The organism is Dactylosporangium sp. NPDC005555 (assembly GCF_040605635.1).
Taxonomy (GTDB): Bacteria; Actinomycetota; Actinomycetes; order Mycobacteriales; family Micromonosporaceae; genus Dactylosporangium.
On sequence record NZ_JBEXDG010000055.1, the window covers coordinates 1 to 56,515 of the forward strand.

Annotated in this window: 53 protein-coding genes and 1 pseudogene (1 of these 54 cut by a window edge); 18 read left to right on the forward strand and 36 right to left on the reverse strand. The window is 71.7% G+C overall.

Annotated elements, in window-relative coordinates; genetic code table 11:
- Nucleotides 1–240: 240 nt before the first annotated feature.
- Nucleotides 241–684, reverse strand: a complete 444-nt coding sequence (locus tag ABZS58_RS39655) for a nuclear transport factor 2 family protein (RefSeq protein ID WP_354788776.1) — start codon at nt 682–684, stop codon at nt 241–243.
- Between the two features lie 67 nt (nt 685–751).
- On the opposite strand from ABZS58_RS39655, the gene ABZS58_RS39660 reads away from it, so the two are divergent.
- Nucleotides 752–1,312, forward strand: coding sequence for a helix-turn-helix domain-containing protein (locus ABZS58_RS39660; RefSeq protein ID WP_354788778.1), 561 nt, complete (start codon nt 752–754; stop codon nt 1,310–1,312).
- Nucleotides 1,313–1,370: 58 nt separating this feature from the next.
- Here ABZS58_RS39660 and ABZS58_RS39665 read toward each other — a convergent pair whose 3' ends face one another.
- The 6 genes from ABZS58_RS39665 to ABZS58_RS39690 form a co-directional block, all read right to left on the reverse strand.
- On the reverse strand, nt 1,371–3,296 hold the full coding sequence (locus ABZS58_RS39665; RefSeq protein ID WP_354788779.1) for a cell wall-binding repeat-containing protein: 1,926 nt from the start codon (nt 3,294–3,296) through the stop codon (nt 1,371–1,373).
- Between the two features lie 77 nt (nt 3,297–3,373).
- A complete protein-coding gene (locus tag ABZS58_RS39670) occupies nt 3,374–5,236 on the reverse strand; it encodes a cell wall-binding repeat-containing protein (protein ID WP_354788781.1) in 1,863 nt (620 codons plus the stop codon).
- Between the two features lie 58 nt (nt 5,237–5,294).
- The gene (locus ABZS58_RS39675) at nt 5,295–5,597 is read right to left on the reverse strand and encodes a Rieske (2Fe-2S) protein (protein WP_354788782.1); all 303 of its coding nucleotides are present in this window, start codon (nt 5,595–5,597) and stop codon (nt 5,295–5,297) included.
- Complete coding sequence (gene nirB / locus ABZS58_RS39680) at nt 5,594–8,044, reverse strand: nitrite reductase large subunit NirB (protein ID WP_354788784.1); 2,451 nt, start codon at nt 8,042–8,044, stop codon at nt 5,594–5,596. Before nirB ends, ABZS58_RS39675 begins: the two co-directional genes overlap by 4 nt.
- 5 nt (nt 8,045–8,049) lie before the next feature.
- The gene (locus tag ABZS58_RS39685) at nt 8,050–8,397 is read right to left on the reverse strand and encodes a molybdopterin oxidoreductase (RefSeq protein WP_354788786.1); all 348 of its coding nucleotides are present in this window, start codon (nt 8,395–8,397) and stop codon (nt 8,050–8,052) included.
- A 141-nt stretch (nt 8,398–8,538) separates the two neighbouring features.
- On the reverse strand, nt 8,539–8,961 hold the full coding sequence (locus tag ABZS58_RS39690; protein WP_354788788.1) for a PPOX class F420-dependent oxidoreductase: 423 nt from the start codon (nt 8,959–8,961) through the stop codon (nt 8,539–8,541).
- Between the two features lie 37 nt (nt 8,962–8,998).
- Between ABZS58_RS39690 and ABZS58_RS39695 the strand changes: the two genes are divergently transcribed.
- Nucleotides 8,999–9,187 (forward strand): hypothetical protein, encoded by a 189-nt coding sequence (locus ABZS58_RS39695; RefSeq protein WP_354788789.1) that lies wholly within the window; start codon nt 8,999–9,001, stop codon nt 9,185–9,187.
- Here ABZS58_RS39695 and ABZS58_RS39700 read toward each other — a convergent pair.
- A complete protein-coding gene (locus ABZS58_RS39700) occupies nt 9,171–9,848 on the reverse strand; it encodes an SDR family oxidoreductase (RefSeq protein WP_354788791.1) in 678 nt (225 codons plus the stop codon). The two genes, ABZS58_RS39695 and ABZS58_RS39700, sit on opposite strands and share 17 nt — an antisense overlap.
- Nucleotides 9,849–9,914: 66 nt before the next feature.
- Between ABZS58_RS39700 and ABZS58_RS39705 the strand changes: the two genes are divergently transcribed.
- A complete protein-coding gene (locus tag ABZS58_RS39705; RefSeq protein WP_354788793.1) occupies nt 9,915–10,301 on the forward strand; it encodes a MerR family transcriptional regulator in 387 nt (128 codons plus the stop codon).
- A 29-nt stretch (nt 10,302–10,330) separates the two neighbouring features.
- Nucleotides 10,331–10,897, forward strand: coding sequence for a GNAT family N-acetyltransferase (locus ABZS58_RS39710; protein ID WP_354788795.1), 567 nt, complete (start codon nt 10,331–10,333; stop codon nt 10,895–10,897).
- Here the strand turns inward: ABZS58_RS39710 and ABZS58_RS39715 are convergent.
- From ABZS58_RS39715 to ABZS58_RS39725, 3 genes are all read right to left on the reverse strand, one after another.
- The gene (locus ABZS58_RS39715; RefSeq protein ID WP_354788796.1) at nt 10,887–11,717 is read right to left on the reverse strand and encodes a sugar nucleotide-binding protein; all 831 of its coding nucleotides are present in this window, start codon (nt 11,715–11,717) and stop codon (nt 10,887–10,889) included. The two genes, ABZS58_RS39710 and ABZS58_RS39715, sit on opposite strands and share 11 nt — an antisense overlap.
- Before the next feature lie 11 nt (nt 11,718–11,728).
- A complete protein-coding gene (gene rox / locus ABZS58_RS39720; RefSeq protein ID WP_354788797.1) occupies nt 11,729–13,144 on the reverse strand; it encodes a rifampin monooxygenase in 1,416 nt (471 codons plus the stop codon).
- A gap of 156 nt (nt 13,145–13,300) precedes the next feature.
- Nucleotides 13,301–13,645, reverse strand: coding sequence for a nucleotide pyrophosphohydrolase (locus tag ABZS58_RS39725; RefSeq protein WP_354788798.1), 345 nt, complete (start codon nt 13,643–13,645; stop codon nt 13,301–13,303).
- A 220-nt stretch (nt 13,646–13,865) separates the two neighbouring features.
- Here ABZS58_RS39725 and ABZS58_RS39730 point away from each other — a divergent pair, with 220 nt between their 5' ends.
- Nucleotides 13,866–15,317 carry an FAD-dependent monooxygenase gene (locus tag ABZS58_RS39730; RefSeq protein ID WP_354788800.1) on the forward strand — a complete coding sequence of 484 codons (1,452 nt, stop codon included), beginning with the start codon at nt 13,866–13,868 and terminating at the stop codon, nt 15,315–15,317.
- 53 nt (nt 15,318–15,370) lie between these two features.
- Here the strand turns inward: ABZS58_RS39730 and ABZS58_RS39735 are convergent, their stop codons facing one another.
- From ABZS58_RS39735 to ABZS58_RS39745, 3 genes are read right to left on the reverse strand one after another with little or no spacing between them, the layout of a single operon-like run.
- Nucleotides 15,371–16,117 carry a tetratricopeptide repeat protein gene (locus ABZS58_RS39735; protein WP_354788802.1) on the reverse strand — a complete coding sequence of 249 codons (747 nt, stop codon included), beginning with the start codon at nt 16,115–16,117 and terminating at the stop codon, nt 15,371–15,373.
- A 28-nt stretch (nt 16,118–16,145) separates the two neighbouring features.
- Nucleotides 16,146–16,685 (reverse strand): histidine phosphatase family protein, encoded by a 540-nt coding sequence (locus ABZS58_RS39740; protein WP_354788804.1) that lies wholly within the window; start codon nt 16,683–16,685, stop codon nt 16,146–16,148.
- Nucleotides 16,686–16,719: 34 nt separating this feature from the next.
- Entirely contained in the window at nt 16,720–16,842 is a 123-nt protein-coding gene (locus ABZS58_RS39745) for a hypothetical protein (RefSeq protein WP_354788805.1), read from the reverse strand.
- A 198-nt stretch (nt 16,843–17,040) separates the two neighbouring features.
- On the opposite strand from ABZS58_RS39745, the gene fxsT reads away from it, so the two are divergent.
- The gene (gene fxsT / locus ABZS58_RS39750) at nt 17,041–19,383 is read left to right on the forward strand and encodes an FxSxx-COOH system tetratricopeptide repeat protein (protein ID WP_354788807.1); all 2,343 of its coding nucleotides are present in this window, start codon (nt 17,041–17,043) and stop codon (nt 19,381–19,383) included.
- Between the two features lie 372 nt (nt 19,384–19,755).
- Here fxsT and ABZS58_RS39755 read toward each other — a convergent pair whose 3' ends face one another.
- Nucleotides 19,756–20,328, reverse strand: coding sequence for an AAA family ATPase (locus ABZS58_RS39755; protein WP_354788808.1), 573 nt, complete (start codon nt 20,326–20,328; stop codon nt 19,756–19,758).
- Nucleotides 20,329–20,679: 351 nt separating this feature from the next.
- Between ABZS58_RS39755 and ABZS58_RS39760 the strand changes: the two genes are divergently transcribed.
- The 3 genes from ABZS58_RS39760 to ABZS58_RS39770 all read left to right on the forward strand — a co-directional run bounded on the left by ABZS58_RS39760 (nt 20,680) and on the right by ABZS58_RS39770 (nt 23,472).
- Nucleotides 20,680–22,092 carry a serine/threonine protein kinase gene (locus ABZS58_RS39760; RefSeq protein WP_354788809.1) on the forward strand — a complete coding sequence of 471 codons (1,413 nt, stop codon included), beginning with the start codon at nt 20,680–20,682 and terminating at the stop codon, nt 22,090–22,092.
- 169 nt (nt 22,093–22,261) lie between these two features.
- Nucleotides 22,262–22,606 carry an RNA polymerase-binding protein RbpA gene (locus ABZS58_RS39765; RefSeq protein ID WP_033364323.1) on the forward strand — a complete coding sequence of 115 codons (345 nt, stop codon included), beginning with the start codon at nt 22,262–22,264 and terminating at the stop codon, nt 22,604–22,606.
- A 68-nt stretch (nt 22,607–22,674) separates the two neighbouring features.
- Complete coding sequence (locus ABZS58_RS39770) at nt 22,675–23,472, forward strand: pentapeptide repeat-containing protein (protein ID WP_354788880.1); 798 nt, start codon at nt 22,675–22,677, stop codon at nt 23,470–23,472.
- A gap of 143 nt (nt 23,473–23,615) precedes the next feature.
- On the opposite strand, the gene ABZS58_RS39775 is transcribed toward ABZS58_RS39770, so the two are convergent.
- Nucleotides 23,616–24,134 carry an STAS domain-containing protein gene (locus tag ABZS58_RS39775; RefSeq protein WP_354788811.1) on the reverse strand — a complete coding sequence of 173 codons (519 nt, stop codon included), beginning with the start codon at nt 24,132–24,134 and terminating at the stop codon, nt 23,616–23,618.
- A gap of 90 nt (nt 24,135–24,224) precedes the next feature.
- Between ABZS58_RS39775 and ABZS58_RS39780 the strand changes: the two genes are divergently transcribed.
- A complete protein-coding gene (locus tag ABZS58_RS39780; RefSeq protein WP_354788813.1) occupies nt 24,225–25,430 on the forward strand; it encodes an MFS transporter in 1,206 nt (401 codons plus the stop codon).
- 339 nt (nt 25,431–25,769) lie between these two features.
- Here the strand turns inward: ABZS58_RS39780 and ABZS58_RS39785 are convergent, their stop codons facing one another.
- The 17 genes and pseudogenes from ABZS58_RS39785 to ABZS58_RS39865 form a co-directional block, all read right to left on the reverse strand.
- Entirely contained in the window at nt 25,770–26,303 is a 534-nt protein-coding gene (locus ABZS58_RS39785) for a hypothetical protein (protein ID WP_354788814.1), read from the reverse strand.
- A gap of 363 nt (nt 26,304–26,666) precedes the next feature.
- Nucleotides 26,667–27,212, reverse strand: a complete 546-nt coding sequence (locus tag ABZS58_RS39790) for a hypothetical protein (RefSeq protein ID WP_354788815.1) — start codon at nt 27,210–27,212, stop codon at nt 26,667–26,669.
- Nucleotides 27,213–27,238: 26 nt separating this feature from the next.
- On the reverse strand, nt 27,239–28,270 hold the full coding sequence (locus tag ABZS58_RS39795) for a DUF4037 domain-containing protein (protein WP_354788816.1): 1,032 nt from the start codon (nt 28,268–28,270) through the stop codon (nt 27,239–27,241).
- Nucleotides 28,267–28,881, reverse strand: a complete 615-nt coding sequence (locus ABZS58_RS39800; protein ID WP_354788817.1) for a uridine kinase — start codon at nt 28,879–28,881, stop codon at nt 28,267–28,269. The genes ABZS58_RS39795 and ABZS58_RS39800 overlap by 4 nt, the downstream gene beginning before the upstream one ends.
- Nucleotides 28,878–29,426 carry an FxsA family protein gene (locus tag ABZS58_RS39805; protein ID WP_354788819.1) on the reverse strand — a complete coding sequence of 183 codons (549 nt, stop codon included), beginning with the start codon at nt 29,424–29,426 and terminating at the stop codon, nt 28,878–28,880. The genes ABZS58_RS39800 and ABZS58_RS39805 overlap by 4 nt, the downstream gene beginning before the upstream one ends.
- A gap of 10 nt (nt 29,427–29,436) precedes the next feature.
- Complete coding sequence (locus ABZS58_RS39810; RefSeq protein WP_354788820.1) at nt 29,437–30,258, reverse strand: polyprenol monophosphomannose synthase; 822 nt, start codon at nt 30,256–30,258, stop codon at nt 29,437–29,439.
- Complete coding sequence (lnt, locus tag ABZS58_RS39815; RefSeq protein WP_354788881.1) at nt 30,255–31,880, reverse strand: apolipoprotein N-acyltransferase; 1,626 nt, start codon at nt 31,878–31,880, stop codon at nt 30,255–30,257. Before lnt ends, ABZS58_RS39810 begins: the two co-directional genes overlap by 4 nt.
- An 812-nt stretch (nt 31,881–32,692) precedes the next feature.
- Complete coding sequence (locus ABZS58_RS39820) at nt 32,693–33,916, reverse strand: glutamate mutase L (RefSeq protein WP_354788821.1); 1,224 nt, start codon at nt 33,914–33,916, stop codon at nt 32,693–32,695.
- Between the two features lie 5 nt (nt 33,917–33,921).
- A complete protein-coding gene (locus tag ABZS58_RS39825; RefSeq protein WP_354788823.1) occupies nt 33,922–34,305 on the reverse strand; it encodes a hotdog domain-containing protein in 384 nt (127 codons plus the stop codon).
- Nucleotides 34,302–35,072, reverse strand: a complete 771-nt coding sequence (locus ABZS58_RS39830; protein ID WP_354788825.1) for an OAM dimerization domain-containing protein — start codon at nt 35,070–35,072, stop codon at nt 34,302–34,304. Before ABZS58_RS39830 ends, ABZS58_RS39825 begins: the two co-directional genes overlap by 4 nt.
- Nucleotides 35,069–36,622 carry a lysine 5,6-aminomutase subunit alpha gene (locus ABZS58_RS39835; protein ID WP_354788827.1) on the reverse strand — a complete coding sequence of 518 codons (1,554 nt, stop codon included), beginning with the start codon at nt 36,620–36,622 and terminating at the stop codon, nt 35,069–35,071. The genes ABZS58_RS39830 and ABZS58_RS39835 overlap by 4 nt, the downstream gene beginning before the upstream one ends.
- Nucleotides 36,619–38,181 (reverse strand): amidohydrolase family protein, encoded by a 1,563-nt coding sequence (locus ABZS58_RS39840; RefSeq protein WP_354788882.1) that lies wholly within the window; start codon nt 38,179–38,181, stop codon nt 36,619–36,621. Before ABZS58_RS39840 ends, ABZS58_RS39835 begins: the two co-directional genes overlap by 4 nt.
- A gap of 230 nt (nt 38,182–38,411) precedes the next feature.
- Nucleotides 38,412–39,503 (reverse strand): annotated as a pseudogene (locus tag ABZS58_RS39845) (hypothetical protein); the annotation flags it as partial.
- Nucleotides 39,504–39,574: 71 nt separating this feature from the next.
- Nucleotides 39,575–40,159, reverse strand: coding sequence for an ATP/GTP-binding protein (locus tag ABZS58_RS39850; protein WP_354788829.1), 585 nt, complete (start codon nt 40,157–40,159; stop codon nt 39,575–39,577).
- On the reverse strand, nt 40,140–40,526 hold the full coding sequence (locus tag ABZS58_RS39855) for a DUF742 domain-containing protein (protein WP_354788884.1): 387 nt from the start codon (nt 40,524–40,526) through the stop codon (nt 40,140–40,142). Before ABZS58_RS39855 ends, ABZS58_RS39850 begins: the two co-directional genes overlap by 20 nt.
- Before the next feature lie 203 nt (nt 40,527–40,729).
- Nucleotides 40,730–41,140: a roadblock/LC7 domain-containing protein gene (locus ABZS58_RS39860; RefSeq protein ID WP_354788831.1), complete on the reverse strand. Its 411-nt coding sequence runs from the start codon at nt 41,138–41,140 to the stop codon at nt 40,730–40,732.
- Nucleotides 41,137–43,599, reverse strand: a complete 2,463-nt coding sequence (locus ABZS58_RS39865; RefSeq protein ID WP_354788832.1) for a nitrate- and nitrite sensing domain-containing protein — start codon at nt 43,597–43,599, stop codon at nt 41,137–41,139. The genes ABZS58_RS39860 and ABZS58_RS39865 overlap by 4 nt, the downstream gene beginning before the upstream one ends.
- Nucleotides 43,600–43,794: 195 nt before the next feature.
- Between ABZS58_RS39865 and ABZS58_RS39870 the strand changes: the two genes are divergently transcribed.
- Both ABZS58_RS39870 and ABZS58_RS39875 read left to right on the forward strand, forming a co-directional pair.
- Nucleotides 43,795–45,183, forward strand: coding sequence for a lysine 2,3-aminomutase (locus ABZS58_RS39870; RefSeq protein WP_354788885.1), 1,389 nt, complete (start codon nt 43,795–43,797; stop codon nt 45,181–45,183).
- A complete protein-coding gene (locus ABZS58_RS39875; protein WP_354788834.1) occupies nt 45,184–45,606 on the forward strand; it encodes a hypothetical protein in 423 nt (140 codons plus the stop codon).
- Nucleotides 45,607–45,951: 345 nt separating this feature from the next.
- On the opposite strand, the gene ABZS58_RS39880 is transcribed toward ABZS58_RS39875, so the two are convergent.
- Nucleotides 45,952–47,469, reverse strand: coding sequence for a PQQ-binding-like beta-propeller repeat protein (locus ABZS58_RS39880; RefSeq protein ID WP_354788835.1), 1,518 nt, complete (start codon nt 47,467–47,469; stop codon nt 45,952–45,954).
- Nucleotides 47,470–47,555: 86 nt separating this feature from the next.
- Nucleotides 47,556–48,308, reverse strand: coding sequence for a M15 family metallopeptidase (locus tag ABZS58_RS39885; protein ID WP_354788837.1), 753 nt, complete (start codon nt 48,306–48,308; stop codon nt 47,556–47,558).
- 19 nt (nt 48,309–48,327) lie between these two features.
- On the opposite strand from ABZS58_RS39885, the gene ABZS58_RS39890 reads away from it, so the two are divergent.
- Nucleotides 48,328–49,200: a L,D-transpeptidase family protein gene (locus tag ABZS58_RS39890; protein WP_354788839.1), complete on the forward strand. Its 873-nt coding sequence runs from the start codon at nt 48,328–48,330 to the stop codon at nt 49,198–49,200.
- 10 nt (nt 49,201–49,210) lie between these two features.
- On the opposite strand, the gene ABZS58_RS39895 is transcribed toward ABZS58_RS39890, so the two are convergent.
- Nucleotides 49,211–50,047: a hypothetical protein gene (locus tag ABZS58_RS39895; protein WP_354788841.1), complete on the reverse strand. Its 837-nt coding sequence runs from the start codon at nt 50,045–50,047 to the stop codon at nt 49,211–49,213.
- 328 nt (nt 50,048–50,375) lie between these two features.
- Between ABZS58_RS39895 and ABZS58_RS39900 the strand changes: the two genes are divergently transcribed.
- From ABZS58_RS39900 to ABZS58_RS39920, 5 genes are all read left to right on the forward strand, one after another.
- A complete protein-coding gene (locus ABZS58_RS39900) occupies nt 50,376–51,473 on the forward strand; it encodes a substrate-binding domain-containing protein (RefSeq protein WP_354788843.1) in 1,098 nt (365 codons plus the stop codon).
- A gap of 92 nt (nt 51,474–51,565) precedes the next feature.
- Nucleotides 51,566–52,339, forward strand: coding sequence for an ATP-binding cassette domain-containing protein (locus ABZS58_RS39905; protein WP_354788844.1), 774 nt, complete (start codon nt 51,566–51,568; stop codon nt 52,337–52,339).
- Nucleotides 52,336–53,595 carry an ABC transporter permease gene (locus ABZS58_RS39910; RefSeq protein WP_354788846.1) on the forward strand — a complete coding sequence of 420 codons (1,260 nt, stop codon included), beginning with the start codon at nt 52,336–52,338 and terminating at the stop codon, nt 53,593–53,595. Before ABZS58_RS39905 ends, ABZS58_RS39910 begins: the two co-directional genes overlap by 4 nt.
- Nucleotides 53,596–53,698: 103 nt before the next feature.
- Entirely contained in the window at nt 53,699–55,066 is a 1,368-nt protein-coding gene (locus ABZS58_RS39915; protein ID WP_354788848.1) for an ROK family protein, read from the forward strand.
- Nucleotides 55,067–55,195: 129 nt separating this feature from the next.
- A protein-coding gene (locus ABZS58_RS39920) for an EAL domain-containing protein (RefSeq protein WP_354788849.1) crosses the window boundary here: on the forward strand, nt 55,196–56,515 show its start. Its footprint extends 1,419 nt past the window's final position; the window shows 1,320 of its 2,739 coding nt (coding positions 1–1,320); it begins with the start codon at nt 55,196–55,198; its stop codon lies off the right edge, out of view.

The window sequence follows — 56,515 nt, forward strand, 5'->3', positions numbered from 1 at the left end:
CAGCCCCCGCGCACTCGGCGACATCATCGCCGCAGCGCTCCATCTCACCCACTTCGAATACCGGTACCTACCGCAATCTCGTTGAGATCACCTCAGTGGGCAAGCTGCCTTCTTGGCAGGCCTTCGAGCACGATGTGACCGCGGGATTCGAGAGACTTACTTACTAGCAGATGCCGGTCAGCAAGTCGTGTCGCCGCGTTGAGGGCTATGCCGCAGTGCCCCGCGTCGTGCACGCGGCCGTCATGGCAATGGCGTGATCAGGGCGGCGGCGAGGTCGGCGGTGCGGCCCAGCAGGCGGGCGGTGGCGATCGGGTCCATGTAGTCCTGGTAGGAGACGATCTCGCCGTCGCGGACGCGGATGATGCCGAGGGCGTGGAAGCGGTACGGCTCGCCGGTCACGGCGGAGCGGCCGTAGTGCTCGATCTGCGCCACGACGACCTCCGGGTCGTCGGTGTCGCGGACCACCGCGTCGACGCCGTCCATCTCGAACAGGCGGCGCGAGCCCGACGCGCCGCCGTGGTAGGCGCGGATCGCCTCCCGGCCGTGCAGTGCGCGGGGCTGGCCCGGCAGGGCGAACGGGTATTCCAGGACGCCGTCCTCGGCGAACAGGTCGGCGAAGGGCACTCCCTCGCCGGCCACCATCCGGCGGACCTGCTCGGCCATGTCGCGCGATGATCGTGTCATGTCTCCTCCAGTATAATCGGAACGATGACCCCGGTTAGACGATACGGAACGGTGGCCCCGTTTAGCAATGGCTGAGCAACCCATGCGCGCCGACGCCCGGCGCAACCGCGACCGCATCCTCGTCGCGGCCCGGGAGGCGTTCGCGGGGGCCGGGCTCGCCGTGCCCCTGGACGAGATCGCCGCCCGCGCCGGGGTCGGGCCCGGCACCGTCTACCGGCACTTCCCGACCAAGGAGGCGCTGTTCCAGGCCGTCATCACAGAACGCGTCGCGGGCCTCGTCGCCGAGGCACGGCGGCGGGCGACGGACGACGACGCGGGCGAGGCGTTCTTCGGGTTCCTGGCCCTGCTGGGCGCCGAAGGCGCCGCAAAACGCGACACCTCCGACGCCATGACCGTCCCCGGCCCGATCATCGCGGAGCTGCACGAGGCGGTCGGTGTCCTGCTGACCCGCGCGCAGGACGCGGGAGCGGTCCGCCCCCGCGTCACCACGGAAGACTTGTTCGCGTTCCTGAAGAGCCTGCTCGCCACGGTGCACGACGCCGGCGACCAGGACCGCGGCGAGCGGCTCCTCGCGATCCTGGCCGACGGCCTGCGGGCCACCGGTCCGCGCGGCCCGGCCGCTGCTTGACGCCCGGCGCCGGGCCGCCGGTCGACCGGCGACACGCCCGGCATCGTAGCGGCGGCCGTCAGGCCCGGGTGGTGCTGGTCTCGGTGTACTGCCGGTAGTCGTAGGCGCCCGGCACCGAGATGGCGTCGCCGAGGGGACCGATCAGGCTGTCCTTCAGCGCGAGGGGCCCGCCGAGCAGCACGGCGCGGGTGAGGGTCGCGGAGTTCTCCGAGAAGTACGCCTGTGTCGGCAGGGTCAGGTCACCGGCGCGGGCCAGCAGCAGCGGCCCGCCGTTGGTGCCGGTCATCGCGCCGCCGGTGAGTGCGTCGAACCAGGTGGCGGCGGTCGCGACCGCGGCGGTGGTCGGCACGGGGAAGAAGTACCGCGCCACCTCGACGGCTGTCTCGAACTCCGTGGCCCCGTAGAGGCTGCGCGGGAGCGTGGTGATCGGCCAGGACGGCATCTGCCCGGCCATCTTGCCGTTGATGACCGCGTGCATCGCGGGGCCGCCGATGGCGCAGATCTCCGTGCCGCCGTCGTGGAACGGGTCCGGGTCGAAGGTGTTCAGGTACGCCGCGGTCGCGGCCGGCATCCTTTCTCCCGCGCACAGGACCACCACGGCGCCCGGGTTCGCGCCGGCCGCCGCACCCGCGGCGAGCGCGTCGTAGTACTTCAGTGACGTCGCGACCATGACCTTCGTCGGGGCCGGGCTGACGGCTTTCGCGATGGCGACCGCCGTCTCGTACTCGTCCTGGCCCCACAGCCGCACGGCCGTGAATCCCATCGCCTGCACCTGGGTCTCGACCTGCGCCGACAGTGCGGCGGTGCCGCCGAGCAGGTACACGGTGCCGCCGGGCGCGAGGACCCGCCGCATCTCCGCCTGCGTGTCGGCGTGCAGCTTCTTCGGCGGCGTGATCAGCAGCGGGCCCTGCTTGACGACGGCGAGCGCCGACCCGCCGAGCGCGTCGAGGTACGTGTCGTCGCGGGACAGCACGACGGCCTTCGCCGGGGCGCGGACCCCGTCGCCGGTGTCGCCGGAATCGTGGTCGGCCCAGTTGTACCGGGACGCCGCAACCGCGGTGCCCAGCGCCGTCTGCCCCCAGACCCGCTCCACGACGTTGCGCCGCACCGGCTGGCACGTCGGCTGGCTGCCGTTGGTGACGAGGGTCGTCACGGCCCGTGAGCCGACGTGTATCCGCTTGATCTTCGGGGTGCCGGACTCGACGCTGGTGAACAGGATCGCGGTGCCGTCCGTCGACCAGGCCGGGTCCCGGTTCGCGACGCTGCCGGTGCTGATCGCCGTGGTCAGCTGGGTGGCGTTGCTGCCGTCGGCGTAGGCGATCCAGATCTGGTCGCCGCCCCCGACCACCCGCACGAAGGCGATCCTGGAGCTGTCCGGGTCGAAGTCCGGGGCCTTGGCGTTGGCGATGAGCTGCACGGACGAGGTGCGCCCGGTGACCCGGTGCACGGCGTTGCCGTGCTCGAACACGAAGGTGCCGTCGGCGGCGAGCGCCGGATGCGCGTAGGGCTTGCCGTCCAGCGGCGACTCGAAGTACCACCTGGTGGCGTGCATGAGATTGCTCGGTGCCGCCGGCTCCATCATGATCCCCTGACCGGCGGCGATGATGTAGCTGCCGTCGGGGGTGAACGCGGGGTCGGGGACGACGCCGGCGTAGAGGCCCGCGACCCGGAACGGCTCGCTGCCGTCGGCGCGCACCGACTCGATGGTGGACCCGGTCGAGTACACGAACCGGCTGCCGTCCGGTGCCCAGGTGCCGCAGCCGCCGACCTCGCCGCCGGCGTCGTCGGCGAGGACCCGCTGGTCGGTGCCGTCGTGCTTCGCGGACCAGATCTGCGTGCCGCGGCGGAACGTGATCCGGCCGGGGCTACCCGGCAGTGCGGCGCCGGCGCGGCGGCCGGGGTTGAGCGCGGGCGCGACGGCCAGCCCTGCCGCCGCGGCGGCCGCGCCGAGCAGCGCGGACCGCCGGGTGAGTGCGAACGACATGGTTCCCCCGTGAAGTCGAGTGATCACCGGCTATCCGGTGATCACCGCGACATCGTAGGGTCCGGGTGTGTTCCGCGCTACCGGCCGGTGGAGGTCTCCGTGTACTGGCGGTAGTCGTACGCGCCGGGGGCGGCGATCGACCTGCCGAGCGGGTCGATCAGCAGGTCCTTCAGGGCGAGGGGCCCGCCGAGCAGGACACCGTCGGTGAGGGTCGCGGAGTTCCCCGAGAAGTACGCCTGGGTCGAGGGGGGCAGGTTGCCGACGGCCGCGAGCAGCAGCGGCCCGCCGTTCGCGCCGATCATCGCGCCGCCGGTGAGGGCGTCGAACCAGGTGGCGCCGGTCGCGACGGCGGCGGTGCGGGGGTTCGGGAAGAACGACTGCGCCACGAGCACGGCGGTCTCGTACTCGTCCTGCCCGGAGACGTTGATGATGAACGGGTCCTGCGGCCAGGACGGCATCAGCCAGCGGCGTTTCGCGTCCAGCATCGCCGCCCATGCCGGTCCGCCGGCGGCGTAGATCCTGGTGGCGGGCGGCGCCTGCAGCGTGTTGAGGTACGTGGCGGTGGCCGCGGGCAGGGTCGCGCCCGCCGAGAGCACCACGACGGTGCCCGGGTTCGCGCCGGCGGCGGCCCCCGCGGCGAGCGCGTCGTAGTACTTCAGCGACGTCGCGACGATGACCGCGGACGGGGTGGGTGTGATGGCCTTCGCCACGGCGACCGCCGTCTCGTACTCGTCCTGCCCCCACAGCCGGACGGTCTTGTAGCCGAGGCCGGTCAGCGTGGACTCGACGGCCGCGGACAGTGCGACGGTCCCGCCGAGCAGGTACACGGTGCCGCCGGGGGCGAGGACCCGCTGGATCTCCGCCTTCGCCTGGCCGTCCAGCGACCGGGGCGGCGTGATCAGCAGCGGCCCCTGCTTCACGATCGCGAGCGCGGACCCGCCGAGCGCGTCGAGGTACGTGTCGTCCCGGGACAGCACGACGGCCTTGGCGCCGCGGTCGGGCCAGTTGTACCGGGACGTCGCCACGGCGGTGCCGATCGCCGTCTGCCCCCAGACCCGGTGGACGGAGTTGCGGTTCACCGGCTGGCACGTCGGCTCGCTGCCCTTGGCGACCAGCAGGTCCACGGTCTTCGACGCGACGTCGATCCGTTTGATCTTCGGGGTGCCGCCCTCGACGCTGGTGAACAGGATCGACAGGCCGTTCGTCGCCCAAGCCGGGTCGGTGTTGGACGCGCTGCTGGTGTTGGCGGCCGTGGTCAGCTGGGTCGCGGCGGAACCGTCGGCGGCGGCGATCCAGACCTGGCCGTCGCGCACGAACGCGAGTTTCGAACTGTCCGGGGAGAAGTCCGGGGCGGCGGCGTTGTCCAGGACTTTCGTCACCGCCCCGGCGCTCTGTACCCGGTAGATCGCCGTCCCGAGCTGGCACACGACGGTGCCGTCGGCGGCGACGGCGGCCGCGGAGGCGCCGGCGACGCTGGTCAGTTCGGTGCCGGCCGCACCGGAGAGCACGTTGCCGGACGCGTTGTGGACCAGCAGCTTCGGGCCGGTGGCGGTGACGCCGGTGTAGATGACGTTCGCGCCGTCGTGCGTGTAGACCGGCTCGGTGGTGTCGAAGCCCCACGGGCCGCAGACCCTGACGCGTTCGGTGCCGTCGGCGCGGACGGAGAAGATCGTGTTGTCGGAGGTGTACACGAACCGGCTGCCGTCCGGTGACCAGCAGCCGGACCCGGCGGTCACGCCCGAGGCGAGGACCCGGGCGTTGTTGCCGTCGAGGTCGGCCCACCAGATCTGGTCGCCGCGCTTGTAGGTGAGCCCGGCGGTCTTGCCGGGCAGCGACGCGTTCGCGGTGCGCTGGCCGGGGATCAGCCCGGACATCGCCGTCCCGGTCGCCGCGGCGACCGCTCCGAGCATCGCGGACCGTCGTGTCAGCGCGAACGCCACCGTGCCCCCCAAGCCGTCCGGTCGCCGGCCCCCCGGCGATCACCCGGACATCTTAGGGTCACACTGTGATGATCAGGTCGCCGTTCTCGCCGATCCGTACGTCATAGACCCGTAACGCCGGCTGGCCGGTGCTGGAGCAGCCGGTCGCAAGGTCGTACACATGCTGATGCAACGGGCATATGACGACGTTCGCGTCGATGAGCCCGTCGGCGAGAGGGCCACCGGCGTGGGGGCAGATCGCGGACACGGCCCGCACGCCGCCGCCCCGCAGCCGGAACACCGCGACCTGCTGCCCGTCCACGACGTAGACGCGGCCCTCACCCACCGGGATGTCCGCGGCGGGTCCGAGGACGCCGGTCATCGGACCGGCACCTGCGGCAGCACGACCAGCGGCAGCGACGTGCGGAACTGGCCCGGGACCGCGGGGTCGAGGCCTTCCTTCCACGGGTCGCGGTACGCGGCCACCGCCGCCTCCATCCGTTCGTCGAGGCCCGCGCCGAGCCCTTCGCGATCAAGGACGATCAGGTCACGCAGCCGTTCGATGCCCAGCCGCGGCACGAACGCGTAGGTGCGTTCCAGCCAGTTGGCGTTCTCCCGGTAGTACTGCAGGAACCGCCCCGTCAACCGCATGACCTCGTCCGGGGTGTCGACGGTGGCGAGGAGGTCGCCCTTGCGGATGTGCGCGCCGGCGGCGCCGCCGACGTAGATCTCCCACCGGCCGCCGTCGATCGCGACGACGCCGAGGTCCTTCACGTACGCCTCGGCGCAGTTGCGCGGGCAGCCGGTGACGGCGAGTTTCATCTTGCCGGGGCTTTCCAGGCCCTGGAAGCGGGTCTCGATCGCGATGCCGAGGGCGGTGGAGTCACCGACGCCGAACCGGCAGTAGTCGGACCCGACGCACGTCTTCACGGTGCGCATGCTCTTGCCGTACGCGTACCCGGACGGCATGTCGAGGTCCGCCCAGACGGCGGGCAGGTCCTCCTTGCGGATGCCGAGCAGGTCGATGCGCTGCCCGCCGGTGAGCTTGACGAGCGGGACGGCGTACTTGTCGGCGACGTCGGCGATGCGGCGCAGCTGGTCGGGGGTGGTGACGCCGCCCTTCATCTGCGGCACGACGGAGAACGTGCCGTCGCGCTGGATGTTGGCGTGGACGCGGTCGTTGATGAACCTGGCGCCGCGCTCGTCGACGTAGTCGTCGCCCCACAGCATCCGCAGCAGCGACACGAGTCCCATCTTGCTTTTCGCGTCCTCCTCACCGCCCGCCAGGGCGTCGAAGACCGCGGAGACGCTGCGGAGGTTCCGGTCGCGGATCGCCGCGATGAGTTCCGGTTTCGTCATCGGTACGCCCGGCACGTACCAGCTGGCGGACGGGTCCTCCTCGGCGGCGCCGCCGGCAGCCCAGTCGACGATCTGCTTGACCAGCGACGTGCAGGAGCCGCAACCTTTCCCGGCCCGGGTCCGTTCCATGACCCCGGACAGGGTCTTCACGGTCTTCGCCGCGTCGGTGATCGCCGCTTTGCTCACGCCGTTGCAGTTGCACACCTGCGCGTCGTCGGCGAGCTCGGCCGCGCTCTGCGACGCGGTGGGCGCGCCGAGGTCGAACAGGAGCCGGACCCGGTCCTCGGGCAGCGGCAGGCCCCGGTCGAACGCCTGCATGAGGAACCCGACCTTCGCCACGTCGCCGAGCAGGGTCGCGCCGACGAGCCGGCCGGCGCGGATGATGACGCTCTTGTACACGCCGCGGCCCGGCTCGGCGAACACCACGAACTCGTCGCCGTCCGCCGGGGTGGTGATCCCCATCGCGGCGACGTCGACGCCGGCGACCTTGAGCTTCGTCGCGGTCCGCGACCCGTGATACGCGGCCTTCTCGTTGCGGCCGGTGACGTGGTCGGCGAGCACCCTGGCCTGCTCCCACAGCGGCGCGACCAGGCCGTACGTCTCGCCGCGGTGCTGGACGCACTCCCCCACCGCGTAGATGTCGGGTTCGTCGAGGCACCGCAGCTGGTCGTCGACGACGATCCCGCGTTCCACGGTGAGGCCGCTGATCTCCGCGAGGGCCGTGTTGGGGCGGATCCCGGCGGCGACGACGACCATGTCGCAGGGGATGACCCGCCCGTCGGCCAGCCTGACGCCCTGCACCCGCTCCTTGCCTTCGATCGCGTCGGTACGGGCGGCGAGCTCGACGCCGATGCCGAGCCGTTCGACGCCGGCCTTCAGGATGGCGCCGCCCTGCGCGTCGAGCTGCGCGTTCATCAGGTGCCCGGCGGCGTGCACGAGCGTCACCGCGACCCCGTGCGCCTGCAGCCCGCGCGCGGCCTCCAGGCCCAGCAGGCCGCCGCCGATGACGACGGCGCGTTCGTGGTCCCGCGCGTACCGGATCATGCCCCGGGTGTCGTCGATCGTCCGGAACGTGAACACGCCCTGGTGGTAGCCGCGTTTCGGGTGGTGCATGTTCGCGATCGGCGGGATGAAGGGCCGGCTGCCGGTGGCGATGACCAGCTTGTCGTAGCGCAGCTCGGTGCCCTGATCGTCGAGGACGACCTTCGCGAACCGGTCGATCCGCTCGACCTTCACCCCTGCCCGCAGGTCGATGCCGTTTCCTGTGTACCAGGGCAGGCTGTTGAGGAAGATGCCGTCCTCGTCCTGCGCCCCGGACAGCACGTTGGACAGCATGATCCGGTTGTAGTTGCCGTACGGCTCCTCACCGAACATCGTGATGCCGAACTGTTCCCCGCCGCCGCGTTCGAGGATCTCCTCCACGGCCCGCGCGCCGGCCATCCCGTTGCCGATGACGACGAGTCGCTGCATCGGCCCTACACCTCCACGAGCCCGAGGTCGACGACGATCGCCCCGGTGACCCCTTCGGGCGCCCCGACGAGCAGCTCCACGACGGTCCCGCTGTCCAGGTCCTCCACGACGCGCAGCGGCACGTGCACGTCGCCCTTCGCGCCGATCGGGAAGTACCGCATCGGCACGCCGTCGCGGGTCAGCACCACGTAGACGAGCTCGCCGCTGGTGTTGCCGCCCCGGAAGTACACCGTCTGCGCGACCACCCCCGCCGGCACGGTGTAGCTCAGTGCCGCGTCGAGGGGCACCGGCGCCTCGATCCCTTTCCCGGCGAACGGGTACACACCCTGCAGAAACCGTGGCGTCGACCGCACGTGACCCCGTCCTCTCCTCGTCGTCCCGCGGTCGATCCTGTCCACCCGCCGTTACACCCCGGTGCCGCCCTTGTTACGCCCCGCGGAGCGTGTCCTCTCCGCCCGCCCGGGCACACTGTGAGCGCGCTGCCGTGCGACCCGTCAGCCGATGCGGTCGCCGTACACGTGGTCGACGGTCATCGTCATCAGCACCCGGCGGTCGGAGACCATGACGGCCCGGTACTCGTCCCAGTCCGGGTGCTCGCCGGCGGCGCGCCGGTAGTACTCGACGAGGGCCTCGACCTCGGGCCCGTCGGGGTCGGTGCCGGGGCCGGTGAGCGTCGCGATGCCCTCCGCCGTCGCCCAGGCCCTGCCGTCGGGGCCGGTGACCTCGAGCGTGGCCCGCGGGTCGCGGCGCAGGTTCGCGGTCTTCGCCCGGCCCTGCGTCATCGACACGAGGATCACCCCGGCGTCCCGGTCGTAGAACGGCATCACCGGCGACAGCTGCGGCCGTCCGTCGCTCTTGATCGTTGCCAGTACACCCAGCCTGCTCTCGGCAAGCAGTTCCCGTGGATCAAACGTCATGCCCCAATCATCCGCCACGCCCGTAGGCTTCGCGGGCATGGAGATGACCGAGTTCGACGCACTCGCCGGCCCGGCGCAGCGGAAGCTCGCCGCCATGAACGCCGAGTACGACCTCGGTCTGGTCGCCGGTGTGACCGCCACCGCCGAGCTGCTGCTGCGACGGGGTGCGGTCCAGGACGCCCTCGACGCCCTGGACCGGTATCACGACCTCAGAGCGTCGCGGTGAGCGCGGCCTTCGCGGCCCGGCTCGCGTCGTCCACCAGGACCTCCGTCCGGCCCGACGCGACCCCGTCCAGCGCGGCGGCGACCACGAACGCGGGGTCGAGCTTCGGCACGTCCCAGCCGGCCATCATGTCCGTGTCGGCGGCGCCGAGGTGGATGCCCGTCACGTGGGTGCCCTGCTCGGCCAGTTCCAGGCGGACGCCGTTGGTGAGGCTCCACTGGGCGGCCTTCGCGGCGCTGTAGGAGTTCGCGCCGTCGTAGTTCGCCCAGGACAGCAGCGACAGGACGTTGAGGATCGCGCCGCCGCCGTTCGCGGCGAGGACCGGCGCGAACGCCCGGATCACGTGCAGCGTCCCGAAGTAGTGGGTCTCCATCTCCAGGCGGACGGCGTCCAAGGGGCCGTCGACGAGGTTGGTGTTCGTGGCGACGCCCGCGTTGTTCACCAGCAGGGTCACGTCCTCGGCGACGCCGGCGGCCGCGGCGACACTCTGCGGTGACGTGATGTCGAGCTGTAGCACCCGCACGCCGGGCAGGTCGACGGTGCGTGGGTCCCGTGCGGTCGCGTAGACCGTGGTCGCGCCGCGGTTGAGCAGTTCCTGGGCGAAGTGCCGGCCGAGGCCGCGGTTCGCGCCCGTGACGAGCGCGACCGATCCGTTGATCTCCATACCGGGTACGCTAAAACCTGACGTTGACGTCAGAGGCAAGTGTGCTCGCAGTGAGGAGGATCGCAGGTGCGGATCGGGGAGCTCGCCACGAAGGCCGGCGTCAGCGTGCGGGCGCTGCGCTACTACGAGGAGCAGGGCCTCCTCGGCGCCGACCGCAGCCCGTCCGGCCAGCGGCACTACCCGGACGGTGCCGTCGACCGGGTCGTGCTGGTCCAGCAGCTGTACGCGGCGGGCCTGTCCAGCCGCCGCATCCTGGAGCTGCTGCCGTGCGTGTACACCGGCTACGCCACCCCGGAGACGCTGCGGCTGCTCGCCGCCGAACGCGACAGCATCGACGCGCAGATCGCCGGCCTCACCGCCACCCGCGACCGTCTCGACGCCGTCATCGCCGCCGCCGAGGCCAGCGTCACCGACGGCTGCCTTCCCCACCGCACGGCCGCCCGCCAGAACTGACCAGGCGGTCTCGGCTACCGTTCGGTGCCATGCCGTCGCTGCTCACACCCGCGTTGCCCGCCGGGTCGCTCGCCGGGTCGATCCAGCCGGTCCTGGACGGCGACGGCGTGCGGTTGCGGCCGTGGCGGGCGGCGGACGCGGACACGGTCGTCGCCGCGTACGCCGACCCTGACATCCAGCGCTGGCACTGCCGGACGATGACGGACGCCGAGGCGCGGGACTGGATCGCCCGCTGGCCGGCCCGGTGGCGGGCGGAGACCGCAGCGGGCTGGGCCGTCACCGGTCAGGACGGTGTCGCCGGGCAGATCAGTCTCCGCACGATAGACCTCTTCGAGGGTCTCGCCGAGGTGTCGTACTGGGTGCTGCCCCACGCCCGCGGCCGGGGCACCGCCGGCCGGGCCCTGCGGACCCTGACGGACTGGGCGTTCGGCACCCTCGGCCTGCACCGGATCGTCGTCTGCCACTCCACCGCGAACCATGCCTCGTGCCGGGTGGCGGACCGCGCCGGCTACCCCCTGGAGGGCACGAAACGCGGCGAGGTCCGGCACACCGACGGCTGGCACGACATGCACCTGCACGCCCGGGTCATGCCATGAACTCGCTGACCGGCCGCAACCGCACCGTCAGCAACGACACCGCGAGGGCGCTGTCGAGCCGGACGTCGAGGGGCCGGTTCGGGAACAGGTCCCTGCTGCGCGCCGACGGGATCGCGGCCGGGTCGAGCCCGTCCCGGATCGCGACGAGCACACCCAGGTCGTACCGGCTGAGCGGCTGAGGACCGGCGATGTTGAGGATCCCGCGGTGCCCACCGGCGGCGACCTCCAGGAGCGCGGCGGCGAGGTCGTCGACGTGGACCGGCATGCGGATCTCGTCGGTGAACAGTGCCCCGCCGACCCGCCCGGTCGCGAGGTCGTGGGTGAGGACCTCGTGCGCGCCGCCGTGCTCGGGGCCGTCGCCGAGGATCGTCGAGGTCCGGACCAGCGCCGCGCTCGGGTGGATCGCCGCGACGGCGGTCTCGGCGGCGGCCTTCGCGGCGCCGTACCGGTAGGTCGGGTCGGGCAGCGCGGACTCGTCGTAGTGGACCTCCCGGCCGGAGAACACGGCGTCGCTGGACATGTGCACGAGCCGTGCCCCGGCCGCCGCCGCCGCGACCGCGACGTGGGCGGCACCGTCGGCGAGCGACGCCCAGTCGCCGCGGTCCCGGCCGGCGGCCGTGTGGATGACCACGTCGGGGCGGGTGTCGCGGACCACGGCGGCGACCTGGTCGCGGTCGCGGATGTCGAGGCGCCGGTCGCCGCCGGGTGCGGGTGTCGCGAAGAAGGTGCCGGTGACCGTCCATCCGGCGGCCTTCGCCTGCTCGTACACGCGCCGCCCGAGCGAACCGGTCGCGCCGGTCACCAGCAGATTCCCCGTCATGGCCGGCGAGTTTACGACGCCGTGCGGGTCGCCGGCGTCCCGAACCACCGTGCCAGGCTCCTGTCGAGCCCGTCCTGGTCGTCGCCGGCCCACGCGACGTGGCCGTCCGGGCGGAGCAGGACCGAGGGCGTCGGCAGGTCGTCGACGACGTGGTCGACGCGGTCCGTCCAGCCTCGCACGGACAGCGCGCCGGTCCGGTCGAGGAGCAGCCCCCTGCCTTGGCGCATCAGCGTGTACAGGCGTGCCTGCTTGAGCGTGACGTCCGGCAGCCGCCGGCCGACCAGGTCGTGGCTGCCGTCGAGGTCGTAGCGGATGCCGATGGCGGTGATCTTCTCGGTGAGGTGGCGGCTGACGTCCTCGAACTCCATGAGCTCCGTCATGAGGCGCCGCAGTGGCTGCGCGCCGGGGTCCATCAGCATCGTCTGTGCCCTGGTGTTGTCCAGGACGTCGGCGGCGACCGGGTGCCGTTCGCTGTGGTACGTGTCGAGGAGCCCGTCGGGTGCCCAGCCGTCGACGGCGGCGGCGAGTTTCCAGCCGAGGTTGAACGCGTCCTGGATGCCGAGGTTCAGGCCCTGCCCGCCCAGCGGCGGGTGGACGTGGGCGGCGTCGCCGGCGAGGAACACGCGGCCGACCCGGAACCGCTCCGCCTGCCTGGTGCCGTCGCCGAACCGGGACAGCCACCGCGGCGAGTGCACGCCGAAGTCCGTCCCCGCGTACCGGCGCAGCTGCTGCCGGAAGTCCTCCAGGGTCGGCGCGGCGGCCCGGTCGGCGGCGACGCCGTCGGCGGGCACGACGACCCGCCACCTGCCTGAATCCCCGGCCGGGCCCAGCCCGAACCGCAGCTGCGTCCTGCGGATCTCCGCGACGATGCTGTGCACGGTGGCCGCCGGTGCGGTCACCTCCATCTCGCCGAGGAGTGTGTCGGCGCGGCTCGGCTCACCGGGGAACGCGACGCCGAGCAGCTTCCGCACGGTGCTCCGCCCGCCGTCGCATCCGACGAGGTACCGGCCTGTTCGCTGTTCGCCGTCGCGCAGGGTCACGGTGACCCCGTCGGCGTCCTGGCTCAGGTCCCGCACTTCGCTGCCGCGTCTGATGTCGGCGCCGAGCGCGTCCGCGTGCTCGGCGAGGATGCGTTCGGTCTCCGGTTGCGGGATGCCGAGGACGTACGCGTGGGCGCTGTCCAGGGCGGGCGCCGGTTTGACGATCCCGGCGAACGACCCGCCGACCGGGTGCTTCCGCCCGCGCTCCAGGAACCGCTCCAGGAGGCCACGCTGGTCCATCACCTCGATGCTGCGCACGTGCAGGCCGAGCGACCGCACATGCGCCAGCGGTTCGGCGTCCTTCTCCAGCACGACCACGCCGACGCCGTGCAGCCGCAGCTCGGCGGCGAGCATGAGCCCCGTCGGCCCGCCACCTGCGATGATCACGTCACTGTTCGTCACAAATCGTGCATTCTGCCGCGCACCCCGGGTCTTGCCGCAAGACCCGGGGTGCGGTATACGTTAGGAGTGGCAGGGAGTTGTTCTCCTTGCCTTTCTTCGTTTCGGAGAACGGTCGCGGGTGACGGGCCGGATCTCGATCGTCTATCGTTCCGGGTCGTTGACGGCCGCGCGTGCCCGTCGCAGGTGCTGCTCGATCCCTTCGGTCATCCGCCCGAACTCGGCGACGAGGTCCACGTCGCACCGGTCGGCGAGGACGAGCACCGACCACAGGCAGTCCGCGAGCTCGTGCCCGAGCTTGTCCCGCGCGTCCGGGACTACCCGCCGCCCGTCGACCGCCATGACGAGTTTCGCGAGGTCCCCGACGTCGCCGACGAACCCGAGCGCCAGGTCCCCGGTCGTCCAGGCACCCCGCCCGGCGGCGGTGTTGTGTTCGTCGTACATCGCGGCGATCGCCACGGCCCGTTCCTGCAGTCCGGCAATGTCCATGCCCGGAAACCTATCGGCGGCGGCGCCGGGCGCGGTAAAGCGCTGGACGGGTTGCCGCCCGGGCTTGTAGCTTGCGGTGGACCGAGACACCGCCCGAGGAGGTGAGACCCATGAACGTTGCAGTGAAGTGGGTGCTCCCCCTTGCCGTCACGGTCGGGCGATCGACGTAGGTGTCGCCGGGAGCGCCTCTGTCGAGAAGGCATCCCGAAAGGCAACACCCATGCATGCTCAGCAGTTCACCGAATCCACCGTGTTCGACGTCATCATCGCCGGTTGCGGGCCGACCGGCGCGATGCTGGCCGCCGAGCTGCGGCTGCACGACGTGCGGGTCCTCGTCCTGGAGCAGGACACCGAGCCCGTCTCCTTCGTCCGGATCGTCGGTCTGCACATCCGCAGTCTCGAGCTGCTCGCCATGCGCGGGCTGCTGGAGCGCACACTCGAACGTGGGCGGCGGCGCCCGGCGGGCAGCTACTTCGCCGCCATCGACAAACCCGCGCCCGACGGCCTGGACTCCCCGTACGCCTACCTGCTCGGCATCCCGCAGCCGGTCGTCGTCGACCTGCTCGAACGGCACGCGGTCGATCTGGGCGCGCAGGTCCGGCGCGGCTGCACGGTGACCGGCGTCGAGCAGGACGACGACGGCGTGACCGTCGAGCTGGCCGGCGGGGAGCGGCTCCGTTCGCGCTATCTCGTCGGCTGCGACGGCGCGCGCAGTACGGTGCGCAAACTCCTCGGCGTCGGTTTCCCCGGCGAACCCTCACGGACCGAGACGCTGATGGGCGAGATGGAGGCGGCGCCGCGGGAGGAGATCGCCGCCAAGGTGGCCGAGATCCGCGAGACCGATCAGCGGTTCGTCTTCGGCCCGTTCGGCGACCGGGTCTACCGCGTCGTCATCCCCGCTGCGGAGGTCCTTGACCGCGCGGAACCACCCACGCTCGAGGACTTCCGGCGGCAGTTGCGGAGCATCGCCGGGACCGACTTCGGTGTGCACTCCCCGCGCTGGCTGTCCCGCTTCGGGGACGCCACCCGGCTGGCCGAACGGTTCCGGGTCGGGCGGGTGCTGCTGGCTGGCGACGCGGCCCACATCCATCCACCCATCGGCGGGCAGGGCCTGAACCTCGGCGTCCAGGACGCGTTCAACCTCGGCTGGAAACTGGCCGGCGAACTCCGCGGCTGGGCGCCGGACACACTGCTGGACACCTACCAGGCCGAACGTCATCCGGTCGCCGAGGACGTGCTGGACAACACCCGCGCCCAGACGGCAGTGCTGGCGGACGGACCTGGCCCGCGGGCCGTGCGCAGGCTGCTCACCGAGCTGATGGACTTCGACGCGGTCAACCGTCATCTGCTCGAGAAGATCACCGCGATCGGCATCCGCTACGACTTCGGCGCGGGCCCCGACCTGCTCGGCCGCCGCCTGCCGGACATCGCCGTGCAGCACGGCAACCTCTACGGGCTGCTGCACCATGGCCGCGGCCTGCTGCTGGACCGCACCGGACACCTGACCGCCGGCGGCTGGTCTGACCGGGTCGACTCCCTCGCCGACCCCACCGCGGCACTGGACGTCCCGGCCGTCCTGCTCCGTCCCGACGGGCACGTCGCCTGGATCGGCGACGACCAGCAGGACCTGAACACCCAACTCTCCCGCTGGTTCGGCACGCCCGCCAGCTGATTCCCCGGGCGGACCGGAGGCAGGCGCCCGGGTGCGGCGTCTGCCTCCGCGGGTCAGGGACCGGAGGCCGGGGCCTGGTCGCCCCGCGAGAGGCCGCCGCTGAGCTTGGCGAGCGCGAGCCAGTTGCCCGCGGCGGCCAGCCGGTCCATCTCGTCGCCGGCCTCGTCCAGCCGGTCCGTCCTCGCCAGGAGATAGCCCAGCGCTGCGTACGCGCTGAGCTCGCCGGCGGCGATCGCCGTCCTCGTCTGGCGGAGCGCCTCGTCGAGGTGCCCCCGGCCGGTCAGCAGCCGCACCAGCCGGGGGCGGGTCTCGGTCTCGCCGGCCGTGACCGCCGCCCGGTACACCTGCAGCGCCTCCTCGACGCGGCCGTCCTGCTCCAGCAGCTCGCCGAGCGGCCAGTACGCCACGGATCCGTGGCCGAGCACCGCCCGGTACTCCGCGACCGCCTCGTCGACGCGGCCCTGGTCGGCGAGCAGACGGGCGAGGCAGATGACGCCTGCGGGGCCGTCGTCGGCGATGACCGTCCGGTGCTCGGCGATGGCCTCCTCGACGCGGCCGAGCTTCCCGAGCAGGAGGGCGAGGCCTTCGCGGGTGCCCGTCAGGCCGGCGTCGATCCCGTGCCGCCACGCCGCGACCGCCTCGTCGTGGCGGCCGAGGTCGCGGTACAGCATCGCGAGGCCGAGCCAGCAATGGACGTGCCCGCCGGCGATGCCTGCCCGGAGGGTCGCCTCGGCCTCATCGACCCGGCCCTGTTCGACCAGCAGGTCGGCGTGGTCGAGGGGATCGTCGCCGCTGATCATGACGTGACTGTATGCCTCGCGTGTCGCATCAGCTCAGCTGGTACTGCCATCCTTCGGCCCGCCATTCGAAGGTCGCAGCGACCAGCTCCCGGACGGTGAGGCCGGTGGTCACGTGCTCCAGGGCGCGGTACGTGGCGAGGTGCCCGATCAGCATCACGCGTTGCCCGGCCCACCTGGTCGGCAGATCGGCGAGGAACCGCACCACCCGGGCGATCGCCTGCGCATGGCTTTCACCGCCGGGATACGGCCGGTCGCAGTACTCCAGACGGTCGTCCTTGACGTCGGCGGCGGGTGAACCGTTGCGGGTGCCGAAGTCGCACTCACGCAGCCGCCAGTCGTAAAGGACCGGGATGCCGGTGCCGCCGAACGCGATCTCCGCGGTCTGCGCCGCGCGACGCAGGTCCGACGTGAACACCGCCGTGATGCCGTCGCCGCGCCGCCGCCGTCCCATGTCGGCCGCGTTGGCCCGCCCCTGCTCGCTGAGCCGCCCGGGCAGCCATCCGGTGGCGATGCCGCGCTCGTTGTCCTCGCTCAACGCATGCGTCTCGAACACGACTTCGATCGACATCCTCCGACAGTACCGGCGGACGCCGCACGCCCGGTCAGTGCCGGAGCAGCCCGGCGACCTCGATGGGCCGCACGTGCCCGTCCGGCGGCGCGCTGCGGTGCAGTTCGAGCCCGATGTCGACGACGACCGCGCGTTCCAGGGCGGCGACGTCGCTCACCGGTGTCCACCGGGCGAGGTCGGTCGAGCCGTTCGTCTCGTGCCGGAGTGCTCCGCCGGCTGACCAGCGACGGTGACGTCGAAGGCGCGGCCGATCGTAGCCCGTCCGTCAGTACGTAGGGATTGGGCGCTCGTCGATGACGCGCCGTTGGCGGGCGGTGACACAATCGGTCCGTCGCATCAACGAAGGGTGATATTTGTGTCGGAGGTTGAGTTCACCCCGGCGGTGTTGCTGGCCGGCGCAGCCACCGCCGAACCGACCGGGACCACTGCCGGCAGGCACCAGGCGGACCTACGGGGAACGACGGGCGTCCAGGTCGGTGACTACAACACCCAGCACAACTACTACGCGGGACGGCCGGTGGTGTCGTGGCCGCACCTGGTGGGGGTGGCGCCACCGGTGGCGGTGGGCAGGCTGGACCGACCGGCGGACACCACATTGCACGCGGCGCTCACGACGGACGGCACTGCAGCCGGTGCGGTGGTGGTGTGTCAGGTCCTGGCCGGTCTCGGCGGGGTCGGTAAGACACAGCTGGCCACGAACCTGGCGCAACGCTGGTGGCAGCACGGGCTGGTGGACCTGCTCGTGTGGGTGACCGCGACCTCGCGGATCGAGGTACTGACCCGCTACGCCCAGACCGCCGCCGATGTCACCGGCGTCGAGGACTCGAATCCGGGCGATGGTGCGCAGCGACTGCTGGCCTGGCTGGCCAGCAGCGGCCGACGGTGGCTCATCGTGCTCGATGATCTGACCGACCCGGCCGACCTGCAAGGATTGTGGCCACCGGTCACCATCACGGGCCGCACTGTCGTCACCACCCGCCGCCGCGACGCCGCGCTGATCGACGGCCGGACAATGATCGACGTCGACGTGTTCACCCCGGCCGAGGCCGTCGAATACTTGCACGGCAAACTCGGCAACCAACCTCACCGCGTCGACGAAGCCGCCGACCTGGCCCAGGATCTGGGCTGGTTGCCGCTGGCGTTGGCGCAGGCCGCCGCCTACATCACCGACCAGGACCTGACCTGCGCCGGCTATCGTCGCCGCCTTTCCCGCCGCGACCTGCACGCCCTACGGCCTTCGACGCTGCCCGATGATCAGCACGCCGCGGTCGCCAATACCTGGGCACTGTCGATCGACCTCGCAGATACCGCCACCGGCGGCATCGCCGGGATCCTGCTACAGCTCGCCTCGCTGCTGGACCCCAACGGCATCCCACCCCAGCTCTTCACCACCACCGCTGTCACCGCCTACTGCGCCGCCCGTATCGGGCAACCGGTCGAGGCCAACGACGCCCATGATGCCGTGCGAGCCCTGCACCGGCTCGGCCTTGTCACCGCCCCGACAGGCTCCGACATCGGTGCGGTGCGGGTGCACGCGCTGCTGCAACGTGTCGTACGGGAGAACACCCCCCACCAGTATCAATCTGACCTGGCCATCACCGCGGCCGACGCCATCAGCGAACTCTGGCCCAGCGACAAACCGGATGTCGGCGCGGCACAACCACTCCGCGTCAACACCATCGCCTTGAACCGGCACGCCAGCGCCCACCTTTGGACCGCCCGCCAAGGCGCGCACCCCGTGCTGTTTCAAACAGGGCGAAGCCTGGGAAACATCGGGCTCGTCGCCGCCGCCCGCGACTACTTCTCCCGACTTCACGACACCGGAGTGCGGCATCTCGGCTCCAGGCACGCTGATACGCTGCGCGCACGCAGCAACTACGCCTGGTGGCAAGGGAAAACCGGAGAGGTCGCACGCGCGATCGCCGCTGGTGAGCAGCTGCTTGTCGATCAGGTGCAGGTGCTGGGGCCGGGCCATCCCGACACCCTGAGCACTCGTAACGACCTTCTCGCCTGGCAAGCGCAAGCGCAGGCGGACGCACCAGCACGGGCTGCACGCACGTTCCAGGAACTCGTCGACGACTATGTACGGTATCTAGGTGTCGATCACCCCGGGACCCTGACAGCCCGCAACAACTTGGCCCGGTGGCGCGGCCGGGCCGGGGATTTGAACGGTGCCATCAAGGCGTTCCAGGCCCTTGTCCACGACTCGCTGCGGATCCTCGGACCTGACCACCTCGGCACATTACGTGCCCGCAGCAATCTGGCCTGGTGGCAGGGGGAGGCCGGCGATCCGGCCGGTGCTGTTGACACGTACCGCCAGGTCCTGAACGACCGACTGCGCGCTTTCGGACCCGACCACCCTGACACCCTTCGCACCCGCAGCAACATTGCCTCGTGGCAAGGGCACGCAGGTGATCCTGCCGGCGCCGTCGACATCCATGGCCAGGTCCTCGTCGACCGGCTGCGTGTCCTCGGTCCGGACCACCCTGACACCTTTCGCACCCGTAGCTACCTCGCTTCCTGGCTAGGGCGGGCCGGAGACGCCGTCAGCGCCGCCACCGCCTTCGAGCAACTCCTCACCGATCAGCTGCGTGTCCTCGGTCCGGACCACCCCCTCATCGTCGCCACACGTGACAGCCTCGCCCACTGGAAACGAGTCGCCGACGCCCAGCCGGCGTCCGAAGAAGGCGCTCAGTAGATCCGGTGGCTAGCCGGCGGTTCCGATAGCCCGAGGGCCAGCGCAGGTTCGTGGTCCGAACCGGATCGATCTCACCGACCAGCTGGTGCTGCCGACCGGCTTCCGCGCGGGCCTGTCCCATCACGGTGTACGTGGCGGCCCGGCCGGCCGAGCGTCGATCCGTTCAACCGGCCGGCGGTCCACCACCAACCCAACCCCACCGACGAGCCTGGCGAGGTTCCCGGAACGGACAGCGGCTGTCCGTTCCGGGTGCATCTGACAAGGCGCGCCTCCGTCGAACTGGGGATTATCAGATGCATTGGGTCTTCCATCCCGCGTCTGGTCCGCCGTATCTGATAGGAGCGAAATGTGAAGCAGCTGCCACGACCATGCTCAACCGGGCTCTGGGGACACCGGCTCGCGTAAGGCGTCCGCCAACAGCTCGTAGGTCTCCTGCACCGCCCCTACCGTGCTCGGCAGCACCACCGTCCCTGGGCGCTGACGTACGACCTCCATCAGGTTGTCGTACATGGTTGCGAGCACGACATGCCCGCCGCCCAGCTCGATGAGACGGTGGTGGTGGCGAATCCACGGGTCATCGCTTTCCTGAGCGCGGCGGTCGAACCGCGCGATCGCCGCTTTCCGCTCGTCGAGCAGGACGACTTCACGGAAGCCCGCCCCGTGCTGGTGCGCGAGATTCTCAAGCTCGATGACCTCGTCGACCTTGGCGTGGTACTGGGGCAGGACGACATCGCGCCCGCCCTCCAGATGGGTTTTCGCCATGGCCCGGACCAGGGACCACACGACCGGCCACGTGTCGGTTTCCTCGTCCTGCCACCCGCCCACCAGGCGGTGCAGGGCATCGACGTCAAGATTCAAAGTGCCGGGATTCCGGTCTGCGTAGAGCGCCGACAGGGTGGACTTGCCGATGCCCGGCGGGCCGTTCAGATGGATGAGCCGCGCCATCCCGTCACCTCCATCGATCGCAATGCCACCAACCAGCTCTTCCAGCCGCGAGGCGGACCACATTGGGAGCCGCGTTCATCAGCTCACCAACGACGATCCGTCTTATCAGGTTCATCGGACCCTTTTCTCAGACCGACGGTCCGGCGTGTCAGTTGTACCGGGAGATATCAGCTTCCCCGGGACCGGACAGGCGCCATCGCCTCCAGGACGCGTTCAGCGCGGATCAGCGCGCATAACAGTGATTATGGTGTAGCTCGATCGCAGGTAATTATCGGATTATCAGTAACTGCAATTCGGCAACTCGGCGTGTCGTGTGCCGTGATGAACGCTGGAACCTCTACGCTCACGCCCGTGAAAGACGCGAAGGGCGCTGCGGCGCCGACCTGGGTGCACGCCCGCATCGACGCCGCCGGTGGTCCGGCGGAGAGGTCCGGGGCGAACACCGCGGGAAGCGCTCCCGGGACGCCCGCAGCCGGCGAGCCGGAGAACCCCGCTAGAGGCACTGTGGGAGGCATTGCGGGAGGAAACGCTCGGGGGAAGGCGACCAGGGCCGTCGCCGGGAGCGTCCCGCCGGGCACCGTCCGGCACCCGGCCGCCGACGCCGCGGCCGGCGCGGCCGGCGCGGAGACGGACTCAGGCCCTGGTGGGGAGGGGCGGGAGCAGGACGGGGAGGAGCGGCCGTGTGCGCACTGCAGTCGGCCCGTTCCGCAGCGCAACGCGGCCGGGCGGCCGTTCAGGTACTGCCGGGACAACGACGGAGAGTGCCAGCGAAACGCCCGCAATGCCCGGCTCCGGCACCGGTCCTCCCCTGGGCTCAGCGGGCAGGTGGCGCGGGCGTTCGAGGTTGCCGAGCGCCTCGACCAGGTCGTGGAGACGCTGGTCGAGGCGCTGCACGATGAGCTCTCCCCCATCGGGGTGGAGCGGCAGATCGCCCAGGCGCGCGCCGAGGCGGCCGCCGGGGTCCTGACCGCCCACGCCGAACGCGACGACGCCCGCTCGGCAGCGCAGCAGGCCCTCGCCGCGGCCAAGAGCGCCGAGGCGGCCGTGAATGCCGCCAGGACGGCGGCCGACAATGCCGTCCGGGCCGCGGACAGTGCGGCGGCGGCGGCTCGTACCGACGCCGAAAACGCGCAAGGAGCAGCCGAGGCGGCACGGCAGGCCGCCGACCGCGCCCGGGACGACGCCCAGCGGGCCCAGGAGGAGGCGGCCGTCCAGGTCGCCGAGGCGCACGCTGACGCGGCCCGGCGGATCGACGCCGCCGAACGCGCTGCCCGGGACGCCGACGCGGCCGCGGCAGTCGCGACCGTCGACCGGGACACGGCCCGCCGGGAAGCGGCGACCGAGGCTGCGCTGCGGGCGGAGGCATACCGGGAACGCGACACCGCCCGCACCGCCGCCGACACCGCGGCCCGCGACCGCGACGCCCTCGAACGGACCCTGCAGAGCCGCCTCGAGGAGGGCACCCGGGTGCGGCGGCGGATGGAGGACGCGCAGGAACGCGCCGAACGGCTGCAGGGTGACGTGATCCGGCTGCAGGATGAGAACCGCCGGCTGGAGGGTGAATTGCAGCGGTCCAGGGACCGCGCCGACGATCTCCGTGCGCAGCTCACCCGGGCCGTGGAGCGGGAGGTGACGGCGCAGGCGCAGCTGCAGCAGCAGCTCCAGACGTTGAGCGGGGCGCTGGCGCAGCTGACCGGTTCCCGTCAACCGCCGGTGCCGGCTGCCGAAACTACCGGTGGTGAGGCGCGCCACGGCGCGGCCTAACTGGTCGATCATTGAAACCCAACGTAAAATAACCGTACCGACCCGGCGACTGGACTACCGCCAGACCCGGAAGGTCGTGTAATCTGCCCGCCCGCAGTGGGAATCGTCAGACCACGTGGTGTCGTTGGTTACAACGAAGCGCAACACGATTCGAAGGGGAAGACCGACCATGGGCGAGCGCATGCTGCGCGGCAGCCGTCTCGGAGCCGTCAGCTACGAGTCCGACCGCAACACCGAGCTGGCCCCGCGTCAGACCCGAGAATACCTGTGCGCCAAGGGGCACCAGTTCGAGGTGCCGTTCGCTGTCGACGCCGAGGTCCCGATGACCTGGGAGTGCAAGTTCGACGGCAGCGTCGCCCGGCTGGTCGACGGCAACGAGCCGGAGGCGAAGAAGGCGAAGCCGCCGAGGACCCACTGGGACATGCTGCTGGAGCGGCGCTCCATCGCGGAGCTCGAGGACATCCTCAACGAGCGCCTCGAAGAGGTCCGCCACCGCCGCGGCCGTTCCGCGTAACCGGGGACAACCGCATAAGCACGCCTGACAGCACGGACGCCCCGACGGTCGACGACCGTCGGGGCGCTCTGCGTGCGGACTGCGGCAACTGTTTCGGGCTGTGCTGTGTCGCGCCCGCGTTCTCCCGGTCGTCGGATTTCGCGATCGACAAACCCGGTGGCCACGCCTGCCCCAACCTCGGCGCCACGTTCGCCTGCGGGATTCACACGTCGCTGCGGCCGCGCGGTTTCGCCGGTTGCACGGTGTACGACTGTTTCGGCGCCGGACAGAAGGTCGCGCAGGAGACGTTCGCCGGCCGTGACTGGCGCGCCGCTCCCGCGACGGCACCGCTCATGTTCGACGTGTTCGCGACCATGCGCCATTTGCATGAGCTGCTCTGGTACCTGTCGGAGGCCCGCGACCTGCCGGCGGCGGAGCCGCTGTACGCGCAGCTCGACGCGGTCCTGACCGGCACCCGCCGTCTCACGGACCTGCCGGCGGAGCAGCTCGCCGCCGTCGACGTCGACGCGCACCGGATGACGGTCGTGCCGCTGCTGCGTCGCGCGGGCGAGCTCGGCAGGGCGCAGGTGCGTGGGAAGCGGCCGTCGTTCCAGGGCAGAGACCTCGTCGGGAAGGACCTGCGCCGCACCGATCTGCGTGGTGCGGATCTGCGCGGTGCGTCAGCGGTCGGCGCTGACCTGCGTGGCACCGACCTGGCGGCCGCGGACGTGACCGGCGCGGATCTGCGCGGCGCCGACCTGCGGGGTGCGGATCTGCGCCGGACGTTGTTTCTGATCCAGTCGCAGCTGGACGCCGCCCGCGGTGACGCCGCGACCCGGTTGCCGGTGACGCTCACCCGTCCGGGCCACTGGACCTCCCGCCGCTGACCTCGGCCCCGTCGCGTCCCGGGCCGTGGTGGCCGCTGCCGTCGTCGTCGGCACCGCCCGGCACCGCGCCGCCGGACACAGGTCCGCCGGAGACCAGGTCGCCTGACGCACGTCCGCCCGGTGAAGCGCCGCCGGGCGATACCTCACCGGACAATCTCCTCACCGGGCAACGCGTCGCCGGGCTGTGCGCCGCCGGGCAATGCATCGCCGGACAACGCCGCACTGGGCCGCGCCTCGGGCTGTGCCTCGCTTGGCGAGGGTGAGGGTGAGGGCGACGGCGGGGCGAACGACGGGTCAGGCCGCGCGACGGCTGATGGTGCGGGTGGCAGGGCGGGTGGCAGGGCGTCGCTGACCGTGGCGTGGACCGGGATCCGGCCGCTCAGCCCGACCGTTTCCAGCAGACCGGCAAGGAACGGCGACGGTGCCGCCAGCCGTAGGAACCCTCCGTCGGCGACGCACCGGTTGTGGCTGTACGCGAACGTGCCGAGCCCGACCGAGTCGCAGAACTCGACGCCGCCGAGGTCCACCACGATCCGGGACTGTCCGCTGTCCAGCGCACGGTGCATCGCCTCGCGTAAGAGTGGGGCCGAGTCGATGTCGAGGGCCCCGAGCAGCCTCACGAGCACGACACCGTCGGGACGTTCGGTCACTGCGACATCCATCGTTCGATCCTGCACCGGTTCGTCGCGTTTCGCAGCACAGGCGGTCCGTCTCCGCTCAGGGGCGAGATCATGTGCGGGTACGTTGCGTGGGTGCTCGCCCGTCTCCTCACGGCCGCGACCCTGGCGCGGACCGCTGAGGCGGGCGCCACGGTCGTGCTGCTCCTCGCGTCGGTCAGGCAGTTCGGCGGCCCGGCGCCCGGCGCGCTGATCCTGTCGGCGTTGCTGGTCCCGCACGTGGTCGCCGGCCCGTTCGTCGGCCTCGTCACCGACCGGGCCCGCCACCCGCGGCTCGTCCACGCGGGGTTCGCGGGACTGTTCGGCGTCGCGGTCGGCGGCGTGCTCCTGCTGACCGGGGTGGCGCCGCTGCCGCTGGTCCTGGCCCTGGCGGTCGTCGCCGGCACCTGCGGCCCGATGATCTTCGGTGGCCTGTCGAGCCGTCTCGACGACGTGGTGCCCGAGGCGGGCCGTCCCAGGGCGCGTGGCCTGGACGCGGCGACGTACAACGTGGCGGAGATCGCCGGTCCCGCGGCGGGAGCACTGCTGGTCGCGGCGTTCGGGGTGCCGGTCGCCGCGCTGGTCCTGTCCGCCGCGTGCCTCGTCGCCGCCGCGACCCTGCTCACCGTCGTCACTCCCGGTCCCGTCACCGCCGGCGGTGTTCCTTCAGCGGCCGGCGTACGCGACGCGACCCCCCGACCGGCAACCGCGCCGCCGGGTGTGCGGGCCGGTCTTGCCGCGATCGTCCGGAGCCGTCCCCTCCTGGCCGTGACGACGGCGACGGCGTTCGCGTCGTACGCCGCCGGCATGATCACCCCGGTGGCGGTGGTCCTCGGTGTCGCGGACGGTCGTCCGGCAGGCGGCGGCCTCCTGGTGACGGCCCTCGGCGTGGGCGCGTTGTGCGGGTCGCTGCTGGTGGCGCGGTTCCCGGTCCGGGTCCCGGCCCAGCTGGTCGTGCTGACCTGCATGGCCGGTGTCGGGGTCGCGTTCGCCGGCGCGGCGGCCGCACTGCTGGGTGAGGTGCCGTGGCCGGTGCTGGTCGGAGTGTTCGCGGTCGCCGGGGTCCTGGACGGGCCGATGCTGTCGTCGGTGCTGGAGGTCCGGTCGCTGGAGGCTCCCCCGGGCACCCGCACGCAGGTGTTCACCGTCGGCTCGGGCATCAAGCTGACGGCGGCGTCGGTGGGCGCGGCGACGTTCACGCTCGTCGCGGGCGCGTCCCCGGCGGCGCTCGTCGCGGGCCTTGCGGCGGGCCACCTGCTCGCCGCCGCCGTCGGCGCGCTGCTCCTGCGCACCCGCCGCTGACCATGACGCACCCCCGGCGCCCGCACCGGGGGCCATGGGCTGCGCCGTCGCCGTGGTCATCCGGTCTTCGGCGGCACCTTCGGTGCGGCGATCGCCGGCACCACGTCCTCGGCGCACGGGCCGTGCCTCCGACACAGCAGCCGGCGTCGCCCGCTGACCGCGGCGGCTCTCTCCCTCCGCGGGACCGCCATCCGGACACGCGTCCGGATTTCCGCGGCCGGGATGAGCGTCGGGACGAGCGGCCGGGGCAGGTGCGGGGCAAGCGACGGAGGCCGGACAGACGGGCGGGCGGCAGCCCAGGAGTGGGGGTGCCGCCCGCTGTTGTGTCGTGCCGCTGGATCAGCGGTGGCGACGGCCGTACTCGTGGGCGACGAGCAGGAACTTCTTGCGGCCGATCTTGTAGCAGTCGCTGTCGTCCCACTGGTTGCGGACCTCGCCGACCCAGCCGGCGAAGTTGCAGCCCTTCATGGTCGAGTAGGTCCGCACCGGCCAGGACTGCACCCAGCGGTTGTCGCGGCGGTGACCGTCGAAGGTGCCGACCCACCCGTTGTTGTGGTGGCCCATCCCGCCCGGTCCGCCGTTGTTGCCGCCGCCGGGGTGGTGGTTGTTCCCGCCGGGACCGTTGCCACCGCCGTTGTTGCCGCCGTTGTTGCCACCGCCGCCGTTGTTGCCACCGTTGCCACCGCCGTTGTTGTTCCCGCCGTTGTTCCCGCCGGGGCCACCGCCCGGGCCGCCGCCGGGGCCGGGCTTGACGACGGTGGTGCTGGTGTCGGCGGCGGGTGCTGCCGAAGCGGTGGTGGCGGTCATGCCGAAGACCGCACCGGCGGCCAGGGTCATACCGGCCATGGCCAGGAACCGCTGTGTGTTACGCATCTTTGACTCCCCCTCTTGTCGTGATGACGCAGTCACACTATGTAGTTGAAAGCCACAAAATGCGCAAAACGCGTCATCCTTTCAGCCAAAGGCTGAAGGACATTAGGGCAGCCGGTGACCCCTGTCGGCATGGCTCGTTGGACCTCTGGCTGTTCTCCGCAACGACGCGCCGGAGAACTGCGCCGCCGCCGGAAACACCGCGGCCGCGGGCGGCGGGGCACACCCACTGCTGATCAGGTGGGCGACGACCGCCCCGCCGCGGTCGTCCGCCCGCAGGCGATCCCCATGCGTTTGAGGTCGTCGACGCCGCGGAGAAGATGCCGTGCCGCAGCCGGTCCAGCGACGACCGGCCGGCGGGCTAGTTCACCTGGCGGCGTGGTCGGTGTCCAGCTGCTCCAGGACGGGCCGGACGACGTCGTCGAGGTGCCGGACGAGGACGGCGACGGCGCGTTCGGCGGCGGCGTCGAGGTGCCGGTCCTCCGTCGGGGTCGGCAGCCCGTCCAGCGGCAGCGGTGTCTCCAGCAGCAGGGTGCCGCGCAGGTGCGGGTGCAGGCTGAGGTCCTGCGCGGTCGGCTGCACGAACTGCCCGAACAGTTCGGGCCAGCCGCGCCAGCCGCGGTCCCGCCACCACGTCCGGGAGGCGGTCAGCGGCGCCGGGAGCGGCGAGACGAGCTCGACGCGGGCCGTGAGGCCGCCGTCGAACGGGTTGCGCTGGCACAGCACGGACAGGACCCGGCGGTGCCAGCGGACGTAGCCGGGGTCGAGCAGGGGCGGGGTCGCGGCGGCCCAGGCGACGCATGCGAACCCGACGGGTGCGATGTCGCCGATGGTGCCGGCGAAGTCAGCGGCCCGGTCCTGGACGGCGCTGAGATACCGGTCCCGGTCGCGGTCCAACCAGAACGTCTTCACACCTTGCGACGGTAGCCCGTCGAAGATCAGTGCGCGTGCAGGATGGCGGCGGCGACGGCCCGCCGCAGGTCAGGGCTGGTCAGCAGGTCGGTGTTGTCGGTGTACTGGTCGACGGCCCCGACGGGCGGCAGCCGGCGGACAGCCGGGTCGCTGATCGCGTCGCGGAGCGCGGCCGCATACCGTCCCGCGTCGATCACGTCGTAGGGCCGGTCGAAGTACGGCCGCCGGGTCGCTTCCACCGCCGCGGACAGCCCGAGCCCGTTCTGGACCCGTCCGGCCGTCTCGTACGCGTCGCACAGGTCGTCGAACCCGTCGCCGGTGTGCCGGGTGTACGCGGTGCCGAGCCATTTGCTGTACGGCGGATACAGCCGCGCCTGCAGCAGCCTGAGCCGCATCACGTGCCGGGTGAGCCGGGCGGTGACGATCCGCGCGCCGAGCGGGTCCCCGGCTTCGAGGGCCCGGCCGGGGAACGCCTCCTCCTGCGCGACGTGTGTCCACTGCGCGGCGAGGACATACCGCCACACGTCGACCGGATACCACGCCACGGCGGTCCGCAACCCGGTCAGCTGCCCGTGGTCGTCATGGTAGACGGCACCCCCGACAGTTTCGGCGAACATCTGCGCCGGGGTGGCGAGCCAGTCCAGGAGCGTCCCTGTGAACGGCGCCCCGAACCGCTGCAAGACCCAGTCGTCGAAGGTGCTGATCTCGACCCGGTGCTCGACGGGCCCGTCGGTGACGGTCATGACCCGGATCCGTTCGCCGGGTGGCATGAAGTGCGTCGGCCATCCGAGGACCTGGGTCGGCAGCCGCTCCCGCAGCATCGCGTCGATGCCGGCCGCGTGCCGTGCGGCGTCCGCGGGTTCGAGCAGCAGGGTGAGCCGGGGTCCCCAGTCGTGGTCGGTCGACCGGGGCGTGTCGTAGCCGAGGACGTCGGACCCGGGTCCGATCCGCGCCGCCGTGTGCGGCAGTCCCGGGTAGTACGTGTGCAGGAGCGGCCGGACCGCCGCGGTGTAGAACTCCTCGCACAGCCGCACCCCGGGGAGGAACGCGGGACTCACAGGACGAGTGCCGGGTGGCGGGGGTCGTCGGCGCGGACGACGACGTCGGCGTATTCCTGGGGCATCGCCTCCTCGTCGTACCGCTGGAACGCGGGCAGCGTCCACTGCCACGGGTCCGGGGTGCGCCGGGCGAGCGCCGCCGCGGTCTGCGTGAGGTGGACGGTGAGGTCGAAGTCGAGGCCGGCGCCGAGCAGCATCGTCCCGGACACGACGACGACGGCGCCGGCGGGCAGGTCCAGGTAGGGGGCGCGGGTCGCGCGGTCCTTGACCGGGTCCCACAGCGACGGCAGCACCTTCCCGCTGCCCCCGGCGGCGGCGGGGGTGAGGACCTCCCGGGTGATCGCCCGCAGGTCGAGCCAGTCCTCGTAGTAGGCGTCGGGGTTGGTACGGCCGCGCTCCAGCCGCAGGGACGCGGCGCGCAGGAACCCTCCGGCGGGGATGTGCACGGCGTGCCCGCCGGCGTCGGTCACGGCGTCGGCGACCTGCTCGGCGAGGATCTCCGGCGCCGCCGTCGGTGCCCCGTCCACGGCGACCCGCGTCGCGGTGTCGCGCAGTACCCGTGCGGCGATGCCGGCGGCGAGGGCGTCGACGGTGACCGGGCGGGCCTTCACGGGGTGTGGTGGCGGTGCTGCGGGTCGATCACGTCGCCTTCGATGACCTCACCCTGCAGCACTTCCCCGCCGCCGGACGCCTGGGTGGGGACGGGACCGGGCCCGGGGCCGCCGGGGGTGTCGGCGCGGGTCGCTTTGACGATCCGCGGCCCGAACAGGTCCCCGGCCGCGGCGGCGGAGATCCGGGCTTCGGTCGCCTGCCGGATCCGCCGCCCGGTGAACGCCCGCACGGGCGGGATGAGCAGGAGCAGCCCGGCGACGTCGGTGATGAACCCGGGGACGAGCAGCAGCAGCGCCCCGGCGAGCCCGGCGACGCCGGTGCCGGCCTCACCGCCGGGTGGCCGGCCCTCGCTCACCGCGGCGCGCAGCCGCTGCCAGGCGCGGACGCCTTCGCGTTTGAGGACGATCCCGCCGAGGACGGTGGTGACGACGCCGGCGAGGACGGCCCACCACCAGCCGATCGCGTGCGCGACGAGCACGAACACGGTGATCTCGGCGATGACCAGGAGGAGAGCGCCGGCGGCGGTGAAACCCAGCTTCCGCATCGGTGTGTCCTCAGCCGCCTTGCCGCGCGCCCGCGCGGGCGTCTCTGCGCTGGGTGCGGGGTCCGCCGCCGGCGATGCCGCGGCGCAGCGTCTCCCAGCGGGCGCGGGCGCCCCAGACGGTGACCAGCCACAGCGCTTCCCCGACGATGGTGGAGCTCATCTTCGAGTGGCCGCGTTGCCGTTCGGTGAACGTGATCGGGACCTCCTCGACGCGGAACCCGTTGTGGTAGGAGCGCCAGGCCAGGTCGACCTGGAAGCAGTACCCCTGCGACGCGATCGACTCGATTTCGATCTTGCTCAGGACGGGGGTGCGGTAGGCGCGGTAGCCGCCGGTCGCGTCCCGGAACGGCATCCCGAGAGCCATCCGCACGTACAGGTTGCCGCTGCGGGAGATCAGGTGCCGGTGGAACGGCCACCCGACGGTGGTGCCGCCTTTGACGTACCGGGAGCCGAGGACGACGTCGGCCTCGCCGAGCGCGTCGAGCAGCCGTGGGAGTTCCTCGGGGGCGTGGGACCCGTCGGCGTCCATCTCGACGACGGCGTCGTAGTCGTGGTCGGTGCCCCACGCGAACCCGGCCATGTACGCGGCGCCGAGCCCTTGTTTCCCGGGCCGGTGCAGGACGTGGATGTGCTGGTCGCCGGCGGAGAGCTCGTCGGCGATCCGCCCGGTGCCGTCTGGGCTGTTGTCGTCGGCGATGAGGATGTCGGCGGTGGGGGTGGCGGCGCGGACCCGTTGCACGATGGGCCGGATGTTGTCGGCCTCGTTGTAGGTGGGGATGATGACGAGGACCCTGCCGACGCCGGGGTATTCGCCTCGGTCGGGTGTGCTCACACGTCCTCCTCGGTCGGTGCTGCCAGTGCTGCCCGGCTGCGTCGGCGGACCGCGGTGGCGGCCACCAGTCCTGCGATACCCAGCATGACGATCACATATTCGGGTCCGGCGCCGAGCGTCGTGGCCAGCGTGCGGCCCTCACCGAGGTGCAGCTCCCGCAGGATGACCGCACCTTCATTGAAGCCGGTCTCCGCGTAGGTGCGTCCGGCGGCGTCGGTGAACGCGGAGATCCCGACGGTCGACGCCATGAGCGCGTCCCGGCCGTGTTCGACGGCCCGCAGCCGCACCATGGCCAGCTGCTGCCGGGCTTCGGCCTCGTCGAACGTCGCGTTGTTCGTCTGCACCGCCAGCAGTTGCGCACCGCCGGTGACGGTGTCGCGGACGAGCCCGTCGTAGGCGACCTCGAAGCAGATGACGTCGCCGACGGTCGCCGGTCCGACCTGCAGGACGCCGGGGGTGTCGCCGGCGGTCATGTCGGAGACCCGGTCGACCTCCTTGCTGACGATGCGGGCGATGTCCCGCAGCGGCATCGTCTCGGCGAACGGGACGGGGTGCCGTTTCGTGTACCGGCCGGAGACGCCGCCCTGGCGGGGGTTCCCGGCGGCGTCGACGTCGGACTCCCAGACGAGGCCGGCGTTCTCGACCCCGACGGCGGGGTCGGTGAGGACGGCACCGACGAGGATGGGGACGCCGACGGCGCGGGCGGCGGTGGAGATCGCGGCGGCGGCGTCGGCGTTGCGCAGCGGGTCGATGTCCGACGAGTTCTCCGGCCACACGATCAGGTCCGGGCGGCGGGCGCCGTCCTGGGTGACCTTCCGGCCGAGCTCGACGGTGGCCCGGACGTGGTTGTCGAGGACGGCGCGGCGCTGCTCGTTGAACTCGAGGCCGAGCCGCGGCACGTTGCCCTGCACGACGGCGACGTAGACGGCCTCGCCGGCCGGCTGCCGCAGCGGCACGAGCAGCGCCGCGCCGGCGACCGCGGCGGCGAGGACCGGGCCGGTGGCGGGTTTCACCCTCGAACACCACCCGCGGGTGACGCCGGCATCCGTGCCGGGACGGTGTGTGCTGTACGTCGGGCGGATGAACGCGACGGCGAGGAGGGCACCGGTGCACGCGACCGCGAACGTCACCAGCGGCGCCCCGCCGAGCGCGGCGAGCCGCAGCAGCGGCGACGTGTCCTGGCTGAACGCGAGCCGCCCCCACGGGAACCCGCCGAACGGCGCCCGGTCGCGGAGGGCTTCCTGCGCGGTCCAGACGGCGGCGAGCAGCGGCACCCACACCCACGCCCGCGCGCGCAGCGGGCTGATCCAGGCGGTGGCGGCGCCGAGCAGCCCGATGAACAACGCCTGCAGCGTGGACAGCAGCAGCCACGGGACCATGCCGGTGTGCAGGTTCGTCCAGGACAGCAGCGGCGTGAAGTACAGGGCGCCGGTGAGGGTGCCGAGCCCGAACCCGGCGCGGAGCCTGCGGCCGTGGACGGACGCGGCGGCGAGCGCGACGGCGACGGGCGCGGCCCACCACCATCCGTACGGCGGGAACGCGACGAGCATCACAGGGCCGGCGGCGGCGGCGAGGAGGGTCGCGGCCCACAACGGCAGCACCCCCGGCACCGCCGGGCCCATCGGGCTCGCCGGTGCCGGTGCGGTTGTCGGGGTTGCGGTGGCTTCGGCTGGGGCCGGTTCGTCGGCCGGGCCGTCCGCCGCGCTGCTGGTGCTGACCAACGTCACCTGCGCCATCCCTCTGCCGTGCCGGCCGCCGCGTCCGACCGGGTGTGCACCGGCCCGCGGTCCGGTGTCCGGCCCGCGGCGCCAATTATGCGGCCCTGACGGCCCGGAGAAGGCATCGGAGCGTGGCATGGGGCTGTGAATGTGCTGGGATGTGGCTGGACCGTGTCTGGATCGCAACCGGACCGGCCGTCACCACACCCTCGCGACCGTTGCCGGTGACCGTCGGGCGGGACTGCGGTAGCCCTGGCGGCTGTGCGCTTCGGGGCTGAAATCGGGGCGCGACCGAAGTCGCGCCCCGCGCTCCCAGGCCCTTGGTCCGGCCGGTGCGGCAGTGGTGTCGTTCGCGGCCTTCGTTCCGGCTCGGCGCGGGCTGGCTGTCCGGGTCGGGTCGTTGTCTACTGGTCGCGTGACGCCCCTGCCCTGACACCGGTGGATGCCCGGCCCGCGGCCCCCGCCGACCCCCGCCCACTGGATCCGGTGGCGTCCCGTCGGTTGACGAGGACGTCCGATCAGTGGGCGTTGGGGAGTAGCGAACCGTGGTCACCCGCGCCGAAGTAGGACGCAAAGACGTTACGCGCTGTCCCGGGGGCACTGTCAACCGTCGCACGCGATGTAATTCACCTGGGTCGGCGTGTCGGGTGTGCCGGGTGCGGTGTGTCGGGGTCCGTTCACCCGCCCCGGATGACGGACGCCGGGGACGCCGGTCGTCACCCGCTGTAGAGATGTGTGGTGAGGAGCGCGGCGGCGGCGCCGGGATGGTCGGCGGCGAGGAGCCCGGCCGGGGCGAGGACGTACCGTTCGTCGACGGTGACGGTCGGTGCGCGTGGCAGTGCCCATCCACCGGCGTGGTCACGCAGGACAGGCTGGACCGCGGCGCGGGCGGTGGCGGGCGCGGCGTGCCGGAACACGCCGCCGGACGCGACGACCGACACGACGTTGCGCAGGTCCCTGCCGCTGCGTGCGTGCCGGCGCACGGCGATGACCGTCGCGGCGGCGGCGATCCCGAGGGCGTCGCCGGCGGGGACGTCGACGTGTTCACGGGCCGCGGCGGTGTGGACGCCGTCGACGTTCCACCGCACCCCGAGGTCCCCTTCGACGGTCCTGGCCCGCCACAGGGTCCCGGCGACGGCGGTGCTGCCGTCGGGGACGAGCGCGGAGTACACGTCCGTCGTGGCGCCGCCCACGTCGACGACGAGGAGGTCCCCGTGCAGCGTGTCGGCGAGCAGCGACACGCCGGTGAGGACGGCGTCCGGGGTCGCCATCCGCACGAGCCTGCCGAAGCGGGGGCCGCGGGAGAGGTGTTTGCCGCCGATGACGTGCCGCAGGAACACGTCCCGGATCGCGGCGCGGGCGGGTGCGGGGTCCACGACACCGATCTTCGGCAGCACGTTCGCCGCGGCGACCGCCGGTACACCCGCCGCCGCCAGCACCTCGACGGCGTCGGCCCGCACGTCGGTGTTGCCGGCGACGACGACCGGGGTCCGCCAGCGGGCGGCGGCGACCTGCCGGGCGTTGTGCAGCAGCACGTCGCTGTCGCCGCCGTCGGTCCCGCCGACGAGCAGCACCACGTCCGGCTTCGCCGCCCGCACCGTCCGGACACCGGCGCGGGTCTGGGGTCCGGCGGCGACGTGGACGACCCGCGCCCCGGCGGACAACGCGACCCGGTGCGCGGCGTCGGCGGAGACGAGCGCCTCGTAGCCGATGACGGCGAGCCGCAGCCCGCCACCGGCGGACGAGCAGCAGTACACGTCCCGGACCGGGCCGACCGACCCGGCCGCCGCGGCGAGGAGCGCGTCGACGCCGTCCAGGACGTCACCGCCGGTCGTGGGGTGGGTCGCCGTGTGCACGAGGGTGCCGTCGGTGACGTCGACGACGGCGAGTTTCGTGTCCGTCGACCCGACGTCCACACACGCGACCAGGGCAGCGGCCATCCGCGTCACGGCACGACGACGGTGCCGGTCGCGGACACCGCGAGGACCGGCGGGTCGAGGACCGCCGCCGCTGACGCGCTGACCTCCGGCGTGCCGCGGCAGACGACGTGACACGTGAAGTCGACCGTCCGGGACCGGGTCCCGACCCTGGTGATCGTCGCGGTGACCTCCAGGACGTCACCGGCGCGGACGGGGGCGTGGAACCCGACGGTGGTGTACCCGGCGAAGAGCCCTTCGTCGCCGTCGGTGCGGATGCACAGTTCGGTGGCGACGTCACCGAACAGGGCGAGGCTGTAGGCACCGTCGACGAGGTTCCCGGCGTAGTGCGCGTGCGAGTACGGCACGTACCGGCGGTGCACGACACGCACCCCCACCGCAGCGCCGCTCATCGGGTGCTGACCGCGTGGACGAGGTACGAGGCGACCTCTCGGGGTGTGGTGCCACGGCCGAAGATCCGGTCGACGCCGAGGTCCGCGGTCTGCAGCTCGTCGAACCTCGGCCCGCCGACGACCAGCAGGGGCCGTTTCGCCGCGGGGAACGCCTCACGGAACGCCGCCGACATCTCCCGCGTGTTGTGCAGGTGCGCGTCGCGTTGCGTGACGACCTGCGACACGAGGACCGCGTCGGCCTTCTCCGCGCGGGCGTGTTCGACGAGGGCGGGGACGGCGACCTGCGCGCCGAGGTTCACCACCCGGCACTCCCGGTAGTATTCGAGGCCCTTCTCACCGGCGATCCCTTTCACGTTGAGGATGGCGTCGATCCCGACGGTGTGCGCGTCGGTGCCGATGCACGCGCCGACGACGACGAGTTTCCGGCGCAGCCGCGCCCGGATACCGGCGTTGACCTCTTTCGCGGACAGCAGCGGGTAGTCACGTTCGGCGACGACGACCTTGCCGGGTTCGACGAGGTGGTTGACGCGCCCGTACACGACGAAGAACGTGTGCCGCGCACCGATCGCGCGGGCGTGCACGACCATCGCCGGGTCGATGCCCATCTTCCCCGCCAGTTGCAGCGCCGCCCCCTCACCGCGTTTGTCCGCCGCGACCGGCAGGGTGAAGCTGACCTGGACCATGCCGTCGCCGGTCGTGTCGCCGTACGGGCGGACCACCTCCGGGGTCGCCTCCGCGGTCGCTTCTGGGGTCGCTTCTGGGGTCATGCCGCACCGTCCAGCACGTCGATCGCCGGGTTGAAGTAGCCGGGTCCGCGCTGCTCGACGCCGTCGAGGCCCTTCCCACGGTCGGCGGGGCGGCGCATGATCCCGAACGTGCCCTCGCCGATCGCGTCGAGGAGCCCCTGCCCGCCGATCTGCCGCAGCAGCGTCACCGCCTCCCGCAGGACGGTGTGGGCGCGGTCGCGGATGAACACACCCGGCGTGAAGTCCTCGTGCAGGTTCCCCGCCGCCGACAGCACGTACCGGACGTTCTGCAGAGCGATGTCCCGGTCGGACAGCCACGGCGTCACGACCGCCTCCGTCATCATCCCCACCAGCAGAATCCCCTGCCCGGTGAGCGCCCCGGCGAGGTTGAAGAACCCGTCCAGGAGGTTCCCGCGGAACACGTCACCGGTCATGTGCTTCGTCGGCGGCATCCACTTCAGCGGCGCGTCCGGGAACAGCTCCCGCGCCAGGAGCGCGTGCGCGAGCTCCAGACGGAACGACTCCGGCACCTCGGGGTTGATCTCGAACGCGTGCCCGAGCCCCAGCTGCCAGTCCTCAAGTCCCGCTTCGTGCGCGAAGTACTCGTTGAGCAGCTGCGACACCGTCACCGTGTGAGCGGCGTCGACGGCGTCGGCGGTGGTGAGGTAGTTGTCCTCACCGGTGTTGATGATGATCCCGGCGCGGGCGTGGATCTGCCGGGAGAACCGCTGGTCGACGAACGTGCGGATCGGGTTGATGTCCCGGAACAGGATCCCGTACATCGAGTCGTTGAGCATCATGTCGAGCCGCTCCAGACCCGCGAGCGCGGCGATCTCCGGCATGCACAGCCCCGACGCGTAGTTCGTCAGCCGCACGTACCTGCCGACCTCCTTCGACGTCTCGTCCAGCGCGGCGCGCATGAGCCGGAAGTTCTCCTGCGTCGCATACGTGCCCGCGAACCCTTCCCGGGTCGCGCCCTCCGGCACGTAGTCCAGCAGCGACTGCCCGGTCGAGCGGATGACAGCGATGACGTCCGCACCGGCCCGCGCCGCCGCCTGCGCCTGCGGGATGTCCTCGTAGATGTCGCCGGTCGCGACGATCAGGTAGATCCACGGCCGCTGCCGCGGGTCGCCGATCTTCCTGACCAGCCGCTCCCGCGCCCGCCGCTGCTGGTCGACGCGAGCCAGACCCGCCTTGACAGCTTTCGCCGCCGCCCGTTTCGCCGGTGCACCGGCCGGGCCGGCTCTGAACGTGACACTGCCGGCGGCGGCCTTCTGCGCCAGCAGCGTCAGATCCTGGTGGCCGTCGCGCAGCAACGCGTCGTAGACGGGCCCGGCGACGCCGCCGCCGAGACCGACCTGGTCACGGACGGTGTCGACGAGCCGGTTCACCCACGGGATGCCGTCCGGGTCCGCGCCGCTGATCCCGGCGAGCCGCAGGGTGGCGCGTTCCACCGACACCGTCGTGTGGCTGCGCGCCAGGTCCACCACCGGCCGGCCCGCCGCCGCCGCGAGCCTCCGGGCCGTGGCGACCGTCCGCCGGTCCAGCCTGAGCTTCCCTGTTGCCGTCATCGGCGCTCCCGCCCTGTATGGATCGGCCGGCCCCGCAGGACCGTCACCCGCGCGACCGGGTTCGTCTCGGTGTGCAGGACCTCACTGATGTCGTCGGTCGTGTCCCACACGGTGAACGTCGCCGACCAGCCCGGGTTGAGGACCCCTTCGTCGTCGACGCCGACGGCCCGCCACCCGCCGCGGGTGTGCGCGGCGAACGCCGCCTTCGCCCCGATCCGCTGGACCGGGTTGTGGTGCCGCATCGCCGCCCGGCACGTCCCCCACGGGTCCAGGTCCGTCACCGGCGAGTCCGACCCGAACGCCAGCAGCACCCCCACCCCCGCGAGGGCACCGATCGGGTTCGACGCCAGGGACCGGGCCCTGCCGAGACGCTGCGCGTACATGCCGCGCTCACCGCCCCACAGCCGGTCGAACGCCGGCTGGACACTCGCCACGATCCCGAAGTCCACCAGCTTCGCGATCAACGCCTTGTCCAGCAGCTCCACGTGCTCGATGCGGTGCCGGCCGTCACGGACCCGCTCCACCCCGACCTGCTTCGCCGCCCCCGCGAACCCGTCCAGGACCGTCTCGATCGCCTGGTCACCGATCGCGTGGAACCCGCCCTGCATCCCGTGCCGCGCACAGTCCACGAGATGCTCCGTCACCTGCGCCGCGGTCAGATACCCGTGGCCGTGCTCGTCCACCCGGTTGCCGTGCTCGTCCCTGCCCGTCCCGTCCAGGTACGCGGCACGCAGATGCGCGGTGCGGGCCCCGAGCGCACCGTCGGCGTACAGGTCACCGGCGGCGCCGACCGCACCGAGCTCCTTCGCCTTCGCCGCCGCGTTCGGCTCGCCCCACAGCCCGTACACCTCCGGCAACCACTGCCCGTGCCGCATCGCGGCGACGAAGTCGTCCTCACCGGACGTCCCGGGACCGCCGCACTCGTGGACCGACGCGATCCCCAGCGACGCGGCATGCTCGAGCGCGGCGCGTTGCGCGTCGACGGTCTGCGCCCGGGTCACGGACCCGAACGCGACCTCCCGCACGAGGTGATGGGCGTCGCGGCGCAGCCAGCCGGAGGCGTCATACCCGGCCGCTGCCCGCACGGCACCGGTGAGCAGCGCCGACGACACCAGCGCCGCGTGCACGCACGTCCTGGACAGGTAGACGGCACGACCCCCGCCGGCCCGGTCGAGCTCGGCAGCGGTCGGGGTCCGCTGATCCGCCCACCCGGACTCGTCCCATCCGTGCCCGATGACGATCGCATCCTGCGGCAGGGTCGCCGCGTGCCCGGCGACCGCGGCGAGGACCTGCGACCCGGAGGCGGCACCGGCGAGGTTGAGGCCCCGCAACGCGAACCCGGTGGCGGTGCTGTGCACGTGCGCGTCGACGAACGCGGGCGTGACCAGGGCCCCGTCGAGGTCGACGACCCGGTCCACCCGCCCGGCGGTGCGGGCCGGCGCGTCGGCGTCCGGTCCGAGCCAGGCGATCGTGTCGCCGTCGACGAGGAGCGCCGTCGCGGACGGATCTGCGGGGGTGTGGACGCGGCCGCCACGGAAGAGGGTTCGCATGCGGCTCAGTCTGCCAACCCGGGCACCGCTTCGGCGTGTGCCGCGGTGTGTGACTTCGCGGATGACCCGCTCCGCGGCCCGGCGCCCGGCGCCGCCCGCGGCCCGGACCCCGCCGCGGCGGGCAGCCGGGCCTGGAACAGGGCCCGGACGGCCGGGTCACGGCGCAGCAGGCGCAGCGCGTAGTCGGCGTGTCCGGGGACGTAGCCGTTGCCGATGAGCATCGTCACGTCGGCGGCCAGACCTTCGGCGCCGAGCGCCGCCGCGGGGAACGACGTCGCCATCGAGAAGAACACCACGGTCCCGCCCGGGGCGGTGGCCAGGACGGCGGCGTGCTCGCAACCGGGGACGTCGACGCAGACGACGGTGACGTCCGCCGGGCCGCCGGCCCCACCGAACGTCGCGTCCAGCGCCGCGGCGAGGCCGACCGCGTCGCGGGCGTCGGCGACGACGACGTCGTCGGCGAGTCCGGTGCCGTCCAGCCCGGCCCGCTCCGCCTCGTCCCGGACCACCCCGACGGTCCGCACCACAGGCATCACCGGCCGCTGCCGGCTCCCGGCGCCGCCGTCCACGAGCTCACCGGCCGCCGCCGGGTCATCGGTTGTGAAGGCCGTGAGGTCACCGGCCGTCGCGGTGATGCGGGCCGCGTCGTGGGCGGCGGCCAGGGACAGCGAGCCGCTCTTGCCCGCGGCGCCGAGGACGGCCACCGTCAGCGGGCGCCGTCCCGCTGCGGGTGTCGACGGTCCGTGTGTCCGGGGCGACCCGTCCTGCTCGGCGCGGTCGCGGAGGGCCTGCCGCACGACGCGGGCGACCAGGGCCGGGGCGCCGCACACGTCGAGGACGGCGAGGGAAAGCTGAGGGTCGAGGTCGGCGGGGAGGACCGCGGCGATGGAACGGGCGAACAGGATCGCGTGGCCGTCGCACGGGACCTGCTCGGACAGGCCGTCCCACCCGCGCAGCCCGTCGGCGATGTGCAGCGGGGTCAGGGTCAGCGACACCAGGGTCGCCACCCGGTCACCGACCCGCAGACCGAGCGGCGACGCCGGGCCGGCCGCCTCGACCGTGCCGATGAGCATGCCGCCGGAGCCGGTCACCGGATTGTGCATCTTGCCGCGGGTGGCGACGATGTCCAGGACCGCGGCGCGGATGGCCGCACCGTCACCGGCGTGTTCGGTGCGCAACTGGTGGTAGGACGCGGCGTCCAGGTTGAGCCGCTCGACGCGGATCCGGACCTCGTCCGCGCCGATCCGCGGGCCGGGGTCCAGCCGGTGGGCGGCCTGGGGCAGCACCCCGGCCGGTTCGACGACCCGATGCAACCCGATAGGCGAAGTCATTTCCCGCACTGCCACAAGTTAGCCGAAGATTTTCCGGCGCACCAGCCGCAGCGCGGGAAGAACTACCGCGCCTAGGAAGGCGACTGCGCCGTCGACAACGCCAGGACATGCTCGACCAAGCCGATCAGCACCGCCTTGCTCGACTCACGATCCCGAGCATCACACAACAGCAGCGGCACATGCCCGTCCAGATCCAGCGCCTCCCGCACCTCCCCCTCCGTGTACGACGACGCGTCGTCGAAACAGTTCACCGCCACCACGAACGGCGTTCCCCGCCGCTCGAAGTAGTCGATCGACGGGAAGCAGTCCGCCAGCCGCCGCGTGTCCGCCAGGACCACCGCACCCAACGCACCCAACGCCAGCTCGTCCCACAGGAACCAGAACCGGTCCTGCCCAGGCGTCCCGAACAGGTACAGCACCACGTCCTGCCCGATCGTGATCCGGCCGAAGTCCATCGCGACCGTCGTCGTCGACTTCCGCTCCACCCCCGTCAGGTCATCGGTGCCGACCCCCGCCGCCGTCAACGACTCCTCCGTCTGCAACGGCCGGATCTCACTCACCGCACCCACCAGCGTCGTCTTCCCAGCCCCGAACCCACCCGCGACCAGAATCTTGATCGCCGTCGGAACCGGACGGCTAGAGCGCCCGTAGTCCATTGATCACCGCCTTGAGGATGCTCTCGCTCGGCAGCTCGCCCGCCGCCGGAGGGTGGTACATCTCGATCAGGCCCTGACCCAGCAGATCACCGAGCAGCACCCGCACGACACCCAGCGCCAGATCCAGGTGCGACGCCAGCTCCGCCACCGCCAGAGGCTCCCGCGCGTAGGCAAGAATCGCCCGGTGCTCCGGCTGCAGCCCGTACCCGAGATCCTGCAGCGCCGCACGGTTCGCCACGACCATCGCGACGACGTCGAACGACCCCGACGCCGGATGCACCCGCCCACCCGTCATCGCATACGGCCGCACCACCGGACCCGCGTCCCGGTCCACCCACGTGTGATCGACCCACGGCTCCGCGGCCAGGTCACCGCGCCGCTGCTCCGGCCACACCTGCTCACCCAGAGGCTCCAGCTCACCCGACTGCCCATCCCGGTGCTCATTGCGGTGCTCATTGCGGTGCTCATTCCAGGAAGCCCGGTACTGGTCGGCGCGCTGCTGTTCCGCCCACTGCCGCTCGACCCGGTCCCGGTCCGGCTGACCGGCGGCGTGCCGGCCCGGCGGGGTCGTCATCCGCCGGCCGCCGGCCGCGCCGACGTCGACAGGCTCTGACCCACCCGCTGCACCAGCATCGCCATCTCATACGCGATCAACCCGATGTCAGCATCCGACTCCGCCAGCACAGCGAGACACGCACCCCGCCCCGCCGCCGTCACGAACAGGAACGCCGACTCCATCTCGATGATCGTCTGCCGGACCGGGCCACCACCGAAATGCCGCCCCGCACCCCGCGCCAGACTCTGGAACCCCGCCGCCACCGCCGACAGATGCTCCGCGTCCTCCTGCGACAGGCCCTTCGACGCACCCATCATCAGCCCGTCCACGGACAACACCACCGACCGCTGCACCGACGGCACCCGATCGACCAGATCATCCAGCAGCCAGTTCAGACCGACATTGCTGCCCTGCGCCGCCGTCATCCCGCCACCCCGTCACGACCCGCGCCACCGACACCACTGCCGCCACTGCCGTCACCGGGCTCCGCCACACTCGCGTGCCTGCCCCGCACCGTCCCCGCCTGGAACGACGACATCATCCGCCGCAACTGCTCCGGCGACCGGTTCGGCTCCGGCACATCGACATCCTCGACATCACCAACCGTCTCCTGCTGCAACTGCGGAGCGAGACTCTGCTGCCGGACCCGCTTCGGCAACACCCGCGGACCCCCCGGCCGACCCGCCGGCGCAGCCGCGCCACCATCCGGCACACCCGACGACACCGCCTCCACCCGCCCAGCCGGCCTCGGCCGCGGCAGCGGCCCCGGACCCGACCGGCGCCCCTGCGGTACATCGGCCGCCACCGCCTGCTGCGGCTGCACCACCGACAACGCCGGCCGCTGACCGATCGACGACGCCGGCAGCACCTGCGTGTGCTCCGGCACCCCACCCGCACCGTCACCGGGCAGCCACGAGAACGGATCCCGCGCCACCACCTGCATCTCATGCGTATTCGACAGGTCCGCCGGCGCACCCGGCGGCAACGCCGACACCGACGGCTGCGCCACCACCAGATCCGTCGGCAGCAACGCCACCGCCGTCACCCCACCGAACGGCGAGGACCGCAGCACCACCCGCACCCCGTGCCGCGCCGCCAGCTGCGCCACCACGAACAACCCCAGCCGGGCACTGTTCGCCGGATCGAACTCCGGCGGCTCCACCAGCCGCCGGTTCGCCTCCACGATCGCCTGCTCCGACATCCCCAGCCCACGGTCCTCGATCTCGATCACAAAACCGTTCGGGACCATCTGACCCGTCACGTTCACCCGCGTGTGCGGCGGCGAATACGCCGTCGCGTTCTCGATCAGCTCCGCCAGGAGGTGGATGATGTCGCCGACGGCCCGCCCCACGACAGCACCCTCACCGATCTGCTGCACCTGCACCCGCGCGTAGTCCTCGACCTCCGACACCGCGCCACGCACCACGTCGATCACCGACACCGGGTTCCGCCAGCCCCGCCCCGGCGCCGCACCCGCGAGAATCACCAGGTCCTCCGCGTGCCGCCGCATACGCGTCGCCAGATGGTCCACCCGGAACAGGTCCGCCAGGTCATCCGGCTCCGTCGTGCGCCGCTCCATGCCGTCCAGCAGCGACAACTGCCGGTGCAGCAGCGTCTGCGACCGCCGGGCGATGTTCAGGAACACCTCGTTCATCCCCTGCCGCACCGACGACTCCTCGACCGCCGACGCCACCGCCGTGCGCTGCACCGAGTTGAACGCCTCACCCACCTGCCCGATCTCGTCCGTGCCCAGCCGCAACGGCGGAGCCTCCGCCGCGACGTCCACCTGCACACCCCGCCGCAACCGCGACACCACCGACGGCAGCCGCTCGTCCGCCAGCTCCAGCGCCGCCGCCCGCAGACCGTCCAGCCGCCTGGCGAGGGACCGGCCGATCCGCACCGACAGCACCAGCGACAGGACCACCGCGAGCAGACCGAGCGCACCGGCGATACCGAGCCGCAGGAAGATCGCGTCGGACGCGTCCCGCGCCGCCCGCACGTTGTGCGCCTGCACCTCCGACCGGAACCGCTTCAGGTCCTCGTTCACCGGGTCGAACGCCCCACGCCACGCCTGCAGGTTGATCCCCGCCGCCTCCGCCGTCCCCGGCGGCGTCGCCAGCAGCTGATTCTCGAACTGCGTCAGCTTCTGCATCGGCTCACCACCGGACAGCGCACCGAACCTCGCCTGCGTCTGCGGCGGCAGCAGCGTCACACCGTACGGCAGGATCAGCCGCTTCTGACCGATCAGCGCCACCAGCTCCGTGTGCACCGACGCCGTGAACTGGTTGCTCGCCGCCGCCTGCGTGATCAGCGCGTCCTCCTGCGAGAACAGGTCCCGGGACAGGCCCAGGACGAACACGCCGGTCGCCTCCTCCGTCACCTCGGAGTCCTGATGGTTCGACACCGACTCACCGATGCCGTACGAGCCCGTGATGATCCCCGAATACGCCTGCCGCACCGCATCCGCCGAACCACCCGAGTCCGCCAGCTGCCGCAGCTGCGGCAACGCGTCCAGCGCCTTCGTCGACGTCGCGATCGCCCGCTTCGTCTCCTCGCTCGCCACGTCCTGGAAGTCCTTGTCCGAGGCGAGCTCCCGGAACTCCTTCACCTCCAGGTCCGTCTTCACCCGCTGCTCCTGCACCGCGGCGGCGTTCTTCCGGCCACCGGCGACGAACACGGTCGTCAGCTGCCGCTCGACCTGCAGCTGCTCGACCATCGCCTCGGCGGGCTCGGTCACCTTGTCACTGACGAGCTTCGAGTTCCGCAGATCCAGCGCCGGCTGCAGGGTGAAGCTCACCGCGAACAACCAGATCGCGACGAGCATGACGATCGGGATCGCCAGCATCGCCGTGATCTTCGCGCGGATCGACCAACGGTTGTTCATCAGACCTCAGACGTGTGCTCAGACGGATCAGGTGCGGTTCGGTTGCGGAACCGCCACCGTAGGCGGGTGCGTTCGTCACCGACCGTCGTGTCCACGGCCCCGTTTTCTCGACCAGCCGGATGACAGACAGTAGAATCTCCCGCCCGGACTCGTTCTGCCGGAGATTCTTCGCTACTGTGACAGTTCTGGCGGAGAATTTCTGTCGCAGCTTTTCCGGAGGTATGTGTCGTGCAGCCGTACGCGTATGAACGCCACGAGCTCGTCGAGCCCGACTGGCGCCGCCTCCCCGGCTGGCGCGACGTCACCCGCGACGAATGGGAATCCGCCCAATGGCAGCGAGCCCACTGCGTCAAGAACATCGCCCAGCTGCGCACCGTCTACGGCGACCTCATCTCCGCCGACTTCTACGACGACCTCGCCCACGACCAGGCCACCCAGGCCACCATGTCGATGCTCGTCCCACCCCACATGATCAACACCATGGTGCCCACCGGCACGATCACCGACAAGACACTCCTCGCCGACCCCGTCCGGCGCTACATGCTGCCCGTCGCCTCCGACCGGCTCACCGACTTCGCGTCACACCCCCACGCCAGCCGCGACTCCCTGCACGAACACGACATGTGGGTCGCCGAAGGCCTCACCCACCGCTACCCGACCAAGGTCCTCGCCGAACTGCTGTCCACCTGCCCCCAGTACTGCGGCCACTGCACCCGCATGGACCTCGTCGGCAACAGCACCCCCACGGTGTCGAAGCTGCGCCTCGCCCTGAAACCCGTCGACCGCTACGACGCGATGATCACCTACCTGAAAGGCCAGCCCGGCGTCCGCGACGTCGTCGTCAGCGGCGGCGACGTCGCCAACGTCCCCTGGCCCCAGCTCGAAGCCTTCCTCATGCGACTGCTCGCCATCGACACCATCCGCGACATCCGCCTCGCCACCAAAGCCCTCGCCGGCCTCCCCCAGCACTGGCTGCAACCCGCCGTCGTCGAAGGCCTCGAACGCGTCGCCCGCACCGCCGCCCGCCGCGGCGTCAACCTCGCCATCCACACCCACGTCAACCACGCACAATCCCTCACCCCACTCGTCGCCCGCGCCGCCCACACCGCCCTCGAGGTCGGCGTCCGCGACGTACGCAACCAGGGCGTCCTCATGCGCGGCGTCAACGCCACCGCCGCCGACCTGCTCGACCTCTGCTTCGCCCTGCAAGGAGAGGCCGGCATCCTCCCGTACTACTTCTACATGTGCGACATGATCCCCAACGCCGAACACTGGCGCGTCGCCGTCTGGCAGGCCCAGCAGCTCCAGCACGACATCATGGGCTACCTGCCCGGCTACGCCACCCCGCGCATCGTCTGCGACGTGCCCTTCGTCGGCAAACGCTGGGTCCACATGGTCACCGACTACGACCGCGAGCGCGGCATCACCTACTGGACCAAGAACTACCGCACCTCCATCGAGGACTCCTCCATGGACCTCGACCGCACCTACCCGTACTACGACCCGATCGACACCCTCCCCGCCGCCGGCATCGCCAAATGGCGTGCCGAAGCGCAGCTACCCCTGGTCGCCTACGCTGGGTGAGTGCGCCGTAACATCCTGCGTCTGCTCGGGCTGAGCCTCGCCGCGGTCGCCGTCATCCTGTACATCAACTCGATCGGCGACAACGAGGAGGCCGGCCCTGACCCGGCCGGCCGCCTGCAGTGCGCGAAGAACGGCCACATCGCCGCCGCTTACGCGACCGCGTCGCCGACGAGCCGGGAGACCCGCACGCCGGAGCAGCTGGCCACCGCCTGGGCCCAAGCCCGCTCCACCACCCTGGTCCGGGGGCTGCACCGGGTGTACGAGGAACCCGAGCGGATCGACATCGCCTTCGACGCCAAGGCCCACACGGTCGCCGTGCTGACGTTCCGCTCCCACGACCCGCTCGGCTGGCATCTGGACGCCGTCGTCGCCTGCCAGCAACCCGTGATCCAACGCGCGACGAGCCCGAGCAGCGGTCCCTGACCAAGCAAAAACGGAAATCTGCCGCGTAGCGGCTGCTCTTTGTACTGGCGTGGCGTTAGCCACGTCGTCTAAGGCATCCTAGGATGCTAGGAATTGAACTGACGGTCGCGTCCCCAGAGGTAGGTGTCCCGCTCGGTCGCACGCTGGAGATGGACGAGCCGCACCTGCTCCGCACGCGACAGGCGGGGCGCGGCTACATCCCGGTCGCGCCGGGCCGCACGCCGGCTCACCCGGCCACGTCCCGGCGCAGGACCGCAAGCACGTCGTCGCAGTCAGGATCCATGGCGGCGACTCGATGACGACGCGCACGCCGCGTAAGGCATCCTAGGATACTAGGTGCATTCGTCAGGACACCGCCAGGGAATGGATCGCGCCGGCGCGGGTGCCGAAGTACATGGCGCCCTTCCACACGGCCGGGGTCGACTCGATGCAGCCGCCGATCTTCAGCTCCCACAGCAGCTTCGGCTGGGCGTTGGTGTCCTTCACGTCGTAGGCGTGCATGACGCCGGAGCAGTCGCCGATGAAGAGGGTGTCGTCGACGACGACCGGGGACTGCCAGGTCTCGTTGCCGGGGACGTGGAACTTCCAGTGGACGGCGCCGGTGGCGCGGTCCAGGCCCATGACGTCGCCGCCGGTGGTGTCGAAGATGGCGATGTCCTTGAAGAGGGCGGGCGTGCCCCAGATGCCGGCGGGTTTGCTGCCCTGATCCTTCACCGACCAGACGATGGGATTGTCGGGCTTCGACGGGTCGAGCTTCATCATCTGGCCGACCTGCTTGGAGCGGGCGTTGCCCTTCTCGTATTCGGAGCCGACGTAGAGGAAGCCGTCCTCGTCGATGACGATGGAGGCGTCGGTGTCGTCGCCGGTCCAGAAGCGGAAGACGCGGGTCGGGGTCTTGCCGGACTTCAGGCCGCTGATGTCCCAGCCCTGCACGAGGCCGCCGGAGTTCGCGAAGTACACGGTGTCCTTGTAGATCGCGACGGAGTTCTCGATGGAGACGTTGGTGTCGCCGAAGTCCTTGAGCAGTTGCGCGTCCCAGCCGGGGGTGTTGAAGACCAGCTTCGGGTCGACGGTGACCTTGCCGTTGGCGTCGTAGCCGCGGTTGAGCTTCACGATGTGGAACTGGCTGTTCTCGCCGCCCTCGAAGAGGTAGTCGTCGATGATGAGGCCGGAGCCGTCCCAGTCGTCGTTCCACATCGTCGGCTTGACCGCGCTCGCGGACAGTTTCCACAGCTCGGTGGGCTTGCCGCGGTCCAGAGCGATGACGCGGTAGTAGTTGTCGCGGGAGCCCGAGTAGAGCAGCGGGTAGCCGTCCGGGTCCATCGTGACGGTGCCCTTGATGATGTCGCCGGTCTGGAAGTCGGGGATGATCCGCTCGCCGGTGGCGGCGTCGAGGAAGTGGATCGCGCCGTCGTACGCGCCGAACACGACCCAGGTCCGGCCGTCCTTCTCGAAGACTGCGGGCTGGCCGGTCCAGCCGTTGCCGCACCACTGCGTCGTCTTGCCCTTGTCCTCCGACATGCGGCACAGGCCGCCGGTCTTCGGGAACTGCCACTTGCGCACCGGCATCTCGCGCGGCACGGGGCCCTGCCCGTAGTAGGTGCGGGTCGGGTTGCCGCGGAACGTGAGCAGGCCCTGCACCTTCGTCCCGTACGGCTTGCCGACCAGCGCCGGGTCGGACCAGCCGGTGAACTGCGGCTTGGCCGGCGACGCGGACGCGGCCGCGGCGGGCGCGGCGGTCGCGGAGACGTCCGGCGACTCGAACGCCGTGTCGCGCAGCGCGTACGCGGCGGTGGCGATCCCGCCGATGATCAGGGCCAGTGCGGCGGCGAGGGAGAGACGGAGGGTCCCCGTTCGTGACATGGCGACAGTATGTCGATCCCTCGCAATGTGCGGCTCCCCCGAACGGCGCTATGAGATCCGGGCCACCGGCCTCACCTGGGCCCGTGTCACGGCTTCTCGAAGTGCTGGTAGTCCACACCGGAGCGCCAGGATCCGCCCCACGTGAAGCCCTCGGCCTTGAACGCGGTCACCACCACGTCACCGGCGACGATCATGCCGGGTCTGACGTCGCCGCGGTCCAGGTAGTCCTTGCCGGCGGGCGGCATGATCTGCCTGCCCGGCAGGTACGGGTTCTCGACCGTGTTGATGTCGATGGCGCGGCCGTAGGCGTGGTTGGACCAGTGCTTGGTGTTCGGCACGTTGCGGCAGTTGAACGCCGAGGTGTTGTCGGCGGCCATCGAGGCGTCGTCGCTGCCGCCGTACGCCTCGATGGTCTGCATGCCGCGGATCGGGAAGCGGGCCTCGTACAGCCGGCCGAAGATCCGCACGACCGGGTCGGCGACGGCGCGGTGCACCACGAGCTCGCCGGTGTGCTCGGCGCCGTCGAAGCCGACGTAGGACAGCCGCAGCAGCCGCAGGTCGTCGAGGCCGACGGGGCAGCCCTGCCGCCACGACACGCCGGTCATGCGTTGCCGCGCCTCGGCGGGGAGCACCTCGACCGTGCCGACGAATGCGGCCGGTGTACTGGCGGCGACAGCCGGAGCGGACGCCGAGGCGGGAGCCGGAACCGTCGGTGACGGCGGCGACCCACTGGCCGCGGTGCCCCCGGTGCCGCCCCCGCAGCCCGCCAGCACGAGCAGGACCAGCGCCGACACCACGGCGGCGACGGGACGGGGGCAGGGGCGAACACGGTTGAGCATGTGGCCGATACTATGTGTCGTGCCGGTTGACCAGCGCAGACGACGCGCCCCACAGGTCCTGTTCGCGCTCGGCACGCTGTTGCTGGTGCTGACGGGCTGTGGCGGCAAGCCATCCGGCGCCCCGCGGGCTAGCTCGGCGCCGTCCGCCACGGACTCCGTCGAGCCGTCCGGAGAGGTTCCCGCGGCGTTCGGCAGCCCGTCCGGCTCGGCGTCGGCGTCCGTTGCGGCGTCACCGTCCGCATCGAAGAAGGCGTCTCCGTCGAAGACCGCGGCCGCGGCCACCGTGGCGAACGACGCCTCGCGGCTCAAGACCCTCCCGTCGAACACGACCCAGGTCGTCATCGTGCAGGCGGCGAGCGCGTCGGCGACGACGGCGAGCCTGCGGGCGTATGCGAAGACCAGCGGTGGGTGGCAGCCGGCGCTGTCGGCGATGACCGCGAAGATCGGCGGCAACGGGTTCAGCGGCAACAAGCGCGAGGGCGACAAGACGACCCCGACCGGCGTGTTCGCCTTCGACGCCACCATGTACGGCATCGCCGCGAACCCGGGCGTCAGGTACACCTACCACCGGGTGGTGCAGGACGACTGGTGGGACGAGAACAGCGCCTCGCCCGGCTACAACACGTTCCACCACGGCGCGAACCCGGGCGGGCCGAGCGAGCCGCTGTGGCAGATCAGCCCGCAGTACACGTATTTCGCGGTGATCCGCTACAACATGCCGGCGACGCCGGGCCGCGGGTCGGGGATCTTCCTGCACCAGAGCACCGGCGGGTCGACGCTCGGGTGTGTGAGCCTGCCGCAGGGTGACCTGGTGGCGTTGCTGCGGTGGCTGAACCCGGCGGCGAACCCGCGGATCGTCCTGTCGCCGACCGGCGACCTGTCGCGCTATTGAGCGGCGCCGGTCAGGTCACGTGGACGGTGCCGCAACCAGGACAGGTGAACAGGTGCAGGTCGGCGTCCAGCCGCAGGCCGGTCGGGCGTTCGTGGGCGCCGTTGTCCGGGGCGGACCAGTCCAGGTCCTGTTCCTCGACGGGGATCCAGTGGTAGGTCTCGGCGTCGTACTCGTGGTCGGTGATGACCAGCAGCAGTTCGGCGGGGGTGCCGCAGCGCGGGCACGGGATGTCGCCGGCGCGGCGCGGGTGACCGCCGACCTTCCAGCCGGGTGCGACGAACCCGCCGGCGATGCCGGGTGGCATGCGGTCGCGGAGGGCGGCGGGCAGCGCGTCGGCGCCTGGGTGGTCGGTGATCCGCTCCGGGTGCAGCAGGCACGGCGTGGGGATCCAGCCGGCGTGCTGGACGTCGCCCTGCGGCGGCTCGGTGAGCAGGTCGGCGGGCAGGTCCGCGGCGCGGCGGTAGCGGACGAGGACGGCGGGTCCGGCGACGTCGCGGAGGTGCTCGACCGGGCACCACAGCACCTGCAGCAGGTCGGCGCCGTCCAGCGCGGGAAGGACCTGCGGCAGGTCGGGGATGTCGGACGCCCACAGCTGCGCGACCGGGACGAGCGGGTTGGGGCTGGCGTGGCGGCGGCCCTCGCGACCGGCGGAGCGCAGTTCGCGGGTGCAGACCGGCCAGGGCTCGTCGGCGGGCCAGGCCAGGGGGCCCCCGACGTGGCTGTCGCCGGCGCGGGGCGCACCCTGCCCGGTCGCCCGGCGCGGGTGCAGGCGGGTCGCGGTCCTGCCGAGCGCGGTGAGCTCCGGGAACTCGGCCAGGATCTCCGGCGCGAACGGCGGAGTGATCATGGTGTCGAGGATAGACACGGCGAAAGCCGCGAAGCGGAGAGATCACTCAGGTTTCTCGTTCCACGCAACCAGTTGGCAACCGGCAGGGCGTCGGACCGGATGCCGGAAGGCATGATGATCATGGCGGTGGGAGCGGTTGTGGGCGCGTTGCGCAATTGTTACCGCGAACAACATTTTCGAAAACACGACAGGCTTGTGTCCACCGGTCGCGGAGGAATACGTTGCCGGACACAACAATCACCGTCGTCCCGAAGGCACCCCCGACGGTGGCCCCGCCCCGAACACCCTCGCGCCCCGGCAGGGCGCATATCCGAAAGGACCCGTGCAAATGCGCAAAGGGATCCTCTCCCTGTTGGCGGTAGGCGTCCTCGCCACTGGCGGGCTCACCGCCTGCGGCGACGACAAGGCGGCCGACCCCGGCACCGGCAGCAACGCCAAGAAGCCCAAGATCGGCGTGATCCTGCCCGACAGCAAGTCCTCAGCCCGCTGGGAGACCGCGGACCGCAAATATCTCGAGGCGGCGTTCAAGACCGCCGGCGTCGACTACGACATCCAGAACGCGCAGAACGACAAGGCCGCGTTCCAGACGATCGCCGAGCAGATGATCACGGGCGGCGTCAACGTCCTCATGATCGTCAACCTGGACTCCGGCACCGGCAAGGCCGTGCTCGACAAGGCCAAGGCCGCCGGCGTCGCGACCATCGACTACGACCGGCTGACGCTGGGCGGCTCCGCGGCGTACTACGTCAGCTTCGACAACGTCGCGGTCGGCAAGCTGCAGGGCGAGGGCCTCGTCAAGTGCCTCACCGACGCGAAGGTCACCAAGCCGGTCATCGCGGAGCTCAACGGCTCGCAGACCGACAACAACGCCACCCTGTTCAAGCAGGGCTACGACGGCGTGCTCAAGGCCAAGTACGACAGCGCCGAATACATCAAGGGCCCGGACCAGTGGGTCGCGGAGTGGGACAACACCACCGCCGGCACCACCTTCGAGCAGATGCTGACCTCGACGCCGAACATCGCGGGCGTCCTGGCCGCCAACGACGGCCTCGGCAACGCCGCGATCAACATCCTCAAGAAGCAGAAGCTCAACGGCAAGGTCCCGGTCACCGGCCAGGACGCCACCGTCCAGGGCCTGCAGAACATCCTCAACGGCGACCAGTGCATGACCGTCTACAAGGCCGTCAAGCAGGAGGCCGACGCGGCCGCCAAGCTCGCCATCGGCCTGGCCAAGGGCGAGAAGGGCGCCACCTCCCAGAAGGTGACCGACCCGGAGGGCAAGCGTGAGGTCGACGCGGTCCTGCTCACCCCGAAGTCGATCACCAAAGACAACGTGAAGGACGTCATCGACGACGGCTACGTCACGGTCGCCGAACTGTGCACCGGCGACTTCGCCGCCAAGTGCGCGACGGCGGGCATCAAGTAGCACCCGGCGCTCCCAACCCGGTGTCCGCTCCCCCAGGCGGACACCGGGTCCGCGCTGTGAACACACCCGTCGGACATGCAAGAAGGAGCATCGTGACCGACACACCTCTGCTGGAGATCCGTGGGCTCAACAAGAGCTTCGGACCGGTCCAGGTCCTGCGCGACGTGGACTTCTCCGCGTACGCCGGCCAGGTCACCGCCCTCGTCGGCGACAACGGCGCCGGGAAGTCCACCCTGGTCAAATGCCTCGGCGGGATCTACTCGATCGACTCCGGCGAGTACCTGTTCGACGGCAAACCGGTCAGCGTCCACGGGCCGCGCGACGCCGCCGCGCTCGGGGTCGACATCGTCTACCAGGACCTCGCGCTCTGCGACAACCTCGACATCGTCCAGAACATGTTCCTCGGCCGCGAGATCAAAAGTGGCATCGTCCTGGACGACATCACGATGGAGCAGCGGGCCGCGGAGACCCTGGCGAGCCTGTCGGTGCGCACCGTGCAGTCGGTCCGCCAGCACGTGTCGAGCCTGTCCGGCGGGCAGCGGCAGACCGTCGCGATCGCCAAGGCGGTGCTGTGGAACAACCGCCTCGTCGTGCTCGACGAGCCGACCGCGGCGCTCGGCGTCGCGCAGACCGCCCAGGTCCTCGAGCTGGTGCGGCGCCTCGCCGACAACGGCCTCGCCGTCGTGCTCATCTCGCACAACATGAACGACGTGTTCGCGGTCGCCGACCGGATCGCCGCGCTCTACCTCGGCCAGATGTGCGCCCAGGTCAGCGCGACCGACGTCACCCACTCGCAGGTCGTGGAACTCATCACCGCCGGTCGCAGCGGCGACCTCGGCCTGCGCAAGAACGGAGCGAAGGCATGACCGTGTCGACGGTGCCTCCTGAGGAGAAGGCGTCCGGGGGGCAGTCCGCGACGCTGGGGCTGTACGTCCGCACCTACTTCCAGAAGGTGCGGGGCGGGGACATGGGCGCGCTGCCCGCCATCCTCGGCCTGATCGCGCTCACCATCATCTTCTCGGTCGCGCGGCCGGTGTTCTTCAGCGCCGCGAACTTCGCCAACCTGCTGTCCCAGGGCGCCGCCGTCACGGTCATCGCCATGGGCCTGGTGTTCGTGCTCCTGCTCGGCGAGATCGACCTGTCCGCCGGCTATGCCAGCGGTGTCTGCGCCGCGGTCCTGGCGACCCTGCTGACCACGCACGGGTTCCCGTGGTACGTGGCGATCCTCGGCGCGGTCGTGACCGGCGTCGTCATCGGCATCGTCATCGGCCTGCTGGTGTCGAAGATCGGCATCCCGTCGTTCGTGGTGACCCTGGCCGCGTTCCTCGCCTTCCAGGGTGCGGTGCTGCTGCTCATCAAGGGCGGCACGATCATCTCCGTCGACGACCCGACCATCAAGCTGATCAACTTCGACGGCCGGTTCACCCCGTTGCAGGGCTGGATCCTGTACGGCGTCACGATCGCCGGACTCGCCGCGCTGCAGCTGTGGAAGCGCACCAGCCGGGCCCGCCGCGGCCTGGCCGTCGAGCCGATGTCGGTGATCGCGCTGCGGGTCGGCTCGATCGCCGCGCTCATGGGCATCGGCGTCTACGTGCTCAACCTCGAACGCGGCCGCAACATCCTGTTCTCGCAGAAGGGGGTGCCGATGGTCGTCCTGCTCATCGGCATCCTGCTGGTGATCTGGACGTTCGTGCTGGGCCGCACCGCCTACGGCCGGCATCTGTACGCGGTCGGCGGCAACAAGGAGGCCGCCCGCCGGGCCGGGATCAACGTCGACGGGATCCGCATCTCCGTCTTCGTCATCTGCTCCGGCATGGCCGCGATCGGCGGCATCATCGCCGCGTCGCGGCAGGCGTCCGTCGACCCGAACACCGGCGGCAGCAACGTGCTGCTCTACGCCGTCGGCGCGGCCGTCATCGGCGGCACCAGCCTCTTCGGCGGCAAGGGCCGCGTCCTGGACGCCGTGCTCGGCGGCGCGGTCGTCGCCGTCATCGAGAACGGCATGGGCCTCATGCAGTACAGCGCCGGGCAGAAGTTCGTCGTCACCGGTGTCGTCCTGCTCGCCGCCGCCGGCATCGACGCCCTCTCCCGGCGCCGGGCCGCATCAGCCGGGCTGAGATAGCCGCGCCCTCCCGCCGGGCGGAACAGGTGCCACAACGGACCTGTTCCGCCCGGCGGGACGGTCGTACGGTAAGCGCCACGCACCACCAACGAGAAAGACGAGCATGCGCGTCGGCCCCAGCCAGGAGGAGATCCGCAGGAGCAACCTCGGTGCTCTGCTGCGATCCGTGCACCTGCACGGCGCCATGTCCCGCGCCGACCTGACCACCAGTCTGGGCCTCAACCGCAGCACGATCGGCGCCCTCACCGCCGACCTCGCCGCCGCCGGGCTCGTCAGCGAAGGCGTCCCCCGCGAGCAGCGCGGCCGGGCCGGGCGCCCGTCGCTGGTCGTGCGGCCCGAGTCCGAGCACGTGTACGTCTTCGCGTTCGCCGTCGAGGTCGACCGGATCGTCGCGGCCCGCGTCGGCCTCGGCGGGGTCGTGCTCGACCGGCACGCCGCCGTCCGCGAACGCGGCGACCGCAGCGCCGCGCAGGTCGTCGCGCCGATCGCCGACTTCGTCCGGCAGATGCAGAAGGCCGCCCCGCCCGGCGCCCGGCTCGTCGGCAGCGCCGCGGCGGTCTCCGCCATGGTGCGCCGCGAGGACGGGTTCGTCCGGCTCGGCCCGGAGCTCGGCTGGGTCGACCAGCCGCTCGGCGAAGCCCTCGCCGACGTCATCACCAGCACCGGCGTCGACCTGTTCCCCGCCACCGGCCTGCGCACCGTCACCCCCGGCGTCGTGCCCGCGCAGCGCAGCCCGCTGCGGGAGGACCTCGTCGGCGTCCCCGCAACACCGTCCCCCGCCGGTACCGGCGACGCGGACGACCTCGAGGACGACTTCACCGAACCGGACCCGCCACAGACGAGGCCCCTGGTGCAGGTGCGCAACAACGCCGACCTCGCCGCGCTCGCCGAACACGCCCGGGGCGCCGCCGTCGGCTGCGACAACGTCGTCTACCTCTACGGCGACGCCGGCGTCGGCGGCGGCATCATCGCCGCCGGGCGGCCCGTCACCGGCCACGGCGGTTACGGCGGCGAGGTCGGGCACATGGTCGTCAACCCGGCCGGCAAACCGTGCAGCTGCGGCTCCCACGGCTGCTGGGAGACCGAGATCGGCGAGCACGCGCTGCTCACCGCCGCCGGCCGCAACCCCTCCGCCGGCCGCGACGGCATCCTCGCCGTCGTCGACGCCGCCGGCCGCGGCGACGCGTCCGCGCAGGCGGCGGTCCGGCAGGTCGGCGACTGGCTCGGCTTCGGCGTCGCCAACCTCGTCAACATCTTCAACCCCGAGATGGTGATCTTCGGAGGGACGCTGCGGGAGGTGTACCTCGCCTCCGCCGCACAGGTGCGCAGCCGCCTCAACCGCAACGCCCTGCCCGCCTGCCGCGAACACGTCCGCCTGCGCACCCCGGTCCTCGGCGAGGACGCCGCCCTGCTCGGCGCCGCCGAGCTCGCGTTCGAGCCGCTCTTCGCCGACCCCCTCGACTTCGCCTGATCACCGCCCCGCATTCCGTCGTCCGGGGTGCGGTGCGGTTGCCGGGAGCCGCGACGTCTCAGTTCCGCACCCTGTCACCCGATCTTGCCGGGCACTGGACGGGAACTGCGACAGGGAGGCGACAGGCGCATGTTGACCAGGCTGCTGCATGTCGTGGCCCAGCACCGGGGGTTCACGATCCTCTGCGGCTGCGTCGCCGCCGTCACCATCACCCTGTTCGTCGCGCTCGTCACCGGCGTCGGCGGCCCCATCGTCTCGCAGAACACGTCCAACATCGCCCTGTTCGCCGCCGCGCTCACCGCCGCCTGGGGCTGCCTCGCCAAGGCGCTGCGCCCCGCCCCGCCCCGGGTGCGCTGGTCCTGGGCGCTGACCGGGTTCGGCGCGCTGTCCTGGGGCGTCGGGCAGTTCTTCTGCATCTGGTACGAGACGTTCCTCGGCGTCGACGTGCCGTTCCCCTCCTTCGCCGACGCCGGCTACTTCTGGATGATGCCGTTCACCGCCACCGGCCTGCTCCTGCTGCCGATGAGCCGGCAGAGCGTCGCCCAGCAGGCCCGCAGCATCCTCGACGGCCTCATGATCGCCGCGTCGCTGCTGCTCATCACCTGGATCCTGATCCTCGGCCCGCTCGCCCGGCAGGGCGCGGACAGCTTCCTCGCGCTGCTGGTCACCCTCTGGTACCCCGGCGGCGACGTCGTCGTGCTCACCGTCGTGCTGTTCATGCTCGCCCGGCTGCGCGCCGGCGGGCAGCGCCCCATGTCCCTGCCGCTCGTCGGCACCGGCCTGGCCGCGTTCACCGTCTCCGACAGCGGCTACGCGTACCTGACCCTCGTCGACACCTACGGCTCCGGCGCCGTGCTGGACCTCGGCTGGTTCGTCGGCTTCGCCCTGATCCTCGTCGCGTCCCGCAAGCCCGACGCCGAGCACGAGGTCGAGACCCCCGCGGCGCTGACCCGCCCGCTCGGCGTCATGCTGCCGTACCTCGCGGTCGTCGGCTCGCTGATCACCAGCACGTTCGAGGTCGTCCGGCACGGCGCCCACGACCCGGTCGTGTCCTGGTCGCGCTCGGCGATCATCCTGCTGATCGTCGGCCGGCAGCTGCTCACCCTGCTGGAGAACCGCAACCTGACCCGCGACCTCGAGGACCGGGTCGAGGCCCGCACCGCCGAACTGCGCGCCAGCGAGCAGCGCTTCCAGGCGCTCGTGCAGCACAGCTCCGATGTCGTCACCGTCGTCGCCCTGGACGGCTCCGTCACCTACCAGTCCGAGTCGATCGCCCGTGTCTTCGGCTACCCCCGCGAGCACGTCACCGGGCGGCGCATCCTCGACTTCCTCGGCGACGAGGCCGGCGACCGGCTCGAGGAGGCGTTCGGCGCGGTCTCCGAGACCCCCTACGCCAGCCGGGTCGTGGAGATCCCGATGCGGCACTCCGACGGCGAGTTCCGCCTCGCC

What these genes read in the sequence shown, in the direction of transcription:
- ABZS58_RS39655 (WP_354788776.1), bottom strand. Translation starts at nt 684, where the DNA reads ATGACACGATCATCGCGCGACATGGCCGAGCAGGTCCGCCGGATGGTG.
- ABZS58_RS39660 (WP_354788778.1), top strand. Translation starts at nt 752, where the DNA reads ATGGCTGAGCAACCCATGCGCGCCGACGCCCGGCGCAACCGCGACCGC.
- ABZS58_RS39665 (WP_354788779.1), bottom strand. Translation starts at nt 3,296, where the DNA reads ATGTCGTTCGCACTCACCCGGCGGTCCGCGCTGCTCGGCGCGGCCGCC.
- ABZS58_RS39675 (WP_354788782.1), bottom strand. Translation starts at nt 5,597, where the DNA reads ATGACCGGCGTCCTCGGACCCGCCGCGGACATCCCGGTGGGTGAGGGC.
- nirB (WP_354788784.1), bottom strand. Translation starts at nt 8,044, where the DNA reads ATGCAGCGACTCGTCGTCATCGGCAACGGGATGGCCGGCGCGCGGGCC.
- ABZS58_RS39690 (WP_354788788.1), bottom strand. Translation starts at nt 8,961, where the DNA reads ATGACGTTTGATCCACGGGAACTGCTTGCCGAGAGCAGGCTGGGTGTA.
- ABZS58_RS39695 (WP_354788789.1), top strand. Translation starts at nt 8,999, where the DNA reads ATGGAGATGACCGAGTTCGACGCACTCGCCGGCCCGGCGCAGCGGAAG.
- ABZS58_RS39700 (WP_354788791.1), bottom strand. Translation starts at nt 9,848, where the DNA reads ATGGAGATCAACGGATCGGTCGCGCTCGTCACGGGCGCGAACCGCGGC.
- ABZS58_RS39710 (WP_354788795.1), top strand. Translation starts at nt 10,331, where the DNA reads ATGCCGTCGCTGCTCACACCCGCGTTGCCCGCCGGGTCGCTCGCCGGG.
- ABZS58_RS39715 (WP_354788796.1), bottom strand. Translation starts at nt 11,717, where the DNA reads ATGACGGGGAATCTGCTGGTGACCGGCGCGACCGGTTCGCTCGGGCGG.
- ABZS58_RS39725 (WP_354788798.1), bottom strand. Translation starts at nt 13,645, where the DNA reads ATGGACATTGCCGGACTGCAGGAACGGGCCGTGGCGATCGCCGCGATG.
- ABZS58_RS39730 (WP_354788800.1), top strand. Translation starts at nt 13,866, where the DNA reads ATGCATGCTCAGCAGTTCACCGAATCCACCGTGTTCGACGTCATCATC.
- ABZS58_RS39735 (WP_354788802.1), bottom strand. Translation starts at nt 16,117, where the DNA reads ATGATCAGCGGCGACGATCCCCTCGACCACGCCGACCTGCTGGTCGAA.
- ABZS58_RS39740 (WP_354788804.1), bottom strand. Translation starts at nt 16,685, where the DNA reads ATGTCGATCGAAGTCGTGTTCGAGACGCATGCGTTGAGCGAGGACAAC.
- ABZS58_RS39755 (WP_354788808.1), bottom strand. Translation starts at nt 20,328, where the DNA reads ATGGCGCGGCTCATCCATCTGAACGGCCCGCCGGGCATCGGCAAGTCC.
- ABZS58_RS39765 (WP_033364323.1), top strand. Translation starts at nt 22,262, where the DNA reads ATGGGCGAGCGCATGCTGCGCGGCAGCCGTCTCGGAGCCGTCAGCTAC.
- ABZS58_RS39775 (WP_354788811.1), bottom strand. Translation starts at nt 24,134, where the DNA reads ATGGATGTCGCAGTGACCGAACGTCCCGACGGTGTCGTGCTCGTGAGG.
- ABZS58_RS39785 (WP_354788814.1), bottom strand. Translation starts at nt 26,303, where the DNA reads ATGCGTAACACACAGCGGTTCCTGGCCATGGCCGGTATGACCCTGGCC.
- ABZS58_RS39805 (WP_354788819.1), bottom strand. Translation starts at nt 29,426, where the DNA reads ATGCGGAAGCTGGGTTTCACCGCCGCCGGCGCTCTCCTCCTGGTCATC.
- lnt (WP_354788881.1), bottom strand. Translation starts at nt 31,880, where the DNA reads ATGGGCCCGGCGGTGCCGGGGGTGCTGCCGTTGTGGGCCGCGACCCTC.
- ABZS58_RS39820 (WP_354788821.1), bottom strand. Translation starts at nt 33,916, where the DNA reads ATGGCCGCTGCCCTGGTCGCGTGTGTGGACGTCGGGTCGACGGACACG.
- ABZS58_RS39825 (WP_354788823.1), bottom strand. Translation starts at nt 34,305, where the DNA reads ATGAGCGGCGCTGCGGTGGGGGTGCGTGTCGTGCACCGCCGGTACGTG.
- ABZS58_RS39830 (WP_354788825.1), bottom strand. Translation starts at nt 35,072, where the DNA reads ATGACCCCAGAAGCGACCCCAGAAGCGACCGCGGAGGCGACCCCGGAG.
- ABZS58_RS39835 (WP_354788827.1), bottom strand. Translation starts at nt 36,622, where the DNA reads ATGACGGCAACAGGGAAGCTCAGGCTGGACCGGCGGACGGTCGCCACG.
- ABZS58_RS39850 (WP_354788829.1), bottom strand. Translation starts at nt 40,159, where the DNA reads ATGGACTACGGGCGCTCTAGCCGTCCGGTTCCGACGGCGATCAAGATT.
- ABZS58_RS39860 (WP_354788831.1), bottom strand. Translation starts at nt 41,140, where the DNA reads ATGACGGCGGCGCAGGGCAGCAATGTCGGTCTGAACTGGCTGCTGGAT.
- ABZS58_RS39865 (WP_354788832.1), bottom strand. Translation starts at nt 43,599, where the DNA reads ATGAACAACCGTTGGTCGATCCGCGCGAAGATCACGGCGATGCTGGCG.
- ABZS58_RS39880 (WP_354788835.1), bottom strand. Translation starts at nt 47,469, where the DNA reads ATGTCACGAACGGGGACCCTCCGTCTCTCCCTCGCCGCCGCACTGGCC.
- ABZS58_RS39885 (WP_354788837.1), bottom strand. Translation starts at nt 48,308, where the DNA reads ATGCTCAACCGTGTTCGCCCCTGCCCCCGTCCCGTCGCCGCCGTGGTG.
- ABZS58_RS39895 (WP_354788841.1), bottom strand. Translation starts at nt 50,047, where the DNA reads ATGATCACTCCGCCGTTCGCGCCGGAGATCCTGGCCGAGTTCCCGGAG.
- ABZS58_RS39900 (WP_354788843.1), top strand. Translation starts at nt 50,376, where the DNA reads ATGCGCAAAGGGATCCTCTCCCTGTTGGCGGTAGGCGTCCTCGCCACT.
- ABZS58_RS39910 (WP_354788846.1), top strand. Translation starts at nt 52,336, where the DNA reads ATGACCGTGTCGACGGTGCCTCCTGAGGAGAAGGCGTCCGGGGGGCAG.
- ABZS58_RS39915 (WP_354788848.1), top strand. Translation starts at nt 53,699, where the DNA reads ATGCGCGTCGGCCCCAGCCAGGAGGAGATCCGCAGGAGCAACCTCGGT.